Below are 57,671 nucleotides of genomic sequence, written 5' to 3' on the forward strand. Positions count from 1 at the left end.
GGACGACGACGAGCACCTCGACAAGCTGCGCGGCTTCGCGGAGGACTCCGGCGAGGGCCGCTGGACCGTCGAGGCCGCCATCGACAACGCCGTGCCGCTGCCCGCGATCACGGCCTCCCTGTTCGCGCGGTTCGCGTCCCGCCAGGACGACTCGCCGCAGATGAAGATGATCGCGGCGCTGCGCAACCAGTTCGGCGGCCACGCGGTCGAGTCGAAGTAGGCACACCATGGGCGATCTCCTGCTGGTCCGCCACGGGGAGACGGAGTGGAGCGTGTCGGGACAGCACACCAGCTGGACCGACCTGCCCCTCACCACACACGGTGAGGAACAGGCCAAGGCGCTCGCCCCGCTCCTGTCCGGACGGCCCTTCTCGCTCGCGCTGACCAGCCCGCTGGACCGCGCGATACGCACCGCAGAACTCGCGGGCATCGCCGGGGCATCGCCCTACGACGACCTGCACGAATGGGACTACGGCGGCTACGAGGGCGTCACCACCGTCGACATCCGCCGCACCCGCCCCGACTGGTACCTGTGGACGGACGGCGTGCCGCCCGGCCCCGAGGGCCATCCGGGCGAGTCGCCGGCCGAGGTCGGCGCCCGCGCCGACCGGGTACTGGCCCGCGTCGACACGGCCCTTCCGCAGGGGGACGTGATCCTCGTGGCGCACGCCCACTTCCTGCGGGTCCTCACGGCCCGCAGGCTCGGGCTCGCACCGGCGGACGGGCGGCTGTTCCAGCTCGCGACCGGCACCGTGAGCCGGCTGTCCACGGAGCACGGCCGTCCCGTGATCTCCGAGTGGAACAGCAGACCCTGAGCACGCATCCGGCCCGGGCTACAACACGTCGCCGAACTCGCTCAACACCCCTGGTGGGGCGAGGGAGTTGACGTAGTGGCCCGGGCCGTGGTCGTCGAAGGAGTACTTGAACGGGATGGTCCGGGTCAGCGCCAGCCGGGTGGCGAAGAAGGCGAGCGGCGCGACGACCGCGAGACCGGCGAGGCTGTCCATCTGGGGGTAGTGCAGGCCCGGTTCCGTGACCTCCGTCCAGCCCGGCGTGCGGGGCCGCAGCAGGGGACGTACCGCCCGGCGCACCCCGTCCGTGCAGCGCACCGCCAGCCCTTCCCAGTCGCGGCCCGCGGCCGTCCGCGCGACGTCCCCCGGCAGGGTGAGCGCCTCGATCGCCGAGTCGGCGGCGAAGGTGAGCGCCGCGTCCGTCAGGCCGCGGGGCCTGCGGTAGTGGAACTCCCGGCCGAAGGGCGCGTACGGGCCGACCGGGCGGGGCGGCAGGGCCGGGACGACGTCCCGGTCGAAGATGTAGCGGATCAGCCGGTCGCGCAGCACATGCGTGTCGTGCGGCCCCGGCGCCTCCTCGCAGGCGCGGGCGAGGTCGGGGCCGCCGACCATCGGCTGGCCGAAGGTGTAGACGCCCTTGAGCCGCTCGGCGATGTGCCGGTAGCGGGGCTCGTGCACCAGCGTGATCGCCATGATCGCGGCCATGGCGGCGCCGAGACTGTGCCCGGTGAGGTACAGGGCCTCCAGGCCGTCGCCCTTGGTGCCGTGTTCCTCGGCGTTGACGGACTCGCCGCGCAGGGCGCGTTCCAGGGCCTCGATGACGAGGTGGCGGGTGGCGCGGACGTTGCGGTAGAAGCCGGCGTGCACCTCGTGGCGGCGGCCCTCCAGCTCCACGGCGAGCATCTCGGGGCGTACGTCGGCGTCGGTGAGGATGCTGATGATGTCCTCGGGCTGGGTGCCCCGGTAGCAGAGGATCGCGACGCGCCGGTCCTTGTCCTGGATCAGATAGGCGGCGGAGGCGATGTAGAGGGCGTCCACGCGCTGTTCGAAGACCCGGGTGTCGTTCTCGTCGAGGCCCAGCCGGGTCATGATCATGGCCAGGGTCTCCGGGTCGCCGCGCTGCTGGAAGCCGGCGTAGGCGTAGGCCGAGCAGGTCGCCATGACGTGCGGCAGGACACCGTCGGGGTCGGGCTGGTGCTTGGCGTCGGCGAGCCGTTCCACCAGGTCGGGGTAGACCGGGAAGCCGCTCGGATCGGTCTCGGGTTTGCAGGGGCGCAGTGCCGCGAACGTGGGCCCCTTGACGTGGTCGTCCCGCATGTACGGACCTCCCCCGGACGTCTGCGGGTCAGGGACGTGGAGCACACCACCGCGCCCCTCCGGCGTCAACCGAAGGGGCGTCACTGACCGGCCAACGCGGGTGCGGCCGGGTGGGGTTGCTGGGATTCGGGGGCGGCGCGGGGCGGGCCGCGGAGGCGGGCGGGGCGTCACGGGCGCCCCGCTGACGTGCCCGATCACCGCCGATCGTGCAATTGTTCGCATGCGGCGCAAGGGGGCGCACATCGGCGCGAACCTTCGCTGCGGGCGCCTTCCGGCCGTCGATAGCGTGCTTGCCCCTGTCCGGTGCGCACCCCGCGAAGGGTGCGGGCCGGGCCCTGTCCCGTACGCGTCCGTGTGAAGGAAGCGACCGATGACCGAGACCGGGCAGCACGAGCAGCAACGTTACGAACGGTACGAGGGCGGCAGTCCGGAGGCGGAACGGCTGGTCTTCGAGCAGTTGGCCCGCGAACTGATGGAGGTGCAGGTCAGGAACCGGCGGGCCGGGGGCGGCGGGATCTCTCGCGCGTTCCATGCCAAGGCGCCGGTGGCCGTGGAGAACGCCCGGCTGCGTTTCCACGACGACCTTCCTGCGGCGCTGCGCGTCGGGTTCGCCCAGCCGGGCGCCGAGTATCCGGCGGTGGTACGGCTGTCCAACGCGAGCGGCATCCGGCAGGGCGACGGCTCGCCCGATCTGCGGGGCGCGGCGGTGCGGGTGCAGGTGTCGGACGAGGAGAGCCATGACCTGCTGGCGACCAGCTATCCGGTCTCGCACGCCCGCAACGCACGGGAGTTCGTGGCGTTCGCCAAGGCGATGGCCGGTGCGCGCAACCCGTTGCAGAAGGCGTTCGGGCTGTTCGTGAAGCTGCCGCTGGCCGTGGGGCTGGGGACGGCCAACCGGATGCGGCGCAATGTGCGGGCCGCGACCCGGCACACCGTGGACTCCCTCGCCGGGGAGACGTTCTGGAGCCGCGGCGCCATCCTGTGGGGCGAGGCGGGACCCGTGCGCTATCTGCTGCGTCCCGCCCCGGGCAGCCCGCCCGCGCCCACCCCGGACCGCCGTGACCCGGACCTGCTGCACCGGGAGTTCGCGCGCCGGCTCGCGCAGACGGACGTGAGCTACGACCTGTGCGTGCAGCGGTTCGTGGACGAGCGGCGCACTCCGGTCGAGGACGCCTCGGTGGAGTGGAAGGACGCCGTCGCGCCCGCGCTGCCGGTCGCCCGGCTCACCATCCCGAGCCAGGACCTCACCTCGGCCGAGGCCCGCGCCGCAGCCCGCCGCATCGAGGACCTGGCCTTCAACCCCTGGTACACCACCGACGAGTTCCGTCCGCTCGGCAACATCAACCGGTCCCGCAAGGCGGCGTACCAGGCGGGCAGCGCACACCGGCTGGGCCTGCGGTTCGTCACCGAGGAACCGATACGCAACCGGATACTCGGCCGCCCCATGGAGGCCGCGTTCGCGCTGCTGAACCGGTATGTCCCCTGGCACCGGCTGCCGTTGCAACTGAGCCTGCTGAACCTGGTGTTCCTGCGCAAGGTGCTGCGGCGCCGCAACCTGATCGACACCGAGCCGCGCGAGGCGCCCCCGGCCGCCCAGCGGGTGCCGGCGCCGATCCCGGAGCGGCTGCGCGGCGAGCGGTCGTACGACGGGACGTACAACGACCTGTCGGCCCCGGCGATGGGCGCGGTCGGCTCCGCCTTCGGCCGCAACCTGAGGCCCGTGTACCGCCCGGACCTCTTCGACACCCCGAACCCGGTCACGGTGAGCCGCCAGCTGCTGTACCGCGAGAGCTTCGTGCCCGCGACCTCGCTCAATGTGCTGGCCGCGGCCTGGATCCAGTTCCAGGTGCACGACTGGGTCAACCACCGGCGGTACAAGACCGGTGAGCGCAGTGTCGAGGTGCCGCTGCCGCCCGGGAGCGGACCGTGGCACAACACGCCGGGCGGGCCCGCCGAGTCGGTGATGCGGTTCGCCGAGAACGAGGGCCTCGAACAGCCGGGCGGCCGGCCGCCGGTCCTGTTCGGCAACGTCGCCTCGCACTGGTGGGACGGCTCCGAGGTGTACGGCGCCGACGAGCAGACCGCGCGCTTCCTGCGCGAGGCCGACGGGCGTGCCGAACTCCGCCTGGAGGACGGCCACCTGCCGACGGGGACGAACGGCTCGATCCCGTTGACCGGCTTCAACGAGAGCTGGTGGATGGGCCTGAGCGTCATGCACACGTTGTTCGCCCGGGAGCACAACGCGGTGTGCGCGGCGCTGCGCGCGGAGTACCCGGGGATGGGCGAGGAGCGGATCCACCACACGGCACGTCTGGTGGTGTCGGCGCTCATCGCGAAGATCCACACGGTGGAGTGGACCCCGGCGATCCTGGCCACCGAGGCGATCGACATCGCGCTGAAGACCAACTGGCAGGGCCCGCCCAGGAAGTGGCTCAACCAGCTGGGCCTGTGGCTGTTCGAGGCGCACTCGCTGACCGGCATCCCGAAGACCCTCCCCGACCACCACACGGCGCCGTACTCGCTGACCGAGGACTTCGTCACCGTCTACCGCATGCACCCGCTGGTCCCGGACGACTTCGAGCTGCGCGAGCACCACTTCGGGCAGCGTCTGGAGACGGTCGGCTTCCTGGACATCCAGGGGACCGCGGCGGAGTCGCAGATCCGCAAGACGGGCCTGGCGAACTCGCTGTACTCCTTCGGCATCGCCCACCCGGGCGCGATCACGCTGCACAACTTCCCGCGGGCGCTCCAGCAGTTCGAGCGGGACGGCTAGATCATCGACCTGTCGGTGGTGGACCTGGTCCGCACGCGGCGGCGCGGCGTCCCGCGGTACAACGACTTCCGCGAGGGGCTGCACAAGAAGCGCATCCGCTCCTTCGAGGAACTCACCGAGAACGCCGAGACGCTGGCGCGGCTGAAGGAGGTGTACCGCTCGGTCGACGAGATCGACACGGTGGTGGGCCTGTTCGGGGAGAACCCGCCGACCGGCTTCGGCTTCAGCGACACCGCCTTCCGCATCTTCATCCTGATGGCGAGCAGGCGGCTGCAGTCCGACCGCTTCCTCAACGTCGACTACCGGCCCGAGGTGTACACCCCGCTCGGCATCGACTGGGTGGAGAGCAGCGGCATGAACTCCGTGATCCTGCGGCACTGCCCGGAGCTGGCGGCGCTGCTGCCGCGGGACGCCAGCGCGTTCGCGCCGTGGCGGACCGTACGGCCCACGAGCGACGGAGGCCATGAGTGAACCCGGCCGACGAACCGCACGCCGGTCCGGGCGATGCCCATCCGGGGCTGGGCGACCTGCTCGCCCGGCCCCTGCTGGAGACGCTCTGGCACCGCCGTACGCACCGGGTCAGCCGGGGCGCGTCGGTGCCGGCCGGCTCGATGAGCTACCGCTCACCGCACTCCCCCGAGCCGCTGTCCGAGCTGGAGGAGGCCCTGCTGATCGCGGTGACCGGCTGCACCGGACTGACCATGCCGGACCGCCCCTTCGAGGACCCGCGCGACGGCACGCCGATCATGGCCAAGCCCAATCTGACCATGGCCGGACGGACCGCGGGCAGCCCCGACAACGCGCAGGGCACGCACTTCTTCCTGATCAACGACACGGGCACGTACTACCTGCGGAAGCTGCCACCGGCGCCACAGGAACCCTTCACGGAGGGAGCTCTGCTGGCCCGGGCCCGGGAAGCGAAGGTACGCGTCCTCGACCACCGGCTGGACGTCACCCAGCGGGACTTCCCGGCGTACCTGGACTCCAACCGCTTCCTGTCCAACCTGCCGGGCACCACGGTGCTGTTCCCGGTGGTGGACCTGTCCCACCAGTACATCAACGCGTTGATGTACCTGCTGACCCAACCGGATGGCGCCCGGCCGACGTTGGTCGACGACCGCAACTTCTACCGTCCGGCGGGCGTGAAGAAGTGGGTGCGCAACGGCTTCCTCAACGAGAACCTCAAGCTCCCGCTGGGCGCGCTGGGCCCCATGCGCACACAGATCGAGGCCGACCTCCTCCTGCAGAACCTCATGCTGACGGCGGAGGCGATGGGCCTGGGCGCCTGGATCCACGCCTCGATCAACCCTCAGATAGCGCTGGGCGACCCGAAGTTCTCCCGGGCCTACGGCAGGATGCTCGGCTTCACCTTCGTCACCCCGCGCTGGCGGCTGCCGGACATCTGGCGCTGGCACGTCCCGCTGCCCAAGTACGCGTCCCTGCGCGCCCACCCCGTCGGGCTGAAGTCACCGGAGGGCGAGCCCCTGATCGCGGCGGCCTGTCCCCCCGTGCACAAGTCCATGGCGGACGCGGTGGATGCGGTCATCGCCTCGAAGTTCGGCACCGGCGGGGTCTACACCGACAAGGACGTCTTCACCCGCATCTACAAGGAGGACTACGGGCAGCGCTACCTGGCCGAGGCGAGCGAGTACGAGGAGCGGGTGATCGACTGCGCCCGCGACATCTGCGCGTACGTCCTGCGCACCCACCGCCGCTTCCCGGCCCACACCGACGCCATCCATGTGCCGGGGGTCTGGCTCCAGGCACATCACGTGGAGCGGGAGTACTACGAGCGGTTCTTCGTGCACGGGCTCACCGGAACGCACCGCCGCCATGGGGAGTTGTGGCACTAGAGTCCCCGGTTTGGGAGATCAACGACATGACGCCGGCCGAGGAACGAGGGTGGCGGGCGTTCGCGACGGGGCCGGCGGTCGACTTCCGCGTCGGGGGCGACGGCGTCGGAGGCTCCGCACTTCGAGCCGGTCTTCTACACCCTCGACCTGCTGTGGCATCACCCGCACCGTCAGCCGCCAGTGGCCGTGTGCTGCGCGGCCAGCCGGACCGGCGCGTTCTGAGCGCCGTATCCGCGGTAGCCGCCGTCGCGCTGGACGAGTTCGAAGAAGACCCGCCCCACCGTGCGGGTGTAGCAGTGCCGGAACTCGCCGTGCGCGTCCCGGTCGTAGAGGATGCCGAGCTCGCGGTACGTCGCCAACTCGCCCTCGGCGAACTCGAAGCGGGCCGCGAGGTCGTCGTAGTAGTTGGCGGGGATGGGCAGCGGGCGCCCGCCCGCCGCGACGAAGCGGCGGGCGGCCGCCACCACGTCGTCCGTCGCGAGGGCGATGTGCTGCGCGTGGACCGTGTCGTCGGCCGGTGCCGCCCCCACCGACAGCGCGATCCGCACGCTGCCGTCCGCGTTCGTCACCGCGCGGCTGCGCATCAGCCCGTACGGGTCGGCGACGTCCACGCTCTCCTGCGCGTGCAGCCCGAGCACGCTGCGGTGGAAGAGCGCCGCCTCGTCGAACTGGTGCCAGGGCTGGACGAGCCCGAGATGGTCGATGCGCCGTACGCCACCCGGACCGCTCTCGTGCGGCACGTCCTCGAAGTCGGCCCGCCAGTCGGGCAGTTCGGCACGGTCCGTCGCGCAGAAGAACAGCTCCGTGCCGTCCGGCGCCGCCACCGCGTCCAGCGGAGCGTCCGCGACGGCGCGCCGCCGCGGCAGCACCGGCGCCAGCAGCGCCTCCGCCCGCAGGGCGGCCCCCACCGGGTCCGGTGACTCCAGGCCGATCGCGGCGAGGCCCGTACCGTCCCGGCGTCCGGCCGGCCCCGTGTTCACGAGCACTCGCGCCGCGCCCTGCTGCCACAGGTCGACCGGCTTGCTGCGGTGCCGTGCCGTCCGGGCGAAGCCGCGGGCGCCCAGCAGCGTCGCGACCGGTGCGGCGTCCGGCGTGACCAGTTCGGCGAAGGCCACGCCCGTGGGGACGACGGGCGCCGGCGGGGTCGTGACGCCGACCGTCTCCTGAAGGAGCAGCAGGGAGCGGTGCGCGTCGACCGCCGTCGGGCCGGCCTCGGCCTGGCGGTAGACGTCGTTGAAGACCTCCAGGGAGAGCGGGCCCGCGTAGCCCGTGCGCAGGACCCGGCGGACCAGGTCCGGCACGTCGAAGCCGCCCTGGCCGGGGAAGCAGCGGTAGTGGCGGCTCCACTGGAGGACGTCCATGGCCGGCAGCGGGGCGTCGGCCAGTTGGAGGAAGAAGATCTTCTCGCCGGGGATGTCCTCGATGCCCTTGGGATCGCTGCCGCGGGACAGGATGTGGAAGCTGTCCAGGCAGGTGCCGAGGGCCGGGTGGTCGGCGGACGCGACGATGCTCCAGGCGTGGTCGTAGGTGCTCACGTGCCGCCCCCAGGCCAGCGCCTCGTACGCCACCCGGATGCCGAACTCCTGGGCGAGCGAGGCGAGTTCGCTCAGTTGCCCGGCGGCCAGCGCGTCGTCGTCCACCGCCAGCGGGTGCACGCTGGAGCAGACCAGGACGGTGTCGGCGCCGAGCCGTCCCATCAGCTCGAACTTGTGCCGGGCCCGGCGCAGGTTCGCCGCGAACACCTCGGCCGGTACCGCCTCCATGTCCCGCATCGGCTGGTAGAGGTCGACGGTCAGCCCGAGGTCCGCGCAGCGCGCCCGGATCTCCTCCGGGGTGAGGGGGCTGGCGAGCAGGTCGTTCTCGAAGATCTCCACGCCGTCGAAGCCGGCCCGGGAGGCGGCCGTGAGCTTCTCGGTGAGGGAACCGCTGAGGGAGACGGTGGCGATGGACGTACGCACTGCGGTACCTCTCTCTACTTTCCGGCGCCGACGGCGCCCGCCAGTTCCCCGATGTCCGCGAGCATGCGTGCCGCGTCGGGTTCCCGGCCGGTGAAGAGACGGAACGCGTCCGCGGCCTGGAAGACGGCCATTCCGCCGCCGTCCAGGGTGGCGCAGCCGATCGCCCGGGCGGCGCGCAGCAGCTCCGTCTCCAGCGGGCGGTAGACCACCTCGGCGACCCAGAGCCCGGGGTGGAGGAGCTCGGCCGGGAAGGGCAGGCCGGGGTGGGCGGCCATGCCGGTGGGGGTGGCGTGGACGATGCCGTCGGCTTCCGCGAGGAGGCCCGGCAGGCGGTCCGGGGTCGCGTGGGCCGCCCGGCCCGCGCCGAAGTGGTGGTTGAGCGCGCCGGCCAGGCCCGCCGCCCGGTCGGCCAGCGCGTCGACGACGGTGACCCGCCCGGCGCCGAGGGTGAGCGTGGCGTGGGCGACGGCCGCGCCGGCCCCGCCCGCACCGAGTTGCACGACCCGCTCCAGCGGGACGTCGGGCAGGCCGCGGGCGAAAGAGGCGGCGAAGCCGGTGACGTCGGTGTTGTGGCCGACGGCCCGGCCGTCCTCGAAGACGACGGTGTTGACCGCGCCGAGCGCCTCGGCCTGCGCCGACAGCCCGTCCAGGTGCTCGATCACGAGCTGCTTGCACGGATGCGTGATGTTGAGCCCGTCGAAGCCGAGGGTGCGGGCGGAGCACACCAGATCGCCGACCGCCTCGGGCCGGACGCCGAGGACGTCGATGTCGAGCAGCCGGTACAGGTAGCGCAGCCCCTGCCGGTCCGCCTCCCGCTCGTGCAGGGCGGGGCTGAGGGACGGGCCGATGCCCGCGCCGATCAGACCGACGAGATACGAGTCCTTGGCCACGCGGACCTCCTGTGCGGCTCACAATGTACGAACTAGTGAGTTAGTCATAACACCGGTCGCCTCCGCTTGGGAAGCCCTCGAAGCCCGCACCGGCACGCTCCCGGCCGGGCTTCTAGAATCTGCGGCACGCGGCCGGACGGTCGCGCCCTACGCCCGAAGGAAGCCGATGACCAGCGTCGAAGAACCGGCACGACCGAACGGGCGCATCCGTGACGCCGCCCGCACCAAGGCCGAGATCCTCGACGTGGCCACGCACGAGTTCGCCCGGGTCGGCTTCGCCGGGGCCCGCGTGGACGACATCGCCGCCCGCACCCGCACCACGAAGCGGATGATCTACTACTACTTCGGTGGCAAGGAGCAGCTCTTCACGGCCGTCCTGGAGCGGGCGTACGGCGTGATCCGGGACGCCGAGCAGGAGCTCGACGTCGAGCACCTCGACCCGGTGGCGGCCATCCGGCGGCTGGCGGAGCTGACCTTCGACCACCATGAGGCGCACCCCGACTTCATCCGGCTGGTCAGCATCGAGAACATCCACGAGGCCGAGCACATCGCCGCCTCCGAGAAGCTCGGCAGGATCGGCTCGCCCGCCCTGGACGTCATCCGCCGCATCCTGGCGTCGGGACAGGAGTCCGGGCTGTTCACGGCCGACGTGGACGCCGTCGACCTGCACGCGATGATCAGCTCCTTCTGCTTCTTCCGGGTCGCCAACCGGCACACCTTCGGCGCCCTGTTCGGCCGCGACCTGGTCGACCCGGCGCAGCGGGAGCACTACCGGAACATGCTGGGCGACATGGTGATCGCGTACCTGACGGCGGACCGCACCGCCGGCTGAGTCCGGCGGACCGCCGCCGACCGACTTCCGGGGACCCGACCTCTTGACAGCGGGGAAACGCGCGCGCAACATCCCTACCCACCGGGACTAACTATCCAGTGGGTTAATTAGCCGGAGTTCACGAGACCCGGCCCCTCTCCCTCCCCACCGCTCTCTCCGCTTACGTTGGAGTTCCGCAAAGGAGCCGCCGTGTCCGTCCCCTCCCCCGCCACCGCGCCGCCCGGCCAGCCGAAGAAGGCGGCGACGGCCGCCTGGATCGGCAGCGCGCTGGAGTACTACGACTTCTTCATCTACGGCAGCGCGGCCGCGCTGATCTTCCCGGAGGTCTTCTTCGACGAGTCCGACCCGGCCACCGCGACCCTGCTGTCCCTGGCCACGTTCGGTGTCGCCTACGCCGCCCGCCCGGTCGGCGCCCTGTTCCTGGGGCACTTCGGCGACAAGCTCGGCCGCAAGAAGATCATGGTCTTCACGCTGATCCTGATGGGCCTGTCGACGTTCCTCATCGGCTGTCTCCCCACCCGCGCCCAGGTCGGCACGCTCGCCCCCGTCCTGCTGGTCCTGTGCCGCGTCCTCCAGGGCATCTCCGCCGCCGGTGAGCAGGCCAGCGCCAACTCCATGACGCTGGAGCACGCGCCGCCGCACCGGCGCGGCTTCTTCACCAGCTTCACCCTCAGCGGCACCCAGGGCGGTCAGCTGCTCGCCACGCTCGCCTTCATCCCGATCGCCGCGCTGCCCGACGAGCAGCTGCTGTCCTGGGGCTGGCGGGTGCCGTTCTGGCTGAGCATCGCGGTCGCCGTGGTCGGCTACGTCATCCGCCGCAAGCTGGAGGAGACCCCGGCCTTCGAGCAGCAGACGGCCACCGAGGGTGTCGTGAAGATGCCGCTGGCGATCCTGCTGCGCCACCACTGGGCGGACGTCCTGCGGGTGATCGCGGGCGCGCTCATCGCCTCGGTGTCGACGATCTTCACCGTGTGGGCGCTGGCCTACGCGACGAGCGACTCGGTCGGCATGAGCCGCTCCTCGATGCTGTGGGTGGGCGCGCTGGCCAACGTGGCCGCGCTGGCCGCGATCCCGCTGTGGGCGACCCTGTCGGACCGCGTCGGCCGCCGACCGGTCTACCTGATCGGCGCGGTGGGCAGCGCGATCACGATGTTCCTCTACCTCTGGGCGATCTCCACGGGCAACTACCCGCTCACGATGCTGCTCGGCATCCTCGCCTTCGGCGTGGTCTACAGCGCCGCGAACGGCGTGTGGCCGTCCTTCTACGGCGAGATGTTCTCGACCCGGGTCCGGCTGTCCGGCATGGCCATCGGCACCCAGATCGGCTTCGCCGTGGCCGGTTTCGCGGTCACCTTCGCCGCGCAGATCGCCGGCCCGGACGGCGACGACTGGTCCGCCGTGGCCCTGTTCACCGCGGCGCTCTGCGTCCCGCCGATCATCGCGGCGCTCTCGGCCCGCGAGACCCACAAGGTCCCGACGGAACTGCTCGGCGAGCGCGCACGGGAGACGACGGCCGAGCGGGCGACCGTGACGGTCTGATTTGCTCCCTCCGCTTGATCCGCCAGAGGGTCCCCGGGCGCCGCCACGGCTCCGGGGACCCGGCGTTCCCGCCCTGCGTCAGGCGTTGGACCACGCCCGCTCGCACAGCACCAGCCGGTATCCGTCCGGGTCCTCGATCGTGACGCCCCACTGGTTCCAGTACGGGTTCGGCGAGGAGACCCGCTTGCCGCCGTGCTGTTCGAGGCGGGTGACCAGGTCGACGGGGACGGGGCCGTCTACGTAGATCACCAGGAGGTCCTCCTCCGTGGGGCGGGGCTCCACCGGGTGTGCGGCCTCGTGGACCAGTTCCAGGTGCCAGCCGGCGTCCGGCCAGCCGAGCATCAGGAGGTCGTGCTCGCCGGGCTCGGTGCCGCCCTCGGCCCGCCAGACGACGGCGAGTCCGAGCCCGCCCGCCCAGAAGCGCTCGGCCGCCGCGAGGTCACGGGACGGGCGGGCGACGCGGATGTGGCTACGGCCGTTGACGGGCATCGTGACCTCTTTCTCAGCTGCGGGGCGTGTTCGGCAGCCTAGGCACACGCGGCACACGGGACCATCGGTCGTCCGTCCTGCACCCGCGGTCGTAGGACCGCCGGGCACCGCACCGTTGACAGGCGTCGTCCGCGGCAAGACCATCGGCCCCACGAGCAGTGAAGAGCGGCGCCGACCCAGCCCTCCGCGCGTCCCACCAGCCGGAGTGGGTGGCCCCCGTGCGTCCCGGCCGATTTCAGGGGCGGCCGGTGCGCGCGGTGCGGCCGGTGTTCGCCGGCGCCGCGGGGACTCCCCAGCCCTGATTCTCCCCCCGGGTGGAAATCCCGTACGCCCGCTCGGCCTTCAACCGCAGGTCGCGGCGGGGCGTGGCCCTGGTGGATCCCCGACGCAAGCCGGATAGACAGTGTCTACGCGCTGCTGGTAGACACTGTCCATGCATGAATCCGAGACCGGGCTGCGGGCCCGGCTGGTCGAGGCGGGCGTGGAGTTGGTGGCCCGGGAGGGCGCCCAGGCGCTGACCCTGCGGGAGATCGCACGCCGGGCGGGTGTCTCGCACGGTGCCCCGCGCCGCTACTTCCCGACCCACCTGGAGCTGCTGTCGGCCATCGCGCGCCGCGGATTCGGCGAACTGGCGGAGCGGGTCACGGCGGTGGCCGGGGACGGGACGGCCAGTCCGCGCGCCCAGCTCACCGGGCTCACCCACGCCTACCTGGCGTTCGCCCGGGAGAACCCCGGCATGTACGAGCTGATGTTCCGTCACGATCTGCTGGAGAGCGGGCATCTGGGCCTGCGGGACACCAGCCTGCCGCTCTTCGGACGTCTGGTGGAGCTGGTCGGCCGGGTCCGCCCCGACCTGGAGGCCCGGCTGGTCGCGGGCGCGTTGTGGGCGAACCTGCACGGCATCGCCCAGCTGTGGAACTGGGGCAGTCTCCAACTGGCCACCGGAGCCGACGACTTCGTACCCCTGCTGCGGTCGGCCCTCGACGCGCACCTCGGGCGGGAGGACGGGTGAACCCGCGTCTGGCGCTCGCGAGCAGTGTCGTCGGAGCCGTGATCGTCGCCCTGGACGGCACCGTCCTCACCATCGCCCAGCCCACCCTGCAAAGGGACTTGAAGGCGTCGTTCGCGCAGGTCCAGTGGACCAGCACCGGCTATCTCATCGCCGTGGCCGGGCTGCTGGTGTTCGCCGGGCGCCTCGGGGACCGGTACGGACATCGGCGGCTGTACGCGGTCGGCATGCTCGGCTTCGGGGCGGCGTCGGCCGGTATCGGGGCGGCGCCGGGGATCGGCTGGGTGATCGGACTGCGGGTCGTGCAGGGGGTGTTCGGGGCGCTGCTGCAACCCGCCACGCTCGGCATGCTGCGGGCCGCGTACCCGCCGGACGGGCTGCGCACGCCGATCGCGGTCCGGACGGCGGCCATCGGGGTGTCGGCCGCGGTGGGGCCGCTGGTGGGCGGGGTACTGGTGGCCGGGCCCGGCTGGCGGGCGGTGTTCTTCCTCAACGTCGCTCCGGCGCTGGTGTTCGGGCTGCTCGCGCTGACGGGCCGGGACACGGCGCCCACGACGCGGGTGCGGCTGGACGTGCCCGGCGCCGTGCTCCTCGCGGTGACCCTGGGATGCCTCGTCCATGCGCTGGTGTCCTTGCGGTGGCCCGGTCTCGTCGCCGCCGTGGTCGCCGGTGCCGCCTTCCTGCGCCACGAGCGCCGCACCACGAGCCCGCTGCTGCCGCGGGCCGTCGCCGGTCCGGCGCTCGGTGTCCTGGTCGCCGCGTCGGCGGCACTGTCGGGCACGTTGTTCGTGAGCACGTACACCCTCCAGTACACGCTCGGTCTCGACCCGCTCCAAAGCGCCCTACGCTGCCTGCCGTTGGCCGTGCTGATGGTGGGCGCCGCTCCGCTGTGCGCGATCCTGCTGCGCCGGGTGGGAGCCCGGCGCACCGCGGTGACCGCGATGGCCGTGCTCGCGGCGGGGGTGCTGCTCCTGGACCGGGCCTCGGGCACGTTCGCGCTCTGCACCGGATTCGCCCTGCTGGGCGCCGGGTTCGGCACCGTGATGGTGGCGGCCACCCATGTCGTCGTCCGGCACAGTCCCGTCGAGTCGGCCGGGGTGGCGGGCGGGCTCCAGCAGACGGCGATGAACGTCGGGCCCACGCTGGGCGTGGCCGTCGCGACCACCCTGCTGGGGCACGGGCCGCTGGTGGTGCTCGCCGGGGTGGCGGTGATCGGGGCCGTGGCGAGCGGGGTGCTGCCGGGGCGCCCGTGGCCCGCCGCACCCACCGATCACGGCCGCGCGCAGGGCGGTTCACGGCTTGCTGAGCGACGATGAGGTCTGAGGTCGGCGCGGCTGGGTATGCCGGATCGCACCTCGACGAACGTATGCGGAGGAGAGCGATGGCACAGCTGCGGCAAGAGGTGGACCCGAGTGAGGTCGGGCTGGACGCGAAGGCGCTGGACCGACTCGACCAGCACGTCGCCCACTACGTGGACGAAGGGCGGCTGCCGGGCTTCCTGGTGGCCGTCGCACGCGGCGGCCGGGTCGCGCACCTCACCACGCACGGCCACCGCGACCTGGCGGCCGGGCTGCCCGTCACCTCCGACACCCTGTGGCGGATCTACTCCATGACCAAACCGGTCGCCTCGGTCGCCGCGCTACTCCTGGTCGAGGAGGGGAAGCTGTCGCTGGACGATCCGGTGGCCCGGCACGTGCCCGCCTTCGCCGACGTCCAGGTCTACGAGAGCGGCTCCGGCGCGGACACCAGGACCCGCCCCCCGGCACGGCCCGTGCTCGTCCGGCACCTGATGACCCACACCGCGGGCCTGACCTTCGCCTCGTACCGCGCCCACCCGGTCGACGCCCTGTACCGCGAGGCCCACCTGGACTCCTCGGTGGTGCCCGGTTCGACGCTGGCCGAGACGGTCGACGTGTACGCGAGCCTGCCGCTCCAGTTCGAACCCGGCACCCAGTGGAACTACTCGGTCGCCACGAATGTTCTGGGCCGCGTCATCGAGGTGGTGTCCGGGCAGCCGCTCGACGCGTTCTTCGCCGAACGGATCTTCGGGCCGCTGGGCATGCCCGACGCCGGGTTCTGGGTGCGGGACGAACAGGCGGGCAGGCTGGCCGAGTTGTACGGGGAGAGCGAGGGCGGCGGCATCGAGCCGATCGCCGGTCTGCCGCTGCGCGGGCGCCCCCGTTTCCTGTCCGGCAGCGGCGGCATGGTGGCCTCGGCGTACGACGTCCACCGGTTCATGGAACTGCTGCGGCGCCGCGGCGAACTGGACGGCGTACGGCTGCTGTCCGCGGCGACGGTGGACCTGATGACCTCGAACCACCTTCCCGGCGGCGCCGACCTGCGTGCCTTCGGCAGCCGGCCCGCGCACGACGAACCCGGCAACGACGGTGTCGGTTTCGGCCTCGGTGTCTCCGTGGTGATCGACCCCGAGCGCACCAAGGCCCCCACGAGCCTCGGCATGTACGGCTGGAGCGGGGTCGCCACGACGACGTTCTGGGTCGACCCGCGCCGTGATCTCACGGTGCAGTTCATGACGCAGGTCCGCCCCAAGGGCTCGCACACGCTCTACCCCGAGTTGAAGCGGCTGGTGCACGAGGCCGTCACCGGTTGATCAGGCGTCCACCCGCAGGGTGAAGTCCACACCGTCCAGGGCGAGTTCGCGCAGCCATTCCTCCGACCGTGCGGCCGTCTCCGCGGCCCGGTTCAGGCCGGGCGGCAGCGAGCCGTCCAGGACGTGGCGGACGCCGAGGGCGAGGGTGCGCGAGACGCAGCGGGCCATCGCGCTCTCCTCCTCGTCGCCGGTCAGGTCCAGCAGGTAGTCGCCGGCCCACGCCTGCCCCGCCGGACCGGTCACGTCCAGCGACACGGCGAGGACGACGCGGTCCCGGTCGGCGTCGGTCGTCGGGTGGGCGGCCGCCAGCTCCCGGGCCAGGGCGGCGATCCGGGCCTCGTCCCCCGCCGCGAGCTCCTCGAAGACGGCGCTCCAGGCTTCGAGCCAGCCCTCCAGGCGCAGGGTGCCCCGGACGAAGGTCTGCGGCTTCCAGGCGGGCGGCATGCCGTACTGCTCGACGAACGGCACGCTGTCGCGGTTCGGGTAGACCTCGAAGGCCTCCCCGTCGACGACGTGCCGCCGGGTCGCCTCCCAGGGGCGCCCGACGGTGGTCTCGGCGCCGTCCGCGAGGTAACGGGCGGGCGAGCGCAGGGCGTTGAGGACACCGAGGGGCGCCCAGCTGAAGCGGTACCTGAAGTCGTTCGGCACCGCGGGGATGCCGCCGCAGTAGGAGGTGAGGCGGTACGAGGCCGCCGTGCCGTCGCCGATCGCGGCCCGGGCGCGGGCCACGAGGCTGTGCGCGAAGAGGTGGTCGATGCCCGGGTCGAGCCCCGCCTCGGTGAGGACGACGATCCCGGCCGCGGCGGCGGCGGGGACCTGGGCGAGCACCGCGTCCGACACATAGCTGGAGCAGGCGAAGTGCGCGCGCCCGGCGACACAGGCCGCCAGGATCGCGGTGTGCTCGGGCGCGGGCAGCATCGACACGACGACGTCCCCGGGGTGCAGGGCCGCCGTCAGCTTGTCCGGCGTGTAGGCACCGGGTGCGGCGCGGCCGGTGAGGCCCAGCCGGTCCAGGGCCTGCGCCGCGCGTTCCTCGGTGCGGTGCCACACCCGCACCCGTGCCGCCGTCCCGCACAGCTTCGCCAGCCCGCTGCCGGTGGACAGCCGGTGCCGATCCAGTGGACGGTGCCGCTCGCGGGAACGAGGTCAGACATGCGGCAACTCCCCTTCCGCGATGCCGTGTTCACGGCAGGCCTGGTGGAACCGGTCCAGAGCGCGCCCCCACGGGCCGTCGGTCCCGAAGTCGAGCAGCAGGGGCAGCAGCGAGCCGGAGAAGTCCTCGCTGGACTCCCTCGGCAGCAGCGAGGGCAGGTTGTCGATGGCGATCAGGTCGAGCGGGGGCTCCTTGCGCAGCCGGCGTACCGGCTCGGTCCACTCGGTGGTGCGGTCGTAGACCGGCAGGACGTTGAGCGGCGAGCCGACGTCGCAGGTGACGTCGGAGAGGGTGCGCAGGCGCCGGGCGGGGTCGTCGAGGTCGGTTCCGCGGACGAAGGGCGGCACGGGGGTGGTGGCCAGGACGCAGTTGACCAGGACGTCGTGGGCGAGGAGGGCCGGGCGGTCCAGGTCCCGGGTCTCGGCGAGGTCCCAGCAGGTGGGCGCGACACCGGCCGCCTCCAGGGCCCCGCGCGCGCCGCGTCCGCTGCGGCCCAGGGCGCCGATCACCAGCGCGGTGAAGTCCGCGTCCCCGGCCACGGGCCGGAGCGACGCGTCGAGCTCCTCCTTCGAGGTGGGCGTCAGCGGCGCGGCGAGCCGGCCCCGGTGCTGGAGCACCGCCAGGGCGGCGCCCAGGTATCCGGCCCAGTACCCGAAGGCGGCGAGCCGGCGCCCGGTGTCGTCCACCAGGTACTCCAGGTCGAGCAGGGCCCCGCCCCCGGCGGCGAACCGGCGCAGCAGGCCGGCGGCGCCCGGCTGCCCCTTGTAGGCGTGCCCGAAGAAGATGTGCCGGTGCGCCAACCGGTCGGGCCCGTCCGGGAGTTCCTTCAGGCCGAGGACGACGGCCTCCGGCGGCGCCGACACCCACGTCCCCGCGGGCGCGACCCGGGCGCCGGCCGCCTCGTACTCCTCGATCGGGAAGATCCGCTGCGGGGACTCCTCGACGGTCAGCCGCACCCCGCTCCCGGCCAGCCGGCGGGCGTCGGACGGCACGATCGGGGTGCGTCGCTCGGTGGGACGGACCTCGTGGCGCAGCCACAGGTGGAGCTCGGTCATACGCAGTTGGCCTCCGGGCGCGGGGCGTCGGCCGCGAACCGGCCGGCGTGCAACGGGCTGACGTCCACGAAGGGTACGCGGCCCAGGTACAGGTCATGGATCACCTCGCCGACGGCGGGGCCCTGGAGGAATCCGTGGCCGGAGAAGCCGGTCGCGTACAGGAAACGGGAGACCGAAGTGGCCTCGCCGATCAGCGCGTTGTGGTCGGGGGTGACCTCGTACAGGCCCGCCCAGCCGCCGGTGCGGCGCAGGTCGAGGAGGGCGGGGGCGCGGTGCTCCATGGCGGCGGCCAGCCGGGGGATCCAGCGGTCGTGGGGGTCGGTGGCGAAGCCGGGGCGTTCGTCGGGGTCGGACATGCCGAGGAGCAGGCCGGGGCCCTCGCGGTGGAAGTAGAGGGTGGAGCTGAAGTCTATGGTCATGGGCAGGCCGGGCGGCAGGCCCGGGACCGCCTCGGTGACGGCGATCTGGCGGCGCAGCGGCTCCACCGGCAGGTCCACGCCCGCCATCCGGCCGACCGCGCGTGACCAGGGGCCGGCCGCACAGATCACCGTGTCGGTGGCGATCCGGCCGAGGGCCGTGGACACGGCCGTGATCCGGTCGCCGTGCAGTTCGATGCCGGTGACCTCGGTGTGCCGCAGGACGCGGGCGCCGAGCGCGCGGGCGGCGGAGGCGTAGCCGTGCACGACGGCCTCCGGGGTGCAGTGGCCGTCGTCGGGCGAGTAGGCGGCGGCGAGGAGGCCCTCGGTGCGGATCAGCGGGGAGAGCCTGCGGGCCTCCTGCGGGGTGAGCATGCGGCTGGGCACGCCGAGCGCGTTCTGCAGCCGTACGCCCGCCTCGAAGGAGGCGACGTCCTCGGGCGTCGACAGCAGGAAGAGGTAGCCCACGCGGTGCAGTCCGATGTCGTACCCGATCTCCTCCCGGAACCGGCCGAACGCGGCCAGGCTGCGCGCCCCGAGCAGCACGTTGAGCTCGTCGGAGAACTGGGCCCGCACCCCGCCCGCCGCCTTCGAGGTGGAACCTGAGGCGAGTTCGTCGCGTTCGACGAGGACGACGTCGCGGACACCGGCGGCGGCGAGGTGGTAGGCGATGCTCGCGCCCATCACTCCGCCGCCGATCACAACGGCTTGTGCCTGCATGGCTGGTGCCTGCGTCCTCACGGGCGAGCCTCCCAGGGGGTCGGGGCCGGCGTCGGGGCCCGCGTCGAGATCGACGGCGGGGCCGGTCCCCTCTTCCTGTCCGGACCGCGGTCCCCGTAATCAGGAGAGGTGCGCCACCGCGTCCAGGTGCGGCAGGTGGTGGTCGAGGCGCTCCCGCTTGGTGCGCAGGTAGGTGATGTTGCTCTCGCACGGCTGGATCAGCAGCGGCACGGTCTCGGTGACCTTGATGCCGTGGCGTATCAACGCCTCCCGCTTGTCAGGGTTGTTGGACATCAGGCGGACGCTGTGCACCCCCAGGTCCTGAAGCATCCCGGCCGCCACGCCGTAGTCCCGGGCGTCCACCGGCAGGCCGAGGGCGAGGTTCGCCTCGACGGTGTCCAGACCCTCCGCCTGGAGGGCCATCGCGCGCAGCTTGGCGAGCAGGCCGATGCCGCGGCCCTCGTGGCCCCGCAAGTAGACGACGATGCCGCTGCCTTCGGCGACGACGGCCCGCAGCGCCGAGTCGAGCTGCTCGCCGCACTCGCAGTGCCGGGAGCCGAAGGCGTCACCGGTGAGGCACTCGGAGTGCAGCCGGACCAGGACGTCGTCCGTGCCGATCTCGCCGTGCACGAGGGCCACTTGCTCGTCACCGCGGTCGTGGTCGAGGTAGCCGACCGCCCGGAATTGCCCGTACACGGTGGGCAGCGGAGCATTCACGACGCGTTCGACGCCGGTGCGCTGCGGGGACTTCTTGCCGAGGACGCCAATTTTGTCTGTCATGATTCTCGAGTTCCTAAGCAGAGACGAAAGGCCGTGAAAGAATGAGTGATTCGCAAGCGCGGTCGGCGGCAAACCGGTCGGCGGCATACGGTCCGTTGCCGACGGACACCACGGAGGACGTACGGACGCGGGGCGCGAATGTCTCACGACCGGTCGCGGTTCTTCCGGTCGGGAGCTTCGAACAGCACGGTCCGTACCTGCCGTTGGCGACCGACACCCTGGTCGCCTGTGCCATCGCACGGGAGCTCGCCGCGGCGTACCCGGTGCACCTCCTTCCGCCGGTGACGATCTCCTGCTCGCACGAGCACGCGGCCTGGGCGGGGACCGTCAGCATCTCCTCGGTGACCCTTCACGCGGTGATACGGGACATAGCGGCTTCGCTCCGCCGTTCGGGGGTGGAGGCCCTCGTCGTGGTCAATGGGCACGGCGGAAACTACGTACTGGGCAACGTCGTTCAGGAATCCTCCTCCCGCGGCGAGAAAATGGCACTGTTCCCGGCGGCGGAGGACTGGGAGTCGGCGCGCGAGCGGGCGGGGGTGGTCACGTCACTGCTCACCGACATGCACGCGGGGGAAATCGAGACCTCCATCCTTCTGCACGCTCATCCCGAATTCGTCCGACCCGGTTACGAGACCTCCGATTTCGTCGCCGACGACCGTCGCCATCTGCTCACCCTCGGAATGTCCGCCTATACCGATTCGGGCGTCATCGGCCGTCCTTCGCTGGGTTCGGCGGAAAAGGGCAAGGCGCTGCTGGAGAGCCTGGCGGATTCGTTCGGGCCGTATTTGTCGCTGCTCACCTCCGAGACCTCCGAGACGTCCGACGCCGGACCCGCCCGCTCGGGCGATTCCGGTGATTCCAGTGATTCCGGTGCGTCAGGTGATCCAGGCGCTTCCGTGCGCGGGTGAGGGGCGAGCAGGACGAGCACGCCGGGCAGGCTGGCCGCGAGACTGAGCACCCCGTACACGACCGCGACCGCCAGCCCGCTGCTCGCGCCCAGGCCGGCCGCGCCGAACGCCCAGGCGGTGACGCCCTCGCGGGGGCCCCAGCCGCCGACGTTCAGCGGCAGCCCCATGGCGAGCAGTGCCAGCACGGCGATCGGCATCAGCACGGCGACGGAGGCGGCGGCCCCGGCGACGCGCGCGGCGAGCACGAACATCGCGATGTGCCCGGCGAGGACGACGAGGGACGACAGGGCGACACCGGGTCCGTTCCGCCGGGACAGCAGCCCGTCGCGCATCTCCCGCAGCACCCGGCCGCACCGCGCGGGCACGCCGTTCATCCGCAGGGCGAGCAGAACGGCCAGCGCCCCCAGCACGGCGATCACCAGCAGCGGCGCGAAGTGCCGGCTCTGGGCCAGCACCGGCGACGGCATGGTCAGCAGGACGACGGCGCCGACCGCCGCCAACGCCAGTTGCCCGGCGACCCGTTCGAGGACGACGGCCCGCACACAGCGCCCGAGGTCCCGGGTGCTCTGACCGTGCCGCACCGCCCGGTGGACGTCGCCCAGGACGCCGCCGGGGAGCGCCGCGTTCAGGAAGAGGGCACGGTAGTAGGCAGCGACGGCGGGCCCGAGCGGCAGCCGGATGCCGAGGCCCTGGGCCACCAACTGCCAGCGCCAGGCGCTGAACACGGTGGTGACGACCCCGATCCCGACGGCGGCGATCAGCGTCCCGGCGTCGATCCGCCGCAGGCCGTCCAGGAAGACACCGGTGCCGAGCCGCCACAGCAGCACGGCGAGGATCAGCACACCGACGGCACTGCCGAGCTGGGTGCGCACGGCCGGTGACGCGAGACGGGCCACGGCCGTGCGCCACCAGGGGGTGTGGGGGGTGGCCGTGTCCGGTGACAGGGTGGCGGCGTCGGCAGGAACGTCCCTGCCCGGTGGTTCGGTTGGCCCGGCCGACATCCGTGTCCCGGCCTCGGTCCCGGACCCGGTTCCGGCCGACCGGTTCTTGCGCTCACCCGACGGCCCGTGCAGCACGTGGGCCCGTACCGTCTCCACGCTCATGCCGCCCCGCCCGTCGGCCGGGACAGCGCCAGCAGGTCGGTGTGGTGCACCAGGACGGTCAGCTCCCCCGCCTCGCAGGCCGCGAGCCGGTCACGGAGGTAGCGTCCGGCGCGTTCCGCGAGCTCCGGACGCTGCTCCACGGCCGCACCGACCCAGCCACGCAGCCACTGCGCGGTGAGCGCGGCCTCGGCGGGGCCGAGACGCCAGGGGCTGGGGTCCAGTCGTACCGTCGCCCCGCGCTCGGAGAAGGCCTCGCAGGCGGCGGTGACCGAGTCCGGGCCGAGGAGGCCGGAGCGGCGCTGGTGGGCGTTGAACGCCTCCGTGATCTCCGCGTCCATCGGGTCGGCCGGGGTGAGTTCGACGCGGCCGGCCACCGACAGGGTGAGCAGTGCCGGGCAGCCCGCCCCGGTGCAGGCCTCGGCGAGGGTGTCGATCTCCTCGCGGGTCAGGACGTCGAGGAGCGCGGAGGCGGTCACCAGGGAGGCACCGGCGAGGGCGTCCGGGGTGAGCCGGGCGACGTCGCCGCGCCGGGTCTCGACGGTGACACGGCTGCCGTCTGCGGCGGAGCGCGGGGAGGCGACGGCGGCGAAGTGCAGGAGGTACGGGTCGCGGTCGTGCAGGACCCAGTGCTGGGCGCCGTCGAGGCGGGGGGCGAGCCAGCGGCCCATGGAGCCGGTGCCGCAGCCCAGGTCGTGGATGACCAGGCCGGACTTGCCGGGCAGGTTCGCCAGCCGGATGCGCAGCGGGTCCAGCAGGTCCAGCGCTCGCGCGGCGGCGTCGGCCCCTTCGCGCAGCTCCAGCCACTCGGGGGCGTAGCGCGGCTGCTCCTCGGAGCCTTCCTCGCGCAGCCGCACGGTGGGGCGCTCGCCGGGGCGGGCGGCGACTCCGGCCGCGGGCCCGGCACCGGGGATCACGGACTCGGCGGACAGGCCCGGCACAGACGAAGCCACGGAGTCCGCGGACGGGTCCGGCACCGAAGAAGCCACCGAACCCACCGACGAATCCGACACGACAGTCACCTCCGAACCACCGTGGCCCGTCGCATCCCGAGGTCCCGGCTGTGCCGGAATCCTGCCGCTGCGCTCCGTGGTCGCCGTCTTCCTCATGCCGCCCTCCTGGGTTCGTTCGGCAGTCGGCCCAGTACTCCGGCCAGGCTGCGGGCCGTGGTCGCCCAGCCGTCCAGCGCGGCCCGTCGGCCCCGGGCCGCCGCCTTGAGCCGGCGTCGTACGTCCGCCTCGTTGAACCAGCCACGCAGCTCCGCGGCGAGGGCGGCGGGGTCCTCCGGCGGGACGAGGATGCCGGGCACTCCCCCGTCGGGGGCGCGTCCGACCGCCTCGGGCAGCCCGCCCACGTCGGTCGCGAGGACGGGGATGCCGCGGGCGAGGGCCTCGGTGACCGCCATGCCGTAGGTCTCGGCGTAGGAGGTGAGGACCATCAGGTCGGCGGCGGCGTAGCTGGCGTCGAGCTGGGCGCCGGCCTGCGGTCCGGCCAGCTCCAGCCGGTGCTCCAGGCCGTACTTACGGATCAGGGACCGCAGTTGACCGACGTACTCGGGGTCCTGGCCGAGCCCGCCGACGCACACGCAGCTCCACGGCAGGTCCCGGACCGTGGCGAGCGCCTCGACCAGGCGGTGCTGTCCCTTGCGGGGCGTGACCGCGGCCACGCACAACAGCCGTGAGACGCCGTCGGTTCCGGAGGCGAGCGGGGCGATGTCGGCACCGGGGGCGGCGACATGGACGCGGTCGGGGGCGAGGCCGTGGTGGGAGACGAGGCGGCGGACCGCCCAGTCACTGGTGGCGACGACCGCCGGGACCGCCCGCAGCACGGCGCGCTCCTTGGCGTCCAACTCGGCGGCCGACAGGGGGTCCAGGCCGGTCTCGTCGCCGAGCGGAAGGTGCACGAGGACGGCGAGCCGCAGGCGTTCCGCCTCGGGGACGACGATCTCGGGGACCCCGCAGGCGACCAGCCCGTCCAGCAGGACCACCGTGCCGTCCGTGAACTCCCGCAATGTACGGGCGAGTTCGTCTCGGCCCTCAGCACCCGGGCGGGGCCACTCGCCGGCCACGGCGTGCTTGTGGACCTGCCAGCCGAAGCCGGGCAGGTCCAGACTCACCCGCCGGTCATAGGCGTTGCCGCCGCTGGGGGCCGCCGGGTCGTCGACACCACCCGGCATGACGAAGTGCACGGAGCGCAGGGACATGGGGATGATGTCGGCATTCTTCAGGGTGGAGTGCTGCACGGGCACATAGCCGAGCGAGGTCTGCCGCGACGGCTTCTGCGGGGGCTGCTGCGAGGCCTTCTGCACATGCTGCTGCGCGGGCGCCGCGGGCGCCTTCTCCAAGGTCACGTCGGTCACAGCGCACGCTCGTAACTCGCCCACGCGACATGCGACTCGTGGAGCGTGACCCCGATGGCGGCGATTCCGCGGGCCCCTTCGCCGAGCGCGCCCTTCTCGATGCGCTCGGCGAGCCGGTCGGCGATGACCTTGGCGAGGAACTCCGTCGAGGTGTTGATGCCGGCGAAGTCGGGCTCGTTGTCGAGGTTCCGGTAGTTCAGTTCGGCGACGACGGCGCCGAGTTCCTGGGTGGCCAGTCCGATGTCGACGACGATGTTGTCGTCGTCCAGCTGTTCCCGGCGGAAGGTGGCGTCGACGAGGAACGTCGCTCCGTGCAGGCGCTGCGCGGGTCCGAAGACCTCGCCGCGGAAGCTGTGGGCGATCATGATGTGATCGCGGACGGTGACACTGAACAACGGACGACCCTCCAGGTGCGGCGCGTCTGATCCCCTCGGCCTGATCGCCGCCGGGATGCCGTGTAGTACGGCTCGTCGCTTCCCCGTGTTCAGCCGTCTCTCACTCTTTTCTCAGGTCAGGCGCTCTTGTCGTACCTGATGCGGTGACAAAGGGCCGGAATATCCCCCGCCGCGAGCCTGGGCATCACGTCCGGCAACTCCTCGAACACGCTTTCCCCCGTGATGAGCGCGTCGAGTGACGGGTCGGCGAGCAGTTCGAGGGCGAGGGCGAGCCGGTCGGCGTACGTGCGGCTGGAGCGGCGGGCCGGGGAGACGGTGCCGACCTGGCTGGAGCGGATGACGAGGCGACGGGAGTGGAAGGCCTCGCCGAGCGGGAGGCTGACCTGCCGGTCGCCGTACCAGCTCAGTTCGAGGACGGTGCCCTCGGCGGTGAGGAGTTCCAGCGCGCGGGCGAGCCCCTGTTCGGTGGCGCTGGCGTGCACGACGAGATCGCACTCCCCCAGCGCGTCCCGCGGCAGGGCGAAGTCGACGCCGAGCGCCCCGGCGGTCTTCGCGCGGGCCGGATCGGCGTCGACGAGCTGCACCCGTACGCCGGGGAAGCGGGCGAGGAGCGCGGCCACCGAGCAGCCCACCATCCCGCCGCCCACCACCGCGATCCGGTCCCCGATCAGCGGCGCGGCGTCCCAGAGGGCGTTGACGGCCGTCTCCACGGTACCGGCCAGGATCGCCCGCCCGGCGGGCACGGAGTCCGGTACGACGGTGACGGCGGCGGCCGGGACGACGTACCGCGTCTGATGCGGATAGAGGCAGAAGACCGTGCGCCCCACCAGTTCCGCCGGGCCCTCCTCCACCTCTCCGACGTTGAGGTAGCCGTACTTCACGGGGGCGGGGAACTCGCCCTCCTGGAAGGGTGCCCGCATGGCCGCGTGCTGGCTCGCCGGCACACCGCCCCGGAAGACGAGGGTCTCGGTGCCGCGGCTGACGCCTGACCACAGGGTGCGGACCAGTACCTCGTCCGGCGCCGGGACCGGAAGGGTGACCTCCCGTATCTCGCCGTCACCCGGGCTGCTGAGCCAGAACGCCCTCGCGGTGCGGTTCATCGGCATCCTCCTGAACGATCGGGAAGTGGTTCACGTACCGAGGTGTGCACAGGTCGCGCACAGTACGCGGCGTTGATCGACTCTGTCACACGGCCGGAGGATGTTCGGTGGCCCTGAACAACACTTACGACGCAAGGCTGGTACAGCAGGAGACCGCTGTCGGAGCGGGCGTACAGATCCTGTTGCTGGCTCTGCTCGGCACCGCGATCGGCATGGGGCCGGCGGGCTGGCTGACCGGCCTGGCCTTCGCCGTCGGCACCTGGGCGGTGCTCTCCCGGGCCCTGCACCGAACCCGTCCCCGCTCCTTCGGCCCCGCCAACCGGGTGACGCTCGGCCGCTCCATCCTGGTCGGCGGGGTGACCGCCCTGGTGGCCGACTCCTTCGAGAGCTCTCCGCCGGTGACGCTGTTCGTCGGCCTGACCGCGGTGGCGCTGATCCTCGACGGCGTGGACGGCAAGGTGGCCCGCCGCACCGGAACCTCCACCCCCCTGGGCGCGCGCTTCGACATGGAGGTCGACGCGTTCCTGATCCTGGTGCTCAGCGTGTACGTGTCGATGTCCCTGGGCCCGTGGGTGCTCCTCATCGGCGCCATGCGCTACGCCTTCGTCGCCGCGGCCCGCGTCTGGCCGTGGCTGAACGCCCCGCTGCCCCCGAGCACGGCCCGCAAGACGGTCGCCGCACTCCAGGGCGTGTTCCTGCTGCTCGCCGCTTCGGGTCTGCTGCCCCACGCCATGGAGTTCATGGTCGTCGCGACGGCGCTGGGGGCGCTGGTGTGGTCGTTCGGACGGGACGTGGTGTGGCTGTTCCGGACGTCCCGGGTCGAGGACGCGATCCCGACCGCCACGGAGCTGCCGGAGCTGGTCGCGTCCTGAACGGTGGCGGTTCATGTGCTGTTGGCGAACCGGTGGACGGTCGACGCGCGCGGCTTGGACCTCAGCCGTTGAGCCGTTGAGCCGTTGCATTGCGGCTCGGTCGGGCCGGGAGGGCGGATCGACGGGGTGCCGGCAACCACGGCCTCCGCCCTGACGTCCATACGGTGGACCTACCGGCGCGGCAGCAACCCGATCGCCGCCACCGGTACGGCCGCCAGCACCAGCCACGGAACGGCCGCCGGCAGCCCGGTGTCGAGCAGCGTGCCGGTCGCCGAGGTGCCGAGCAGGACGATGAGGCCGGACACCGAGGACAGCGCGCCGGTGTAGAGGCCGAGGCGGCCTGGCTCGACGAGGTCGGGGACCCAGGCGCGGGCGACGGGGGCGACGAGCATCTGGCCGAAGGTGAGCAGGACGACGAAGGCGGCCGCGGGCAACAGGCCCGCCGGTCCCGTCCGGTCGGCGGGGCGGGCCAGGGCCACGACGGCGAATCCGGCGGAGATCAGGCACAGTCCGGCGACCATCGAGCGGCGCAGCTCCAGCCGGTCGCCCACCCAGCGGGTGACCGGCAGTTGGGCGGTCACCACCAGCAGCGACGACAGGGCGAACAGCCAGGCCAGCGGCGCCTGGGAGCCGGTGACCCGCGCCACCTCCGCCGGGAGGGCGAGGTAGAGCTGGTTGTAGGCGAGCAGATAGGCGCCGTACGCGCAGCACAGCGCGAGAAAGCGCCGGTTGCGGAGCAACAGCCGCACACCGCCCTTGAGTCGGACGCGGTCCCGGCCGGGGATGTGCTGGGGCAGCAGCCACGCGTGCCCGGCCAGGACGAGGACGAAGACGGCGGCGCCCGCCATGCACACGGTCCGGAAGTCCACCGACAGCAGCAGCGCGCCGAGCAGCGGCCCGACGAACGCGCCCGCCTGCCCGGCCACCGTGAACAGCGCGAGAACCCGGGTGCGCGAACCACCGCCGCACTGCTCGTGGACGACGGCCTGCCGGGCGACCTCCGACTCGACCGCGGGCGAGAACAGCGCCGCGGCGAACCCGATCAGCAGCACGGCCCCGATGACCGACCAGGTCGCCTCCGCGTACCCGAGCCAGGCGAACCCGGCGATCCGCAGCGCGCAGCCCGTGAGGACGACGGGCCGGATGCCGTGGCGGTCGGCCAGCGCCCCACCGACCACGAACAGGCCCTGTTGGCTGAAGGTACGGAGCCCCAGCACGAATCCGACGAGCCAGCCCGCCATGCCCACCGCCTGCCCGAGGTGCTCGGAGAGAAAGGGCAGCACGGCGAAGAAGCCGACGTTGAAGGCGAGTTGGGTGAGGATCAGCAGCCGGAGGAGCGGAGTGAGGCGGGCCCGCCCAGGCGCCTTCCGCAGGCCGGTCGACAGCGCGCTCATCCGGCTCCCACCCATTCCTGTGGACGAGGCTGCTGTTGGGGCACCGCCACCGGCACCCGCCGTTTCCGCCGCGGCACCCGCACACCGCCCGCCGCGGTCACCGCGAGCGCGCCGAGCAGGGCGAGGGCCGCGGCCGGGGCGAGGACGGCCCAGGGGGCGCGCTCGGCGTAGGGCTGGTTCTCGGCGAGGAGCAAGCCCCATTCCGGGGCGGGAGGTTGGGCGCCCAGACCGAGGAAGGCGAGCGAGGCGAGAGCGAGGGCGACGCCCGGCAGCCGCAGCAGGGCGTGCCGGACGACGGGCGGCAGTACGGCGGGCAGGAGTTCGTGCCGGAGCAGATACCGGCGGCCCGCGCCCAGGCCGCGGGTGGCGGTGATGTGCAGGGCCGCCCGCTCCTGACGCAGCAGCGCGGAGGTGTGGGCCGCCAGGGGCGCCCAGGCGACGGCGCCGACGGCGAGGGCGGGGGTGGCCGGTCCGCCGCCGGCCACCGCGGTCACGAGGAGCGCGACCAGGACCGGCGGCAGGGCGACGATCGTGTCCACGAGGGCGCCCGACACGCGGGGCAGCAGCCCCAGCAGCACGCCGGTCAGCAGGGCGGCGACGCTGATCACGAGGGCGAGCAGCAGCGTGTCGAGGGCGCCGTGGCCGACGCGGGCGAGGACGTCCCGGCCGAGCGCATCGGTGCCGAACGGGTGCTGGAGGGAGGGTGCTTGGAGGCGCTCGCCGGTGTCGAGGGCGAGCGGGTCGCGGAGCAGCCCGAGGGCGATGACGAGCGCGAGGAGTCCGCCGTACGCGAGGGGCTGAAGGGTGGGTGCCGGTGGTTTCGGGCCATGCAGGGACGGCAGGGCGCCGTCGCGCAGGGCGGGGCCGATGAGGAGGCGGGTGGTGAGGGCGGCGAGTCCGGTGGCGGCGGCTGCGAGCAGGAGCAGGGCGAGGGTGCCGGCCTGGAGGACGGGGAGGTCCTGGGCGAGGGCGGCCTGGAGGGTGGTGCGGCCGAGGCCGGGGATGTCGAAGATCTGCTCCACCGCCACCGCGCCACCGGTCAGGCCGACCGCGAACAGGCCGGTGTTGGGGAGGAGTCCGGGCAGGCAGCGACGCACGGACTGGCGGGCGATGCCGCGGCCGGGCACTCCGCGGGCGGCGGCGGCCAGCGCCCAGGGTTCGGCGAAGGCGCCGGGCAGCAGGTCGTCGAGGAGCCGGCCGAGCACGGCTCCGGCGGGCAGACCGAGGGCGAGGGCGGGCAGGATCGTCCACCGCGGCCCGTACCAGCCGAGGGCGGGCAGCCAGCCGAGCTGGACGCCCACGACGGTGGCGAGGACGGAGGCGGTGAGGAACTCGGGGAGGGCCGCGAGGACGGCGGAACCGCCGCCGGCCCTGCGTCCGCCGAGTCGGCGGTGGGCGCCGAGCCACAGGGTGCGGGCGCAGATCAGCGCGGCGGTGACCGCGGCGACCGCGAGGGCCACCGCCATCAGCAGCAGGGACGCGCCGAGCGCCCGGAGCACGTCGGGCGTGACCGGGTCGCCGGAGATCCACGACCGCCCCGCGTCCCCACGCCACAGCCCGCCCAGCCACCCGCCGAGGAGGTGGAACGGGCCGTCCTCCAGGCCGAGTTGGGCCCGGATGTCGGCGAGCACCGCGGGGTCGGGGTCGCGTTCGGCGGACCGCGCCTTCAGCACGGTGAGCGCCGGGTCGGTGCGGGTCAGCCAGGGCAGCAGGCCGATCGCGCAGACGAGGGCGCCCGCGATCCCGGTCCGCCACAGCAGCGCGGCAGCTCGGTCGCGCATGCGTCAGCGCCGGGTGCCGATGCCGACGAGGGTGCGCTCGTACGGGTCGAGGAGCGCGCCGCGGACGGTGTCGCCGACGCCCGTGATGATCTGCTGGTGGACGAGGGGGACGACGGCGTCGGTGCCGAGTATCTCGGCCTCGGCGGCCATGGCCGCGTCCTGCCGTTCGTCGGTGTCGGTGACGGACTCGGCCCGCGCGACGGCCTTGTCGACGCCCCGGTCGCAGAGTTGGGCGATGTTGTAACCGCCGTCGCAGGTGTAGTCGGAGGCGAGGACCGAGACGGGGTCGCCGGTGTCGACGAGGGTGTTGCGGGCGAGGACGAAGGCGTCGAACTTCCCGTCCAGAGCGTCGGTTTCGAGCCGCGAGTACTCCCGCACCTCCAGGTCGACCGTGAACCCCGCCTTCTCCAACTGCTGCTTCAACACCTGCGCGACTTCGGGGAGTTCGGGCCGGTTGTCGTAGGTGGCGAGGGTGAGGGCGGTCCCGTCGGGATCGGCGGCCCGGGCCCGGCCGGTGGGTGCGGTGCGCTTGCCCTCGGCCCAGGTGACGGCGGGCCCGTAGATGCCGGTGCCGGCGTCCGCGTACCCCTCGTAGACGTCCTGGGCGAACACGGAGGTGTCCACGGCGGCGCGGGCGGCGGCCCTGAGTCCGGCGTTCTTGAACGCCCCCGACCCGGTGTTGAGCAGCAGGCTGGTGGTACGGGTCGTGGCGGTCGCCCTGCGCAGGCCCTTGTCGAGGGTGGCGGCCTGGGCGACGGGTATCGCCTCGGCGAGGTCGACCTGGCCGGTGCGCAGGGCGTTGGCGCGGGCGGCGCCGTCGGCGACGAACTTGACGTCGATCCCGGCGGCCTGGGCCCGGCCGCCCCAGTAGTCGGCGAAGCGGTCGAGGGTGGCGGCGGTGGCGCCCATGACCTTGGTCAGCTCGAAGGGGCCGGTGGCGTGGCCGGCCGGGTCGACGCCGTCGTCGCCGGTGTAGGCCTTGGCGGAGAGGACGGCGAGGCTCGGGCTGGACAGGCGCAGCGGCAGGACGGGGTCGGGGTCCTTGGTGGTGACGCGTACGCCCGTACCGCCGTCGGCCTGCGCGGTGAGGGTGACGCCGGCGAGGGCGGCCGGGGCGGGCCTGGCCTTGGTCGCGTGGGTGAGGGAGGCGGCAACCGCGGCCGGGGTGACCTCGGTGCCGTCCTGGAAGGTGGCCTCGCGCAGGGTGAACAGCCAGGTGCGGTCGTTCTCGCGGCGCCAGGACGAGGCGAGGGCGGGGGCGGCGGCGCCGTTGGCGTCGAGGGCGGTCAGTCCCTCGGTGACGCCGAGCCGGCTGAGGATGGTGGCGTCGGCTCCGTAGGGCGAGAGGTTCTCCGCGGGCGGGAAGGCGAGGGCGGCCCGCAGCCGGGAGCCGTCGCCCTCGTCGTCGGTCGAGCCGTCGCCGCCCTCGGAGGCGAAGCAGCCCGTCAGGACGGGGGCGAGCAGGAGCGCGGAGAGCAGTCGGAGGCGGCGCATCGGCCGGTCACCGTCCCATCGGGAGTTCGAAGTGCAGGACACCGTTGCCGCCGTCCGGGTCGTCGCGCTCGTCGTGCACGAGCTTGCCGAGCGACCGCCAGAAGGCCTCGGCGCCGGGGACGAACGGGTCGGTGTGCAGATATACGGCGCGGTAGGCGCCGTCGGCCGCGGCGAACGCCAGCAGTTCGGCTACCAGCCGCCGGGCGAGGCCGCGGCGCCGGTGCTCGGGGCGGACGTAGACCCGGCGCACCTGAGCGGTCTGCCCGGAGGGGTAGCGCTCGGCGACGTGGCGGGGGTTCGGCGGGTGGGCGGGGCCGCGCGCGTCGAGGGCGGCGGTGCCGACGATCTCGCCGCCGTCCGGGTCGATCGCGACGAGGAGGGTGTGGCGCGACGGGGCCAGGTAGGCGGCGGCCGGGTCGATGATGTCGCCGTGCCAGCGGGGCACGTACCCGGTGCCGAAGTCGCGGTAGACGGTGTCGAGCATGACGGCTCGCGCGCCGTCGAGGTCGTCCGGGCCCGCGGCCCTGATGCTGTAGTCACGCACTTGCACATCATATGCATTAAGCGAAGCCAGGTGATCACCACCCCGGTTCGGCCTTGATTGCCACCCTTCGCGGCCTCGGTCGTCGCCCGATTTGACAGTGATCGTCGGCACCCCTAAAACCTACCGACATGACATCCATTTTCAAAAACGCCTTAGGTGTCCGAGTGAGGTGCCGCTGATGCGCATCGCCTTCGTCGGCAAGGGCGGCAGCGGCAAGACGACCTTGTCGGCGCTCTTCTCCCGCCACCTCGCCCGGACCGGCGCACCGGTCCTGGCGGTGGACGGAGACATCAACCAGCACCTGGCCGAGGCGCTGGGCCACACCGGCCCGCCCCTGGACGCACCTCCCCTGGGCGCACATCTGGCCGCCCTCAAGAACTACCTGCGCGGCACCAACCCGCGCATCGCCTCCGCCGACGCGATGATCAAGACGACCCCGCCGGGCCGGGGCTCGCGCCTGCTGTCACTGCTCGGCGACGACGAGATCCACGCCCGGCACGTCCGGCACGTGGGCGGCGTACCGCTGATGGTGACCGGCGAGTTCGACGAGAGCGACCTCGGCGTGGCGTGCTACCACTCCAAGCTCGGCGCGGTGGAGCTCTATCTCAACCACCTGGTCGACGGCCCCGGCGAGTATGTCGTCGTCGACATGACGGCCGGCGCGGACGCGTTCGCGTCGGGCCTGTTCACCCGCTTCGACCTGACCTTCCTGGTGGCCGAACCCACCCGGAAGGGCGTCTCGGTCTACCGCCAGTACCGCGACCACGCCCGGGAGTTCGGCATCCGCGTCGCCGTCGTCGGCAACAAGGTGACCGGCGAGGACGACCTGCTCTTCCTCAAGGAGGAGGTGGGCGACGACCTCCTGACCCACCTCATCCAGTCCCCCTACGTCCGCGCCGCCGAACAGGGCCGCAGCCGGGGCGAGTTGGAACCCCACAACCACCACGCCCTGAACGTCCTGCGCGAGACGGTCGACGCCCGCCCACGCGACTGGCCGACCCTGCACCGCCACGCGGTCGAGTTCCACCTCCGCAACACCCGCGCCTGGGCCGGCGCGGACCTGGCGGCCCAGGTGGACCCGGAGTTCGTACCGGGCCGCATCACCCAGCCCTGACCACCGTCCCCTGCCTCCCCTCTCACCTCGCCTCACCTCATCGCACCTCGTCTCAAAGCACCTCATCTCATCGCACAGACAGGACCAGCACCCCCATGTCTCTCGACGTCTCCCCTCAGCTCCTCGCCGAAGCCGAACAGGGCGCCGTCCGCGAGGAGGACTTCGTGGCCACCGTCCGCACGTCCCTCCCCTACGCCTACGACCTCATCGCGTCCCTCGCCACCGAACTCAGGTCCGGCACGGCCGACTTCACCGACAACCAGACCCCTCCCCCGTCCGAGAAGGAGCGCGGCCAACTCCTCCGCGCCCTCGCCAGCGACGCCATCCGCGGCAGCCTGGAACGCCACTTCGACGTGACCCTGGCCTTCCAGAACTGCCACCGGGTGGCGGCGTTCCGCCCGGGCGCGGAGACCGGCGAGACGTACGCCCGCTTCACGTCCCTGCGGTCGCAGATCCTGAACCAGTCGCCGGAGTTCAGGGACTGCTGACACCGGCGCCCGCCCTCGGCCGCCTCAGGCGTGTCCGTCGATCTGCGCGCGGATGGCCGCGTCGGTCACCTCGCCGTCCGCCGCGAGCAGCACCGCCTTGCTCAGGATCACCGCAAGGCGGTCGTCCTCGAACGGCAGGAAGATCCTGCTGGTGATCCTGGTGCGGGACGGGACGATGCAGAGGTAGGCGTTGTCCGGCTCCATCAGGATGTTGGCCGAGCCGAGGTGGATGCGGTATGTGCGCAGGTCGCCGCGGACGATCAGGAAGCGGCCGTCCAGCGTGCAGCGGTCGGCGATCTTCAGGCGGGGCAGGATGCGGGCGAGGGCGTCCCGGCGGGCCTCGGCGGTCTCGGTGAGGTCGGCGAAACCGGCGCGCTCCCAGTAGGCGCGGGCCGGGCCCTGCTCGGTCCAGTCGGGGTCGGCGGCGATGGAGGTCACGCCGACGAAGAGGTCGACGTCGCGCATCGCCTCGCTGAAGACCAGCGGGGGCACCTCGGTCAGCGGGGCCTGACGCCATCGGCCGTCCACCCGGTGGTCGAAGCGGATCCAGTCCGTCGACGCCACCGGGTCGTCGTCGGCCCAGTCCACGAAGGAGTGGAAGAAGCGAACCCGCCAACGGCCCGAGACCAGCACACGCGTCGCCTCGTCGCCGTCTCCGCAGTCCCACGGCCCGAGCAGCCGACTGCTCCAGCCGCGGGCCCGGAACAGTCCGCGCATCCTGCGGTAGTGGACGAGGTGCGCGGCGAAGCGGTTGGAGTGCAGGCGGGCCTCCTCCTCGGCCGGGGTGAGCCGGTAGATCTCGCGGAAGGCCTGCTTGAACGGCTGCCGCAGCTCCGCGTCGACCAGGCGGTCCCGCCACGCCCGCACCGTGCCGGCGTCGGCGCGGATCGGGTGCCACAGGCGCACGGAGGCGTCGTCGGGGGCGTCGGGCAGGTCGTCCGTCGCCGGCAGGAACGGCCGCCACTCGCCCGGCGCCGTCTCGACCTCCCAGATCAGGCCGCTCACCACCGACCGGGCGAGGGGGTGCCCGGCCAGCTCCGTCCGCCACCACCGGTAGGGGTGCGCGGCACCGACCGGCAGACCGCCCTCCAAGGCGCGCGCCAGCGTGCTCAGTTGGATGTCGACGCGCTTGACCAGGTCCCGCACCTCCTTCACCAGCTCGCCGTGGTCGCGGCGGACCGGAGCGGGCACGCCGCGCAGCGGCCGGCCGTCCTTCTCCCACGTCAGCTCGGCCGTCTCCGTGACCGTGACGACGGCCGCGTAGCCGTCACCCGCCGGCCTGCGCAGCACCCCGGACTCGTCGAAGCCCAGCCTGGGCAGGCGCAGGGCCACCTCCGTCCGCTGTGCCAGGGCCGCCTCGACCTTCTTGAGCAGCTTGTCGAGTTGCTTGGGCACGCCCGCGTGCCGGGTGACCGAACGGGCGGTGCGGATCGCGGTGACCGCCTCCGGGGTCGGGAACTCCTTGGCGGCGCGCACCAGTTCGTACAGCAGTGCCTGTGACGGCACCGTCCGCGCCGCCGTCGGCGCGACCGCGATGCCGGGCAGCAACCGCTCGTACACCTCCGGCAGCCACTTCTCGTCCCGCAGCAGCGCCACCCGCGCGGCCTGTCCGAGCACGGCGACCTCCCGTGCCGTGAACGCCTTGTCGGAGCGGTAGGGGATCTCGCCGGACTGGATGCCGTCGGCGCGGTCGGCCGCTGCTTCCAGCGCGCGCTGGGCGAAGTCGGCGTAGGCCGGGAGGTCGGCCAGCTTCTGCCACACGGCAGGAGTCGACTCCGGCTCGATGTACGTGTTGACGAGGTCGAGCTCGGCCGCCACCGCCCGCTCGGCCGGGGTGAGGCCGGTCAGGACGTCGATCTCCGCCCTGGCGATGGGTCCTTCGCCGAGCCGCTCCGCGACCGCCCGCCGTGTCTCGTCGTCCGCGAGACCGGCGACCAGGAACAGCGAGTACGGGTGCGTGCCGCCCTGCCGTCCCAGCAGGCTCTCGGTCAGGGCGCGCGCGGGCCCGGACAGGTCGGGCCAGGGGCCGGTGCAGTGCGTCAGCGCGGTCACCCCCGGCACGATGTTCACCCCCGGCTCGCTGTGCCGGATCTGCTCGACGAGCGCCTCGAACAGCCGTCGGCAGGCGTCGGGTGTGAAACGCGGCTGCCGTGCCTCGGCCGCGTGCCGCACCGCCAGAGCCGTCCGCCAGGTCGCGGGCGCGGCATCGGTGTGGTGCACCCGGTGCGCGGCCGGGAGCAGGTCACCGAGCTGCTCGTCGGTGAGCGCCGCCAGGTCGGCGGACCGGGCGTCCAGTTCGAAGGCCGGATCGGTCAACGCCCGCGCCAAGTCGTCGTAGAGCATGTCCGGGATCATGACAGGCGGCACTGACAACGGGCCGGGCGGTCGGTCCGCCCGGCCCCGCTGCGGGGGTACGACACTCAGCTCGGCGACTCCGCGCCGTTCCGCGCGTAGTACCACCAGGTGACCGCGATGCAGGTGACGTAGAAGGCCACGAAGCCCCACATCGCGCTGGTCACCGCGAAGTTGGCGAACAGGGCCGGGATGAAGAAGAAGCCGTAGGCGGCGACGGCGGCGGTGAAGCCGGTGACCGCGCCCGCTTCCGTCTCGGTCCGGCGCAGGGCCCTGGTGTACTCCGGGGTGCCCTCGGTCAGGCCCTTGAGGTGCTTGTTGCGGAAGATCACGGGGATCTGGCGGAAGGTCGAGCCGTTGCCGATGCCGGAGAAGAGGAACGCGGCGAGGAAGCAGGCGAAGAAGCCCGCGAAGTTGCCGCCGTCGCCGCCGCTCGGCAGGAAGGTGATCACGCCGGCGATCGAGGCGGCCATGCCGGCGAAGGACAGGATCGTGACGCGGGCGCCGCCCACCCTGTCGGCGATCCAGCCGCCGGCCCAGCGGGCCAGGGCGCCGAGGGCCGGGCCCATCCAGGCGTAGGCGGCGACGGAGTAGGCGGGGAAGGTGGTCTTGATCAGCATCGGCAGGGCGGCTGCGAAGCCGATGAAGGAGCCGAAGGTGCCGACGTACAGCCAGGTCATCACCCAGGTGTGCTTGCGGCGGAAGATCGCCTTCTGCTGCGCGAAGGACGTCGACGCGGTCTTGAGGTTGTTCTGGCCGAACCAGGCGAGGGCGGCCAGGACGAGCAGCACGGGGACCCAGACGAAGGCCGCGTTCTGGAGGTACACCGTCTCGCCGGTCTGCGCGTTCGTCTGGCCGGACCCGATCGCGATGACCGAGCTGGTGATGACGATCGGGGTCAGCAGCTGGACCACCGACACGCCCAGGTTGCCGAGGCCGCCGTTGATGCCGGTCGCGTTGCCCTTCTCGCTCTTGGGGAAGAAGAAGCCGATGTTGGCGAGGGAGGAGGAGAAGTTGGCGCCGCCGATGCCGCACAGGGCGGCGATCGTGGCCATGGTGGCGAAGGACGTGGACGTGTCCTGGATCGCGTACCCCAGCCAGATCAGCGGGACGATCAGGACGACCGTGGACAGCGCGGTGAAGGTGCGCTGGCCGGTCCTCGGGCCCAGGAAGGTGTAGATCATCCGGGCCGTACCGCCGGTCAGGCCGGGGATCGCCGTCAGCCAGAACAGCTGCGAGGTGGAGAAGCCGAAGCCGACGTCCGCGAGGTTGGTGGCGGTGACGCTCCACACCTGCCACACCACGAAGGCCACGAGGAGGGCCGGGACCGCGATCCACAGGTTGCGCCGGGCGACCTTCCTGCCCACGGAGTTCCAGAAGAGCTCGTTCTCGGGCTCCCAGTCGGTGATGTCCCGGCCGGGCCGGTACTGGGCGAGGTCATAGGACCGCCCGGCGACCGTGGTCGTCGCTTCCTGTACGGCAGGCATGGCTGTTCCTGGTGGTGAGGAGGTTGTCCTTGCTTCTTCAGCCTCCTCCCGCGGCGGACGGGACGTCAGGGTCCTAGGGCGTGACCACGAACCGCCCTAGGACCCCGATGACCAGGGACTTTCGCCCCCCCATCCGGCGCTTACGCCGCGTGCCGCTCCCGCCCCCGGTGGGCGCGGATGATCTCCGCGTACCGGTGCCCGGAGCCCTTGATCGTGCGGGTCTGGGTCCGGTAGTCGACGTGGACGAGCCCGAAGCGCTTGTCGTAGCCGTAGGCCCACTCGAAGTTGTCGAGCAGCGACCAGGCGAAGTAGCCGGCCAGCGGGGCGCCCTTGCGGGCGGCGGAGGCGCAGGCGGCGAGGTGCCGGGTGAGGTAGTCCTGCCGCTCGGGGTCGTCGACGGTGCCGTCGGGGCGTACGACGTCCGGGAAGGCAGAGCCGTTCTCGGTGACGTACAGCCTTCGCGCCCCGTACTCGTCGGTGAGGCGCAGCAGCAGGGTCTCGATGCCGCTCGCGTCGATCTCCCAGTCCATGCCGGTGCGGGGAACGCCGTCGCGGCGGACGGAACGGACGTACGGGGCCGGGCCCTTGGGGTCGTCGGCGACGGTCTGCGGGAAGTAGTAGTTCAGGCCGAGCCAGTCCAGCGGGGCGGCGATGACCTCCGAGTCGCCCGCCTTCGACGGGAGTTCGACGCCGTAGACCTCCTGCATGTCCGCCGGGAAGCCCCGGCCGTGGACCGGGTCAAGCCACCAGCGGTTGGTGTGGCCGTCCATGCGGCGGGCGGCGCGCAGGTCCTCCGGGCGGTCGGTGGCGGGGTGGATGGTGGAGAGGTTGTTGACGATGCCGATCTGGGCGCCGGGGGCCACCGCGCGGATGGCCTGGACGGCGAGGCCGTGGCCGAGGAGCAGGTGGTAGGAGGCCCGGACCGCCGCCGTGAGGTCGGTCCAGCCGGGCGCCATCGTCCCTTCCAGGTGGCCGATCCAGGCCGAGCACAGGGGTTCGTTGAGGGTGGTCCAGTGGTGCACCCGGTCGCCCAGCCGCTCGGCGACGACCGAGGCGTACGCGGCGAAGTGCTCGGCGGTCTCGCGTGCGGGCCAGCCGCCGCGGTCCTGGAGGGCCTGGGGCAGGTCCCAGTGGTAGAGGGTGACGGACGGGGTGATGCCGGCCGCCAGCAGTGCGTCGGTCAACTCGTCGTAGAAGGCGAGGCCCTTGGCGTTGACCGGGCCGTCGCCGCCGGGCACGACGCGCGGCCAGGCGATGGACAACCGGTAGGCGTTGGCGCCCAGTTGCTCCATCAGGCCGATGTCCTCACGCCAGCGGTGGTAGTGGTCGCAGGCGATGTCGCCGGTGTCGCCGTTCGCCACCTTGCCCGGGGTGTGCGAGAAGGTGTCCCAGATCGACGGCGCCCGGCCGTCCTCCGCCGCGGCTCCCTCGATCTGGTAGGCGGCTGTGGCCGTGCCCCACAGGAAGTCGTGCGGGAGTGCTGCGAGATCGATGGTCACGTAGGTCCTTTCAGGAGTGGTCGCTTAACGTTCTCGGGGCTGGGGTCGGCTGACGGTCCCGGGAGTGGTCACTTGACGGCGCCCGCCGTCAGCCCGGCGACGAGGTAGCGCTGGAGGAGCAGGAAGCCCGCGACCACGGGCACGCTCACCACCAGCGAGGCCGCCATGATCTGGTTCCAGTACACGTCGTAGAGCGTGGAGTAGCCCTGGAGCCCGACGGCGAGGGTGCGGGTGGTGTCGTTGGTCATCACGGACGCGAACAGCACCTCGCCCCACGCCGTCATGAACGCGTAGACGGTGACGGCGACGATGCCGGGGATCGCCGCCGGCACGACCACCCGGAAAAGCGCGCCGAGCGGGCCGCAGCCGTCCACGAGCGCCGCCTCGTCCAGATCGCGCGGCACCGAGTCGAAGTACCCGATCAGCATCCAGATGGAGAACGGCAGGGAGAAGGTGAGATACGTCAGGATCAGCCCGCCGCGCGAGCCGAACAGGGCGATGCCGGTGGCGTTGCCGATGTTGACGTAGATCAGGAACAGCGGGAGCAGGAAGAGGATGCCGGGGAACATCTGCGTCGACAGGACGGTGACCGTGAAGACGCGCTTGCCGCGGAAGTCGTAGCGGCTCACGGCGTAGGCCGAGAAGACGGCGATCACGACCGAGCAGACGGCCGCCGCGCTCGCCACGATGAGGGAGTTCACGAAGTACCGGGCGAGCGGGACCGTCGACCAGATGTCGATGTACGGCTGGAACGTCACCTCGCTCGGTATCCAGCGGAACGTGCCGGTGACGTCCGCGAGCGGCTTCAGCGAGCTGGAGACCATCACGTACACCGGCAGCAGGACGAAGCCGGCCAGCAGGGTGAGGAACGCCCGCCGGGTCCACAGGAAGGACCGCGGTGGAGCCATGGGGGAACTAGGCATGCGAGGCCCTCCGTCCGCGTGAGGTGAGGGCGAGGTAGACGCCCGTCACGAGCAGCAGGAACAGCAGCAGAAGTACGGACATCGCGGAGCCGGTGCCGAAGTTCCAGGTGACGAAGGAGGCTTGGTAGATGTGGACCGAGATGAGGTCCGCGGCCTCCGGCGCCGACTTGCCGAACAGGACGTACGGCGTGTTGAAGTCGTTGAACGTCCACAGGAACAGCACCAGGATCAGCACCTGGTTGACGGCGCCCAGGGACGGCAAGGTGATGCGGCGGATCTGCTGCCACATTCCGGCACCGTCGAGGGCCGCCGCCTCGTACAGCTCCTTCGGGATGTTCTGGAGTCCGGCCATCACGATGAGGAAGGCGAACGGCCAGCCCTTCCACACGGACACGACGAGCAGGGCGATGAAGCTGTTGTCGCCGATGAGCCAGAAGGACGGCTTGTCGGTGAGGCCGAGCTGGTCGTGCAGGACGTGGTTCACCAGGCCGTTGTCGTGCTGGAACATGAACACCCAGGTGATGACGGCCGCGTAGACGGGCAGTGCGTACGGCACCAGGAACAGCGCGCGCAGCAGGCCCCGGCCGCGGAAGGCGTCCTGCATGCAGATCGCGGCGGTCGTGCCGATCAGCCAGCACAGGCCGACGGAGGCGAGTGTGAAGCCGACCGTGACGAAGAAGGAGTGCAGCAGGGCCTCGCCCACGGGGGCGTCGAAGTCCACCGACATGCGGAAGTTGTCGAGTCCGGCCCAGGGGGCGGCGCCCCAGTCGCGGATGTAGAACTGGGTGAGTTCCTTGAAGCTCATCACGATGCCGATGACCATCGGCACCAGGTGGACGAGCAGTTCGAGGATCAGGGCGGGCAGCAGGAGCAGATAGGGCAGTCCGATGCGGCGCATGCGGCCGGGGCCGCGGCGGCGCGGTCCACGCGCCGCCTGCTCGCCCGACTTCCCTTTGCGCACCGGGAGTTCGACGGTACTGGTCATCCGGGTCACGCCGCCGGCATCTGCGCCTGGGCCTTCTCCAGGGCCGCCTTCACCGACTCGGTGGTCACCGCGCGACCGGCGGCAGCGTCGGCGAACAGGCCCTTGATGGCCGTGCCGACCGCGGTCTCGAACTGCGACTCGTCGGCGACCTGCGGAGCCGCGACCGCGCTGGTGGCGAGGGTGTTCTTCAGGACGCCGTTGGCGGGGGTGTTGAAGGCCGCGTCCGCCTGGGCGCCCTTGACCGGCGGGATGGAGCTGTAGGCGGTGTTGAGGATCTTCTGTTCGGCGTCGCTCGTCATGAACTTCACGAACTTCTTCGCGCCGTCGACGTTGTCGGAGTTCTTGAAGACGGCCAGGTTGATGCCCATCACCATCGAGTTGACGCCGGTGCCGGTGCCGGGGGAGCCGGACTGCACGGGCACCGGGGCGATGCCGAAGGAGTCCTCGCTCATGCCCTGGGACTTGAGGTTCGCCGACGCCGACTGCCACAGCAGCATGGCGGTCTTGCCCTTGGCGAAGTCGCTCACCGACTGGTTCTGCGCGTACTCGGCGTTGCCCGGCGCGATGACCTTGTCCTTGGCCATCAGGTCGACGAACTCCTTGACGCCGGCCACCGCCCCGTCGTTGGTGAAGTCGGGCTTGCCGTCGGCGGTGAAGAAGTCGCCGCCGTGCTGCTTGGCGAAGACGACCGCGTGGTGGATGTTCTCCGACGGGTTCGCGCCCTCCACGCCGAGCGCCCACTTGCCGCCCTTGGACAGCTTCTTGCCGTCCTCGACGAACTCGGCCCAGGTGGTGGGCGGTTGGGCGATGCCCGCGTCGGCGAACATCTTCTTGTTGTAGTAGAGGGCGTATGCCATCGAGTACAGCGGCACCGCGGCCGGGTCCTTGCCCGTCGCGCCGGTGGAGCCGAGGGCGGAGTCGACGAACCGGTCCTTGCCGCCGATGGCCTGGAAGTTCTTCGCGTCCCACGGCAGCAGTGCGCCGGTCGCCTGGAGGGAGGCGCTCCAGGTGTTGCCGATGTTCAGGACGTCGGGGCCCTGGCCCGAGGTCGTCGCCGTGAGGATGCGGTTGAGCAGGTCCGACCAGGGCACGACCTCCAGCTTCACCTCGATGCCGGTCTGCTTCTTGAACTTGTCGAGTTCCGGCTGGAGGACCTTCTTGTCGACCTCGACGCTCGCCCCCTGGTTGGAGGCCCAGTAGGTGAGCGTCTTGGGCGAGTCGTTGGACCCGCCCTCGGTCGACGAACCGCCTCCGCAGGCCGATGCGGCCAGGGCGAGAGACAAGGTGACGGCGCCTACGGCCGCGGCTCGGATGCTGCGCATGGCTCCTGGTGTCCCTTCAGGGAATGCACTCACGGCTTAATTTAGGACGTGAGTTAAACGCCACGCGTTCGGCGCGTCAAGGGGTTGAACAGCACTTGTTGAACTCGGCGACACCCCTTGACGTCCGCGTTTGAACACTGAAGCATCCCTCGGCGAGAGAGCGCTCCCAACCCTTTGGCCGTTCACTTCCTGAACAAGGACTTCCTGCACAAGGAGCCGCCCAATGAGCCCGTCCCCGCTCAGCCGCAGAACCGTCCTCGGCGCCGCGGTCCCCACCGCCCTCGCCCTGTCCGCGACCCCGTCCTGGGGCCGCCCGAACGCCCTCCCCGGAGGCGGCGACCTCGGCCCGAACGTGCTGGTCCTCGACCCGAGCACCCCCGACATCCAGGCCAAGCTGGACGCGGTCTTCGCCCAGCAGGAGTCGGCCCAGTTCGGCACCGGCCGTTACGCCCTGCTGTTCAAGCCCGGCACCTATCACGGCCTCAACGCCCAACTCGGCTTCTACACCTCGATCGCGGGCCTCGGTCTCTCCCCCGACGACACCACCATCAACGGGGACGTGACGGTCGACGCGGGCTGGTTCGGCGGCAACGCCACGCAGAACTTCTGGCGTTCGGCGGAGAACCTGGCACTGGTCCCGGCGAACGGCACCAACCGCTGGGCGGTCGCCCAGGCCGCCCCGTTCCGCCGGATGCACGTCCGCGGCGGCCTCGACCTCGCTCCCTCCGGCTACGGCTGGGCCAGCGGCGGCTACATCGCCGACAGCCGCATCGACGGCCAGATCGGCCCCTACTCCCAGCAGCAGTGGTACACGAGGGACAGCGCCATCGGCAGCTGGCTCAACGGCGTCTGGAACATGGTGTTCTCGGGCGTCGAGGGCGCCCCGGCACAGAGCTTCCCGAACCCGCCGTACACCACCCTCGACACCACCCCCGTCTCCCGCGAGAAGCCCTTCCTGTTCGTCAGCGGCAGCGAGTACCGCGTCTTCCTGCCGTCCCTGCGCACCCACGCACGCGGAGTGACCTGGGGCAACGGCACTCCACGCGGGACCTCGCTCCCCCTGTCGCGGTTCTACGTCGCCAAGCCGGGCGTCACCGCGGCGACACTGAACCAGGCCCTCGCCCAGGGACTGCACCTGCTGCTGACGCCGGGCATCTACCACCTCGACCGGCCGGTCCAGGTGAACCGCGCCAACACCGTGGTGCTGGGCCTGGGTTACGCCACCCTCGTACCGGACAACGGCGTGACCGCCCTGAAGGTCGCCGACGTCGACGGGGTCCGGCTGGCCGGCTTCCTGATCGACGCCGGGCCGGTCAACTCGGCGACCCTGCTGGAGGTCGGCCCGCGCGGCGCGTGGCGGGACCACTCCGCCAACCCCACCACCGTGCAGGACGTGTTCGTCCGCATCGGCGGCGCGGGCGCGGGCAAGGCCACGACCTCCATGGTCGTCAACAACCGGCACACCATCGTCGACCACACCTGGGTCTGGCGCGCCGACCACGGCGAGGGCGTCGGCTGGGAGACCAACCGGGCGGACTACGGCGTGGTCGTCAACGGCTCCGACGTCCTCGCCACCGGCCTGTTCGTGGAGCACTTCAACAAGTACGACGTCCAGTGGTTCGGCGAGCGGGGCCGCACGATCTTCTTCCAGAACGAGAAGGCCTACGACGCCCCGAACCAGGCCGCGATCCAGAACGGCCCGGTCAAGGGGTACGCGGCCTACCGGGTCGGCGACGCGGTGACCGCGCACGAGGGCTGGGGTCTGGGCAGTTACTGCTACTACAACGTCGACCCCACGATCGTGCAGCACCACGGCTTCGCCGCCCCGGACCGGCCGGGGGTGCGCTTCCACGACCTGCTGGTGGTCTCACTCGGGGGCAACGGCCAGTACGAGCACGTCATCAACGAGACCGGGGCGCCCACGTCGGGGCCGTCGACGGTGCCGTCCACGGTGGTGTCGTACCCGTGAACCCGGGGGCGGCCCCGCCCGACCACGGGAGGGGCCGCCGTCCCGGTCACCGGACCGGTGTGACGGCCGGAGCCGGCGCATGGCCGGTGGGCCGGGCCGTGAACGTGCCGCGGCCCTGCGTCCGGCTGCGCAACCGGGTTGCGTAGCCGAAGAGTTCGGCGAGCGGCACGGTGGCCGTGACGACCGCCGAACCAGCACGCGCGGCCGAGCCGGTGACCCGGCCGCGCCGGGCCGCCAGGTCACCGAGCACGCCGCCGACGGCGGCGTCCGGCACGGTGACCGTGACCTCGGCGACCGGTTCCAGCAGCACCATGGCGCAGGCGCGCAGGGCGTCCCGGAGGCCGAGGCGGCCCGCCGTACGGAAGGCCGTGTCGGAGGAGTCCTTCACATGGGTCGAGCCGTCGGTGAGGGTGACGCGCAGCCCGGTGACGCGGTGACCGCCGAGCGGTCCCTCGGCCAGGGCGTCCCGGCAGCCGGCCTCGACCGCCCGGACGTACTCCTGCGGCACCCGTCCGCCGACGACGGTCGAGCGGAACACGAACCCGGCGTCGCCGTCCAGCGGCTCCACGTCGAGGACGACATGGGCGAACTGCCCCGCCCCGCCGTCCTGTTTGACGTGCCGGTACACGAACCCGGACACCCCGCGACCGACGGTCTCCCGGTGGGCCACCCGCGGCCGCCCGGCGTTGACGTCCAGCCCCTGATCGCGTCGCACCTTCTCCAGCGCGACCTCCAGGTGCAGCTCGCCCATGCCGGACAGCACCGTCTGGCCGGTCTCCGGGTCGGTGCGGACGACCAGCGAGGGGTCCTCCTCCGCGAGCCGGGCGAGGGCCTGGGCCAGCCGGTCGGTGTCGGTGGAGCGCACGGCCTCGACCGCCACGGTCACCACCGGTTCGGCGACGCTCGGCGGTTCGAGGACGAGCGGGGCGTCCGGCGCGCACAGGGTCGACCCGGCACGGGCCGCCTTCAGCCCGACGACCGCCACGATGTCCCCGGCGACCGCCCGCTCCAGCCGGTCGTGCCGGTCGGCCCGGACCCGCAGGATGCGTCCGATGCGCTCGGTGCGCCGTACGCCCGAGTCCCACACGGCGTCTCCCTTCTCGATCGTCCCGGAGTACACCCGGAGGTAGGTCAGCCGCCCTGTGGGGGTGGCGTTCACCTTGAACACCAGCCCCGCGAACGGTGCCGCCGGGTCGGCGGGCCGCTCCTGCCCCTCGCTCTCGCCGGTGCCGCGCACCGCGGGTACGTCGAGCGGGGACGGCAGATACGCCACGAGTGCGTCGAGCAGCGGTTCGACACCGCGGTTGCGGTAGGCGGAGCCGCACAGCACGACGACGCCCTCGCCGGAGTGCGTGAGGTCCCGCAGCGCCTCGCCGAGCGTGCCCGCGTCGAGTGCCGCGCGGGCGCAGAACTCCTCCAGCGCCCCCGGATGCAGTTCGGCCACCGCCTCCTCCAGCACCCGGCGCCGCCGCGCAGCCTCACCGGCCAGCTCCTCCGGGATCTCCCCTACGACCATGTCGCCGCCGTCGCCCCAGGTCAGAGCGCGCATCCGGACCAGGTCGACGACCCCGTGGAAGGCGTCCTCGGCCCCGATGGGCAGCTGCACGACCAGGGGTGCCGGGTGCAGTCGCTCCCGGATGGCGGCCACGGCGGCGTCGAGGTCGGCGCCCGCGCGGTCCATCTTGTTGACGAAGGCGATCCTCGGCACGCCGTACCGGTCGGCCTGCCGCCAGACGGACTCGCTCTGCGGCTCCACGCCCGCGACGGCGTCGAACACCGCGACCGCGCCGTCCAGGACGCGCAGCGAGCGCTCCACCTCGTCGGCGAAGTCGACGTGTCCCGGGGTGTCGATCAGGTTGATCCGATGGCCGTCCCAGGCGCAGCTGATCGCCGCCGCGAAGATGGTGATCCCGCGGTCGCGTTCCTGCGGGTCGAAGTCGGTGACGGTCGTACCGTCGTGGACCTCGCCGCGCCGGTGCGTGGTGCCGGTGGCGTACAGGATCCGCTCGGTGACGGTGGTCTTGCCGGCGTCGACGTGGGCGAGGATGCCCAGGTTGCGGACGGTGGTGAGGGGGTTGATGCGAGTGCGCACGGCCCAGGGCCTTTCGAGGTGTTCCGTGAAAAGGGCAGCGCGATTCCCGTACGGAATACGGCACTTGACGTTGCGTCAGGCGTCGATCGGCACGGGCATCCGGTACCGGCCGCGCAGCGGGCACCGGACGCCAGGGGACACGAGGATCACCTCGTAGCGCGCACGGGAAGCGACGGCGGCGGTACGGTCACACACGGCCGGGCTCCCCTCGTTCGTCACGGATCTCGTCGTACGGCACGCCGCTGTTTCCCGGCGGCGTGCGGTGCGTGGCGAGTGTAGGGAAGCGGCCGGCGGCGGGGCATGTGATTTTCCGTGACCGCGGTGGCACCGCGTGACGGACGACCGGCCCCCGGAAAAGCAGAAGACCCCTGAAGATCAGGGGTCTCAGCTGGTGTCCGAGGGGGGACTTGAACCCCCACGCCCGATAAAGGGCACTAGCACCTCAAGCTAGCGCGTCTGCCATTCCGCCACCCGGACCAGGTGTCTGCCGCCCGGCCGGGGCGTTCCCCGCGGCGACATGGACAACAATACCAAGCTTTCGGAGTGCCTTTCACCTGCATATCCGCAGGCCGGGCGGTCGCCCTGGCAGGGCGGCCCGAGGGGGCCGGAAGCGGGACCGTGCGTGAGCGGGGCGTCACTCCTCGCGCTGCCGCTCCCCTCGCTGGTGGTACATCTTCCGCGTGTGCTCGGTGTGCGCCCGCATCGCCTCGGTCGCGCGCCGTTCGTCACGGTCCGCGATCGCCGCGATCAGTTCGCGGTGCTCGATCCAGGACTGGCGGCCGCGCTGCCGCGCGACCGGCGTGTAGTACCAGCGGACCCGGCGGTCGACCTGGGCGGCCAGCTCCGCCAGGACCGCGTTGCCCGCGAGGTCCATGATCTTCGCGTGCAGCCGGGCGTTCGTCGCGACGGCGCCGTCCACGTCGTCGGCCGCGACGGCGCGCTCACCCTCCGCGCACAGCTCCTCCAGGGCCGCGATGGCCGCCGTACCGGCGTTGGCCGCGGCCAGCCGGGCGGCCTCGGCCTCCAGGAGGGTGCGGACGGTGAGGAGCTGGTCGGCCTCCTCGTCCGTCGGTTCGTGCACGAAGGCTCCCTGGGCGGGGCGCAGGTCGACCCACCCTTCCGTGCTGAGCCGCTGGAGCGCCTCGCGCACGGGCTGCCGTGAGACACCGAGATGCCCGGCGAGCTCGCTCTCGACCAGGTGCCGGCCGGGCTGGAGGGCGCGGGTGGTGATGAGTTCGAGGAGTGCCTCGTAGACACGGTCGCGCAGCGGTCCGGGGCGTTCGAGCTTGGGCACGGCTCCCTGCGGCAGGCCTGTCGTCGACAACATGTCGGCCCCTCCTCGTCAGCGTCGTCGCTGCGTGCAGGAGGCAATTATGAATTGGCTTTCGCCTACAGTCTACGGCGCACAAACGCGCGGGCGACCGGGAGTTGCGTGCGGCGGAGGCCAGTTGGGCACGTCGGACGGGCCACGGTGGCCGAAAGCCTTGCTGCCCCCCACTCCATCCTGTAGACAATATTTCGTCGACACTGGACGGCGGACGTCGAGGCGTCCCCATGAGCGTGTTCGCGGGAGCGGGCCGCATCGCCCTACGGGCCGCGGCCGCCCTGGGCTGACCGGCCCCCCGCGGCACGGCGGCGGGACCCTGAGCGGCGGGGAGCGCCCCCTGCGCCGCAGGGGTCCCGCCTCAGCCATGACCGCGGTTCACGCCGCGCGGGCATGGAATCCTGTATACGATCGGCCGTATACTTTCTGCACCAACTGCCCCTGCTCGGAGGCGACATGGAAGATCTGCATCCCGAGGTGGTCCTGGCAATGGCCGCCCAGGCGCCCGACGGCATCGTGATCATCGACGGCGAAGGACTGATCCGCTACTGGAACCAGGGCGCGGAGCGCATCTTCGGGTTCCCGGCGGCCGAGGTGGACGGCCGAAGTCTGGACGTCATCATCCCCGAGAAGCACCGCAAGCGGCACTGGGACGGCTTCCAGGCGGCCATGGCCCGCGGCACCAGCAGGTACGGGGACGCCGACCTGCTGAACGTTCCGGCGCTGACGGCGGACGGGCGCCGGATCTCCATCGAGTTCAGCGTGGTCATGCTGCCGGCCGCCGACGGCGGCATGTACTGCGGAGCGGTCATCCGGGACGTCACCGCGCGCCGCGAGCGCGAGCGGGAGCTGATGCGGCGGCGCGCCGAGGCAGCCGTCTGAACCGGTCGGCGCGCGACCGAGTGGGGCCGTTGCCTTCGCGGCAACGGCCCCGCTCGGTTCCGTGTGCTCACACGATGACGCCGTTCTCCTTCAGGCGGCCGATGGTCTCCTCGTCGTAGCCCAGCTCGACCAGGACCTCCGAGCTGTGCTCGCCCAGCAGCGGGGCGCCGGTGATGTCGGGCTTGAAGGAGGAGAACTTCACCGGGCTGCCGACGGTGAGGTACGTGCCGCGTTCCTTCTGCTCGACCTCGACGATCGTGCCGCTGCGGCGCAGGTCCTCGTCGTAGGCGATCTCCTTCATGCTCATCACGGGGGCGCAGGGCACCTCCCACTCGCGCAGGATGTTCACCGCCTCGTACTTGGTCTTGTCGGCCAGCCACTTCTCGATCTCCGCGAAGATCTCGAAGATGTGCGACTGGCGGGCGCGCGCGGTGGCGTACTCGGGGTGCTCGGCCCATTCGGGGTGGCCGATCACCTCGGCCGTCCGCTTCCAGTTCTGCTCCTGGACGGTGAAGTAGATGTACGCGTTCGGGTCGGTCTCCCAGCCCTTGCACTTGAGCACCCAGCCGGGCTGGCCGCCGCCACCCGCGTTGCCGCCGCGCGGGACGACGTCGGTGAACTCGCCGTTGGGGTACTGCGGGTACTCCTCCAGGTGCCCGACCCGCTCCAGGCGCTGCTGGTCGCGCAGCTTGACGCGGCAGAGGTTGAGGACCGCGTCCTGCATGGAGACGGAGACCTTCTGGCCCTTGCCGGTCCTGCCGCGGTCGATGATCGCGGTGAGGATGCCGATCGCCAGGTGCATCCCGGTGTTGGTGTCGCCGAGGGCGGCGCCGGAGATGGTCGGCGGGCCGTCCCAGAAGCCGGTGGTGGAGGCGGCGCCGCCCGCGCACTGGGCGACGTTCTCGTACACCTTGAGGTCGTTCCAGGAGGACTGGTCGTTGAAGCCCTTCACGGACCCGAAGATCAGGCGCGGGTTGAGCTCCTGGATGCGCTCCCAGGTGAAGCCCATGCGGTCCAGGGCGCCCGGCGCGAAGTTCTCCACCAGGACGTCGGCGTCCCTGATGAGCTTCTCCAGCACCTCCTTGCCCTCGGCGGTCTTGGTGTTGATGGCGAGGGAGCGCTTGTTGCTGTTGAGCATCGTGAAGTAGAGCGCGTCGAGGTCCTCGATGTCCCTGAGCTGACGGCGTGTCACATCGCCGCCGTTGGGGCGCTCCACCTTCAGGACGTCGGCGCCGAACCAGGCGAGCATCTGCGTGCAGGCGGGACCGGCCTGGACCCCGGTGAAGTCGATCACCTTGATTCCGGCGAGCGGCTTTTCACTCATGTCTGCTTCCTTTTCGTGAAGTTGCGTGGTCGAGGTGGCCTGGGAGGTCCAGGCGGTCACTTCTTGGCCGGCGTGATGTTGCCGACGGTGATGCCCTTGGGGTTGAGGTGCGAGATGTGGCCGCTCTCGGTGCCGGCCGAGGGGTCGATCACGCAGTCGATGAGCGCCGGACCGCCGGAGGCGAGGGCCTCGGTGAGGGCGGCGGTGACCTCGGCGGGGGTGGTGGCGCGATAGCCCTTGCCGCCGAACGCCTCGATGAGGAGGTCGTGGCGGGCGGCCGACATGAGGGTCGTCGGTGAGGGGGCGTCGTCGTACGGGTTGGTGTCGTCGCCGCGGTAGACACCGCCGTTGTTCATGATCACGGTCACGACCGGGAGCCGGTAGCGGCAGATGGTCTCGATCTCGATGCCGCTGAACCCGAAGGCGCTGTCGCCCTCGACGGCCACGACCGGCTGTCCGCTCTCGACGGCGGCGGCGATGGCGTACCCCATGCCGATGCCCATGACGCCCCAGGTGCCGCTGTCGAGGCGGTGGCGGGGTACGTGCATGTCGATGACGTTGCGCGCGATGTCCAGGGCGTTGGCGCCCTCGTTGACGAGGTACGTCTCCGGACGCGTGCGGATGACGTCGCGTACGGCTTTCAGGGCGCCCATGAACTGCATGGGGTGCGGGTCGGCCGCCAGGCGCTGGGCCATCTTCGCCACGTTCTGCGCGGAGCGCTCGCCCAGTTCGTCCCGCCAGGCCGAAGGGGCCTGGATCTGGCCCAGCTTGGTGCGTTCGGCAAGGGCGTCGAGCACCGACTCGATGTCGCCGACGAGCGGCGCGGAGATGGGCTGGTTGCTGTCCATCTCCTTGGGGTCGATGTCGATCTGGATGAACTTCGCGTCCGGGTTCCAGCCCGCCTGGCCATGTCCCAGCAGCCAGTTGAGGCGGGCGCCGATCAGCATGACGACGTCGGCCTTCTTCAGGGCCAGGGAGCGGGCGGTGGCCGCGGACTGCGGGTGGTTGTCGGGGAGCAGGCCCTTGGCCATCGACATCGGTACGTACGGGATGCCCGTCGACTCGATGAACTCCCGTACCTTGTCGTCCGCCTGGGCGTACGCGGCGCCCTTGCCCAGCACCACCAGCGGGCGTTCGGCGGAGGCCAGCAGTTCGATCGCGCGGTCCACCGCGTCGGGGGCCGGGAGTTGGCGCGGGGCGGGGTCGACGAGACGGCTCAGCGTCCGCGCGCCCTCCGCCCTGGGCATGATGGCGCCGAGCACCGCGGCGGGGATGTCGAGATAGACACCGCCGGGGCGCCCGGAGATCGCGGTGCGCAGGGCGCGGGCGATGCCGCGGCCGATGTCCTCGACGCGGCTGACGCGGTAGGCGGCCTTGACGAACGGCTGCGCGACGGCCAGCTGGTCCATCTCCTCGTAGTCGCCCTGCTTGAGGTCGACGAGGTGGCGTTCGCTGGAGCCGGAGATCTGCACCATGGGGAAGCAGTTGGTGGTCGCGTTCGCCAGCGCGACGAGGCCGTTGAGGAAGCCCGGTGCCGACACCGTCAGGGCCACGCCCGGCTTCTTGGTGAGGTAGCCGGCGGCGGCCGCCGCGTGTCCGGCGTTGCTCTCGTGCCGGAAGCCGATGTAGCGGATGCCCTGGGCCTGGGCCAGGCGGGCGAGGTCGGTGATCGGGATGCCGACGACCCCGTAGATGGTGTCGACGTCGTTCATCTTGAGCGCGTCGACGACCAGGTGGTACCCGTCGGTGAGCTCGGTCGGCACGTCGGCTGCTGCCGCGGTCTCCTGTGTCGAGGGGGCGGTCATGGTCCGGGGTCCTCCTTGGGCAGGTCCTGCCGGTGCGGCTACTCCTCTCACCATCCGCAGCAGGTCAGCCCGCGTCCAAGACCCATCGGCGACCAGCCGATAAGCAACATCTATCGAGGGCCGGCGAACGGCGTCGCACCTGCCTCGATAGACGGCCGCTATCGGCCGTTCGGCAGTGCGTATTGGACGCCTCACGCGGGTCGCCGCAGGCTCGCAGAGGACTGTTCTCATCGGAACCGCGGCTAGGGGGTGGGGTCATGGCCGCTGTGGTCGCGGCGTCCGAGCGCGAAGCGCACCGGTACCGGCCTCCGACGCCGACGGGTCTTGCCGATCTCCTCGACCGGCAGGTGCGGGAACGCCCCTACGCCCGTGCTCTCGTCGTCGGCGGTGAGCGGGTGCAGCTGTCCTACCGCGCGCTGGCCGGCCTGGCCGGCGACGTGGCCGCCCGGCTCGACGCCGCCGGGCTGCGCAGCGGTGACGCGGTCGGGGTGCTCTCCGCCAACACGGCCGAGTTCGTTGTGGCGTTGCTCGGCGCGGCGCGGGCCGGGCTGGTGGTCGCGCCGCTGGACCCGGCGCTCCCCCGAGCGCAACTCGACGCGCGCGTGAGCGCGTTGGGCGCGCGGGGCGTGCTGGCGGGGCCGCCCGTCGTCGGTGTCCGGCTGTCGAGCCCCGAGTGGCCCCTGCGCGTCGACGTCTCCCGTGCGGGCACGACCGCGGTCACGCTCGATGTCGGCGGCACGGCCCACGTGCGGGGTGCGGCAGCGGAGTTGTCGCGTGACGACGCCCTCGTCCTGTTCACGGCCGGGACCACCGCGCGGGCGAAGATGGTCCCGCTGACCGGTGCCAACATCGCCGCGTCCGTCCGGAACATCTGCGCCACCTACGAGTTGGGGCCGGGTGACGCCACGGTCGCGGTGATGCCGTTCTTCCACGGGCACGGGCTGTTCGCGGCGCTGCTGGCCTCGCTGGCGAGCGGTGGCTGTGTCCTGCTGCCCGAGCGGGGGCGGTTCTCCGCGACGACGTTCTGGGACGACATGCGGGCGGTGGGCGCCACGTGGTTCACCGCGGTCCCGGCCATTCACGAGATCCTGCTGGACCGGTCGGAGCAGGAGTGCCCGGGCCCGCAGACGCCGCCGCTGAAGTTCGTCCGCAGTTGCAGCGCGCCGCTCAACACCGCCACGCAGCGGGCGTTGGAGCGCACGTTCGGCGCGCCCCTGCTGTCCGCGTACGGGATGACGGAGTCCTCGCACCAGGCGGCCAGTGAACCCCTGCCGGGCAGGGGGGCGTTGAAGCAGGGGTCGGTCGGCCGGCCGACCGGTGTCGAGGTGCGGGTCGTCGGGCCAGGCGGACGGCCCTGCCCCGTGGGGGTCGAGGGCGAGGTCTGGGTGCACGGCCCCACCGTCGCCCGCGGCTATCTCGCCGACCCCGACGAGACGTCGTGCACCTTCGTCGACGGGTGGCTGCGCACCGGTGATCTGGGCACGCTGGACGGTGACGGATATCTGTCGCTGACCGGGCGGATCAAGAACCTCATCAACCGCGGCGGGGAGAAGATCGCGCCCGAGCATGTGGAGGACATCCTCGCCGGGTGCCCAGGGGTGGCTGCGGCGGCCGTGTTCGCCGTACCGGACGGGACGTACGGGCAGCGGGTGGGGGCTGCCGTGGTGGTGCGGGACGGCGAGAGCGTGGACGCGGCGGAGGTCCTGCGGTACTGCCGTGACCGGCTCGCGCCGTTCGAGGTGCCCGACCGGCTCGAAGTGGTCGACGCGCTGCCGTACACCGCCAAGGGAGGGCTCGACCGGAAGGCCGTCCAGGCGCGGTACGCGCCGTGAGCGCTAGGGCCTGTCGTCAAATTCCCGTCGTCCGCCCGGAGGGCGGGCCCGGCGGCGTCTGGTGCGTGCGATCGCAAGGCGCCGGAGCGCCCGCGTGGCGGAGTCACGTGGGCGCTCCGGCAACGCGGCGAGCGCGCGTGCCAGGCGTCGCCGGGCAGGCGGGAATTTGACGACAGGCCCTAGGGGACGGCGCGCACGAGGTGTTCGGTGGGCGGCAGCGGACGGGCGAAGACGTCGTCCAGGGCGAGGCCCGTGGCCGCGTTGACGAACGCGCGGGCGGCGAGCGAGCCGGGGGTTCCGGCGTGGATCGCGACCGAGACCTGGGCCCCGGCCGCCGGGTCGACCAGGGGCAGTGCCCGGGTCCGGCCGGCGACCGGCATCGCCCGCAGCCAGGTGTGCGGCACGATGCTCGCCCAACCGCCGCCGCCCACGTGGGCGTAGAGGGAGGCGATCGAGTCGGTCTCGATCTGCGGGGTCACCCCGAAGCCCTTCTCGGCGAAGACCGTGTCGACGATCTGCCGGATGCGCATGTCGGGCGTCAGCAGGGCGAGCGGCAGTTGGGCGGCGTCCGCCCAGGTGACGGTGGCGGACTGGGCGACCGGCTGGTCGTCCGACACCAGCAGCATGTAGCGCTCCTGGTACAGCGGGACGACCTGGAGGCCCTCCTGGTCGCCGGGGTCGAAGTGGGCGATCGCCACGTCGAGTTCGAAGTCGCGCAACTGACGGTGGAGTTCCTTCGTCGACAGCCGGGAGCGGACCTGCACCTTGGCCAGCGGGTGCGCCGCGCAGAACGCGGCGACGGGCAGCGCCAGGGTCGTCGACGCGGTGGGGTCGGTGCCGAGCCGCAGGGTGCCCGTGATGCCCGACTGGACCGCGGCCACCTCGGCCTTGAAGGCGTCCTGCTCCGCGAGGATGCGCTTGGCCCAGACGACGAGCCGCTCGCCCTCCGGGGTGAGTCCTTGGTAGGTGTGGCCGCGGTTGATGAGCGTGACGTTCAACTCCCGCTCCAGCTTGGCGATCGCCGCCGAGAGCGCCGGCTGCGACACGTAGCAGGACTCGGCCGCCCGGGCGAAGTGCCGCTCCCTGGCCACCGCCACGAAGTACTCAAGCTGCCGGAACAGCATGAACGACTCCTCTCTCGCCGGGCGGGCCCGGGGGCTGTAGACGGCCGACGAAGATACTGTATGCAGTATCCGTTCGACGTGTACAGTCCCGGGCGGCCGGAGACGCGACCGCGGGCCCCGCCTCAGCGCAGGAGCCGCACCGCGGCCACGACCTGGGGGTGCAGCCCCTCCGCCCCGGCGTCCACGTGCTCGTAGAGCCTGGCGCGCATGCGGGGGTCCCAGAAGCGGCCGATGTGACCCGCCACCGCCTCGGCGGCCTCCTCCTCCGGCAGGTGTGCCAGGTTCCTGGCGATGTCGTTCGCCATCCTGTGCTCGGCCGGCCCGGTCGACGTCATCTCAGTCCACCGCCGTCACGAGGCCCACCTGCACCGCGGTCACCTTGTACTCCGGGCAGTTGGTGGCCCAGTCGGAGTTCTCGGTGGTCACGACGTTCGCACCGGTCACCGGGTGGTGGAAGGTGGTGTACACGACCCCGGTCGGCATCCGGTCGGAGATCTCCGCGCGCAGCGTGGTCTGTCCCACCCGGCTGGCCAGCGTGACCATGTCGCCGTTCCTGATGCCTCGGTCCTCCGCGTCATGCGGATGCAGTTCCAGGATGTCCTCGGGGTGCCAGGCGACATTGCCGGTACGGCGGGTCTGCGCGCCGACGTTGTACTGGCTCAGGATGCGGCCGGTCGTCAGCACCAGCGGGAAGCGGCGGGTGCTGCGTTCGTTGGTCGGCACGTACGACGTGACCACGAACCTGCCCTTGCCGCGCACGAACTCGTCCACGTGCATGACGGGCGTGCCCTCCGGGGCCTCCTCGTTGCACGGCCACTGCACGCTGCCGAGCTTGTCGAGCAGTTCGAAGGAGACGCCGGTGAAGGTGGGGGTGACGGCGGCGATCTCGTCCATGATCCGGCCCGGGTGGTCGTACGCCATCGGGTAGCCCATGGCGGTGGCGATCTCGCTGACGATCTGCCACTCGTGCTTGCCGGTCCTGGGCTTCATCACCGCGCGGACCCGGTTGATGCGGCGCTCGGCGTTGGTGAAGGTGCCGTCCTTCTCCAGGAAGGAGGCGCCCGGCAGGAAGACGTGCGCGAACTTGGCGGTCTCGTTGAGGAACAGGTCCTGGACGACGACCAGTTCCATGGCCTCGAGGGCGGCGGTGACGTGCTTCAGGTTGGGGTCGGACTGGGCGATGTCCTCACCGTGCACGAACAGGCCGCGGAAGCTGCCGTCGATGGCAGCGTCGAACATGTTGGGGATGCGAAGTCCCGGCTCGGCGAGGAGGGTTCCGCCCCAGAGGTTCTCGAAGACGGTACGGACCGCGTCGTCCGAGACGTGCCGGTAGCCGGGGAGTTCGTGCGGGAAGGAGCCCATGTCGCAGGAGCCCTGGACGTTGTTCTGGCCGCGCAGCGGGTTCACGCCGACGCCGTCGCGACCGATGTTGCCGCATGCCATCGCGAGGTTGGCCATCCCCATGACCATGGTCGAGCCCTGGCTGTGCTCGGTGACGCCGAGGCCGTAGTAGATGGCGCCGTTGGGCGCGGTCGCGTACAGGCGTGCCGCGGCGCGGAGTTCGGCGGCCGGTACGCCGGTGATGTCCTCGACCGCCTCCGGGCTGTTCTCGGGGCGGGCGACGAACTCGGCCCAGTCGTCGAAGCCTTCGCAGCGCGCGGCCACGAAATCCCGGTCGACCAGGCCCTCGGTGACGACCACGTGCGCCATGGCGTTGACCACGGCCACGTTGGTGCTGGGCCGCAGCTGGAGGTGGTGCGCGGCCTCGATGTGCGGCGAGCGGACCAGGTCGATGCGGCGCGGGTCGACCACGATCAGCTCGGCGCCCTCGCGCAGCCGGCGCTTCATCCGGGAGGCGAAGACCGGGTGGCCGTCGGTGGGGTTGGCGCCGATGACCATGATGACGTCGGCCTGCGCCACGGAACGGAAGTCCTGGGTGCCGGCCGATTCACCGAAGGTCTGCTTCAGGCCGTAGCCCGTCGGGGAGTGGCAGACGCGGGCGCAGGTGTCGACGTTGTTGTTGCCGAAGGCCGCGCGGACCATCTTCTGGACGACGTAGACCTCTTCGTTGGTGCAGCGCGAGGAGGTGATGGCGCCGATCGCGCCCGCGCCGTGGCGGTCCTGGATCTCGCGCATGCGGCGGGCGACCGTGCCGATGGCCTCGTCCCACTCGACCTCGCGCCAGGGGTCGGTGATCCGGTCGCGGACCATGGGCTTGAGGACCCGGTCGGGGTGGGTGGCGTAGCCGAAGGCGAAGCGGCCCTTCACACAGGAGTGGCCCTCGTTGGCGCCACCGTCCTTGTACGGCACCATGCGCACGAGTTCGTCGCCGCGCAGCTCGGCCTTGAAGGAGCAGCCGACCCCGCAGTACGCGCACGTGGTCACCACCGACCTGGTGGGCATGCCGAGTTCGACGACCGAGCGCTCCTGGAGCGTGGAGGTCGGGCAGGCCTGGACGCAGGCCCCGCAGGAGACGCACTCGGAGTCCATGAAGGACTCCCCCGCCCCCGGCGAGACCTTGCTGTCGAAGCCGCGGCCCTCGATGGTCAGCGCGAACGTGCCCTGGACCTCGCCGCAGGCGCGGACGCAACGGGAGCAGGCGATGCACTTGGCCGGGTCGAAGTCGAAGTAGGGGTTGGAGGTGTCCTTCTCGGCGTCGAGGTGGTTGGCGCCCTCGTAGCCGTACCGGACCTGCCTGAGGCCCACCACGCCCGCCATGTCCTGGAGTTCGCAGTCGCCGTTGGCGGGGCAGGTCAGGCAGTCCAGCGGGTGGTCGGAGATGTAGAGCTCCATGACGCCCTGGCGGAGCTTCTCCACCTTCGGCGTCTGGGTGCTCACCTTCATGCCCTCGGCGCAGGGGGTGGTGCAGGAGGCCGGGGTGCCGCGGCGGCCGTCGATCTCGACCACGCACAACCGGCAGGAACCGAAGGCGTCCAGACTGTCGGTGGCACACAACTTGGGTATGTCGACGCCCGCTTCGGCCGCCGCGCGCATCACCGAGGTGCCCTCGGGGACG

The 57,671-nt window shown here is 71.9% G+C and carries 42 protein-coding genes, 1 tRNA gene and 4 pseudogenes (1 of these 47 running past the window's edge); 16 read left to right on the forward strand and 31 right to left on the reverse strand.

Annotation, left to right across the window (positions count from 1 at the left end):
- Positions 1 to 220 (forward strand): annotated as a pseudogene (locus DI272_RS45155) (6-phosphogluconate dehydrogenase); the annotation flags it as partial.
- A gap of 7 nt (positions 221 to 227) precedes the next feature.
- Positions 228 to 815: a histidine phosphatase family protein gene (locus DI272_RS08510; protein ID WP_109494755.1), complete on the forward strand. Its 588-nt coding sequence runs from the start codon at positions 228 to 230 to the stop codon at positions 813 to 815.
- A gap of 18 nt (positions 816 to 833) precedes the next feature.
- On the opposite strand, the gene DI272_RS08515 is transcribed toward DI272_RS08510, so the two are convergent.
- The gene (locus DI272_RS08515) at positions 834 to 2,108 is read right to left on the reverse strand and encodes a lipase family protein (RefSeq protein ID WP_181387125.1); all 1,275 of its coding nucleotides are present in this window, start codon (positions 2,106 to 2,108) and stop codon (positions 834 to 836) included.
- A 370-nt stretch (positions 2,109 to 2,478) separates the two neighbouring features.
- On the opposite strand from DI272_RS08515, the pseudogene DI272_RS08520 reads away from it, so the two are divergent.
- A pseudogene (locus DI272_RS08520) lies at positions 2,479 to 5,352 on the forward strand (peroxidase family protein).
- Positions 5,349 to 6,734: a hypothetical protein gene (locus DI272_RS08525; protein ID WP_109494757.1), complete on the forward strand. Its 1,386-nt coding sequence runs from the start codon at positions 5,349 to 5,351 to the stop codon at positions 6,732 to 6,734. Before DI272_RS08520 ends, DI272_RS08525 begins: the two are co-directional and overlap by 4 nt.
- 170 nt (positions 6,735 to 6,904) lie before the next feature.
- On the opposite strand, the gene DI272_RS08530 is transcribed toward DI272_RS08525, so the two are convergent.
- Both DI272_RS08530 and DI272_RS08535 read right to left on the reverse strand, forming a co-directional pair.
- On the reverse strand, positions 6,905 to 8,692 hold the full coding sequence (locus tag DI272_RS08530) for a bifunctional sugar phosphate isomerase/epimerase/4-hydroxyphenylpyruvate dioxygenase family protein (protein ID WP_109494758.1): 1,788 nt from the start codon (positions 8,690 to 8,692) through the stop codon (positions 6,905 to 6,907).
- A 14-nt stretch (positions 8,693 to 8,706) separates the two neighbouring features.
- The gene (locus DI272_RS08535; protein WP_109494759.1) at positions 8,707 to 9,582 is read right to left on the reverse strand and encodes a shikimate dehydrogenase; all 876 of its coding nucleotides are present in this window, start codon (positions 9,580 to 9,582) and stop codon (positions 8,707 to 8,709) included.
- Between the two features lie 166 nt (positions 9,583 to 9,748).
- Here DI272_RS08535 and DI272_RS08540 point away from each other — a divergent pair, with 166 nt between their 5' ends.
- Positions 9,749 to 10,414: a TetR/AcrR family transcriptional regulator gene (locus tag DI272_RS08540; protein WP_109494760.1), complete on the forward strand. Its 666-nt coding sequence runs from the start codon at positions 9,749 to 9,751 to the stop codon at positions 10,412 to 10,414.
- Between the two features lie 189 nt (positions 10,415 to 10,603).
- A complete protein-coding gene (locus DI272_RS08545; protein WP_109494761.1) occupies positions 10,604 to 11,953 on the forward strand; it encodes an MFS transporter in 1,350 nt (449 codons plus the stop codon).
- Positions 11,954 to 12,031: 78 nt separating this feature from the next.
- Here DI272_RS08545 and DI272_RS08550 read toward each other — a convergent pair whose 3' ends face one another.
- On the reverse strand, positions 12,032 to 12,442 hold the full coding sequence (locus DI272_RS08550; RefSeq protein WP_109494762.1) for a VOC family protein: 411 nt from the start codon (positions 12,440 to 12,442) through the stop codon (positions 12,032 to 12,034).
- A 433-nt stretch (positions 12,443 to 12,875) separates the two neighbouring features.
- Here DI272_RS08550 and DI272_RS08555 point away from each other — a divergent pair, with 433 nt between their 5' ends.
- The 3 genes from DI272_RS08555 to DI272_RS08565 all read left to right on the forward strand — a co-directional run bounded on the left by DI272_RS08555 (position 12,876) and on the right by DI272_RS08565 (position 16,062).
- Positions 12,876 to 13,454 (forward strand): TetR/AcrR family transcriptional regulator, encoded by a 579-nt coding sequence (locus DI272_RS08555; RefSeq protein WP_109494763.1) that lies wholly within the window; start codon positions 12,876 to 12,878, stop codon positions 13,452 to 13,454.
- Entirely contained in the window at positions 13,451 to 14,767 is a 1,317-nt protein-coding gene (locus tag DI272_RS08560) for an MFS transporter (protein ID WP_109494764.1), read from the forward strand. Before DI272_RS08555 ends, DI272_RS08560 begins: the two co-directional genes overlap by 4 nt.
- Before the next feature lie 65 nt (positions 14,768 to 14,832).
- Positions 14,833 to 16,062 (forward strand): serine hydrolase, encoded by a 1,230-nt coding sequence (locus DI272_RS08565; protein ID WP_109494765.1) that lies wholly within the window; start codon positions 14,833 to 14,835, stop codon positions 16,060 to 16,062.
- On the opposite strand, the pseudogene DI272_RS08570 reads toward DI272_RS08565, so the two are convergent.
- From DI272_RS08570 to ribA, 4 genes and pseudogenes are all read right to left on the reverse strand, one after another.
- A pseudogene (locus tag DI272_RS08570) lies at positions 16,063 to 17,216 on the reverse strand (saccharopine dehydrogenase family protein).
- Positions 17,209 to 18,270 (reverse strand): saccharopine dehydrogenase, encoded by a 1,062-nt coding sequence (locus DI272_RS08575; RefSeq protein ID WP_109494766.1) that lies wholly within the window; start codon positions 18,268 to 18,270, stop codon positions 17,209 to 17,211. Before DI272_RS08575 ends, DI272_RS08570 begins: the two are co-directional and overlap by 8 nt.
- Positions 18,267 to 19,406, reverse strand: coding sequence for an FAD-binding oxidoreductase (locus tag DI272_RS08580; RefSeq protein ID WP_109494767.1), 1,140 nt, complete (start codon positions 19,404 to 19,406; stop codon positions 18,267 to 18,269). Before DI272_RS08580 ends, DI272_RS08575 begins: the two co-directional genes overlap by 4 nt.
- A gap of 120 nt (positions 19,407 to 19,526) precedes the next feature.
- Positions 19,527 to 20,186, reverse strand: a complete 660-nt coding sequence (gene ribA / locus DI272_RS08585; RefSeq protein WP_109494768.1) for a GTP cyclohydrolase II — start codon at positions 20,184 to 20,186, stop codon at positions 19,527 to 19,529.
- A 41-nt stretch (positions 20,187 to 20,227) separates the two neighbouring features.
- Here ribA and DI272_RS08590 point away from each other — a divergent pair, with 41 nt between their 5' ends.
- Complete coding sequence (locus tag DI272_RS08590) at positions 20,228 to 21,094, forward strand: creatininase family protein (RefSeq protein ID WP_109494769.1); 867 nt, start codon at positions 20,228 to 20,230, stop codon at positions 21,092 to 21,094.
- Positions 21,095 to 21,180: 86 nt separating this feature from the next.
- On the opposite strand, the pseudogene DI272_RS45160 reads toward DI272_RS08590, so the two are convergent.
- The 5 genes and pseudogenes from DI272_RS45160 to DI272_RS08615 form a co-directional block, all read right to left on the reverse strand.
- Positions 21,181 to 22,197: pseudogene (locus tag DI272_RS45160) on the reverse strand (YbhN family protein); the annotation flags it as partial.
- A complete protein-coding gene (locus tag DI272_RS08600) occupies positions 22,194 to 23,303 on the reverse strand; it encodes a class I SAM-dependent methyltransferase (protein ID WP_109494771.1) in 1,110 nt (369 codons plus the stop codon). The gene DI272_RS08600 and the pseudogene DI272_RS45160, both read right to left, overlap by 4 nt.
- Entirely contained in the window at positions 23,300 to 24,502 is a 1,203-nt protein-coding gene (locus DI272_RS08605) for a glycosyltransferase family 4 protein (RefSeq protein ID WP_258314870.1), read from the reverse strand. The genes DI272_RS08600 and DI272_RS08605 overlap by 4 nt, the downstream gene beginning before the upstream one ends.
- Before the next feature lie 47 nt (positions 24,503 to 24,549).
- Positions 24,550 to 24,948: a 6-carboxytetrahydropterin synthase gene (locus DI272_RS08610; protein WP_079309409.1), complete on the reverse strand. Its 399-nt coding sequence runs from the start codon at positions 24,946 to 24,948 to the stop codon at positions 24,550 to 24,552.
- 116 nt (positions 24,949 to 25,064) lie between these two features.
- Positions 25,065 to 26,048, reverse strand: coding sequence for a zinc-binding alcohol dehydrogenase (locus DI272_RS08615; protein ID WP_109494772.1), 984 nt, complete (start codon positions 26,046 to 26,048; stop codon positions 25,065 to 25,067).
- A gap of 107 nt (positions 26,049 to 26,155) precedes the next feature.
- Here DI272_RS08615 and DI272_RS08620 point away from each other — a divergent pair, with 107 nt between their 5' ends.
- Positions 26,156 to 26,920: a CDP-alcohol phosphatidyltransferase family protein gene (locus DI272_RS08620; RefSeq protein WP_109494773.1), complete on the forward strand. Its 765-nt coding sequence runs from the start codon at positions 26,156 to 26,158 to the stop codon at positions 26,918 to 26,920.
- Positions 26,921 to 27,090: 170 nt separating this feature from the next.
- Here the strand turns inward: DI272_RS08620 and DI272_RS08625 are convergent, their stop codons facing one another.
- From DI272_RS08625 to DI272_RS45965, 4 genes are read right to left on the reverse strand one after another with little or no spacing between them, the layout of a single operon-like run.
- Complete coding sequence (locus DI272_RS08625; RefSeq protein WP_181387126.1) at positions 27,091 to 28,314, reverse strand: MFS transporter; 1,224 nt, start codon at positions 28,312 to 28,314, stop codon at positions 27,091 to 27,093.
- Entirely contained in the window at positions 28,311 to 30,095 is a 1,785-nt protein-coding gene (locus tag DI272_RS08630) for an ABC transporter permease subunit (protein WP_109494775.1), read from the reverse strand. Before DI272_RS08630 ends, DI272_RS08625 begins: the two co-directional genes overlap by 4 nt.
- Positions 30,096 to 30,098: 3 nt before the next feature.
- Positions 30,099 to 31,589, reverse strand: a complete 1,491-nt coding sequence (locus DI272_RS08635) for an ABC transporter substrate-binding protein (protein WP_109494776.1) — start codon at positions 31,587 to 31,589, stop codon at positions 30,099 to 30,101.
- A gap of 7 nt (positions 31,590 to 31,596) precedes the next feature.
- Entirely contained in the window at positions 31,597 to 32,133 is a 537-nt protein-coding gene (locus DI272_RS45965; protein ID WP_109494777.1) for a GNAT family N-acetyltransferase, read from the reverse strand.
- A gap of 178 nt (positions 32,134 to 32,311) precedes the next feature.
- Between DI272_RS45965 and DI272_RS08645 the strand changes: the two genes are divergently transcribed.
- Entirely contained in the window at positions 32,312 to 33,247 is a 936-nt protein-coding gene (locus DI272_RS08645; RefSeq protein ID WP_109494778.1) for an ATP-binding protein, read from the forward strand.
- A gap of 95 nt (positions 33,248 to 33,342) precedes the next feature.
- Positions 33,343 to 33,735 carry an SCO5389 family protein gene (locus DI272_RS08650; RefSeq protein ID WP_109494779.1) on the forward strand — a complete coding sequence of 131 codons (393 nt, stop codon included), beginning with the start codon at positions 33,343 to 33,345 and terminating at the stop codon, positions 33,733 to 33,735.
- A 24-nt stretch (positions 33,736 to 33,759) separates the two neighbouring features.
- Here the strand turns inward: DI272_RS08650 and DI272_RS08655 are convergent, their stop codons facing one another.
- From DI272_RS08655 to DI272_RS08680, 6 genes are all read right to left on the reverse strand, one after another.
- On the reverse strand, positions 33,760 to 36,078 hold the full coding sequence (locus DI272_RS08655; RefSeq protein WP_146238314.1) for a DUF4132 domain-containing protein: 2,319 nt from the start codon (positions 36,076 to 36,078) through the stop codon (positions 33,760 to 33,762).
- A gap of 77 nt (positions 36,079 to 36,155) precedes the next feature.
- Complete coding sequence (locus tag DI272_RS08660; protein ID WP_109494781.1) at positions 36,156 to 37,574, reverse strand: NarK family nitrate/nitrite MFS transporter; 1,419 nt, start codon at positions 37,572 to 37,574, stop codon at positions 36,156 to 36,158.
- A 140-nt stretch (positions 37,575 to 37,714) separates the two neighbouring features.
- On the reverse strand, positions 37,715 to 39,073 hold the full coding sequence (locus DI272_RS08665; protein ID WP_109494782.1) for a GH1 family beta-glucosidase: 1,359 nt from the start codon (positions 39,071 to 39,073) through the stop codon (positions 37,715 to 37,717).
- 68 nt (positions 39,074 to 39,141) lie between these two features.
- On the reverse strand, positions 39,142 to 39,981 hold the full coding sequence (locus DI272_RS08670; protein WP_109494783.1) for a carbohydrate ABC transporter permease: 840 nt from the start codon (positions 39,979 to 39,981) through the stop codon (positions 39,142 to 39,144).
- A 7-nt stretch (positions 39,982 to 39,988) separates the two neighbouring features.
- Positions 39,989 to 40,981 (reverse strand): carbohydrate ABC transporter permease, encoded by a 993-nt coding sequence (locus DI272_RS08675; RefSeq protein ID WP_109500744.1) that lies wholly within the window; start codon positions 40,979 to 40,981, stop codon positions 39,989 to 39,991.
- A gap of 5 nt (positions 40,982 to 40,986) precedes the next feature.
- The gene (locus DI272_RS08680) at positions 40,987 to 42,303 is read right to left on the reverse strand and encodes an ABC transporter substrate-binding protein (RefSeq protein ID WP_109494784.1); all 1,317 of its coding nucleotides are present in this window, start codon (positions 42,301 to 42,303) and stop codon (positions 40,987 to 40,989) included.
- Positions 42,304 to 42,526: 223 nt separating this feature from the next.
- Here DI272_RS08680 and DI272_RS08685 point away from each other — a divergent pair, with 223 nt between their 5' ends.
- The gene (locus DI272_RS08685; RefSeq protein WP_109494785.1) at positions 42,527 to 44,272 is read left to right on the forward strand and encodes a coagulation factor 5/8 type domain-containing protein; all 1,746 of its coding nucleotides are present in this window, start codon (positions 42,527 to 42,529) and stop codon (positions 44,270 to 44,272) included.
- A 46-nt stretch (positions 44,273 to 44,318) separates the two neighbouring features.
- Here DI272_RS08685 and fusA read toward each other — a convergent pair whose 3' ends face one another.
- The 3 genes from fusA to DI272_RS08700 all read right to left on the reverse strand — a co-directional run bounded on the left by fusA (position 44,319) and on the right by DI272_RS08700 (position 47,691).
- Positions 44,319 to 46,364 (reverse strand): elongation factor G, encoded by a 2,046-nt coding sequence (fusA, locus tag DI272_RS08690; protein ID WP_109494786.1) that lies wholly within the window; start codon positions 46,362 to 46,364, stop codon positions 44,319 to 44,321.
- Positions 46,365 to 46,753: 389 nt separating this feature from the next.
- Positions 46,754 to 46,841 (reverse strand) — tRNA-Leu (locus tag DI272_RS08695).
- Between the two features lie 157 nt (positions 46,842 to 46,998).
- On the reverse strand, positions 46,999 to 47,691 hold the full coding sequence (locus DI272_RS08700; protein ID WP_109494787.1) for a GntR family transcriptional regulator: 693 nt from the start codon (positions 47,689 to 47,691) through the stop codon (positions 46,999 to 47,001).
- 453 nt (positions 47,692 to 48,144) lie between these two features.
- Here DI272_RS08700 and DI272_RS08705 point away from each other — a divergent pair, with 453 nt between their 5' ends.
- Positions 48,145 to 48,570 carry a PAS domain S-box protein gene (locus DI272_RS08705; RefSeq protein WP_109494788.1) on the forward strand — a complete coding sequence of 142 codons (426 nt, stop codon included), beginning with the start codon at positions 48,145 to 48,147 and terminating at the stop codon, positions 48,568 to 48,570.
- A 67-nt stretch (positions 48,571 to 48,637) separates the two neighbouring features.
- Here DI272_RS08705 and frc read toward each other — a convergent pair whose 3' ends face one another.
- The gene (gene frc, locus DI272_RS08710) at positions 48,638 to 49,894 is read right to left on the reverse strand and encodes a formyl-CoA transferase (RefSeq protein WP_109494789.1); all 1,257 of its coding nucleotides are present in this window, start codon (positions 49,892 to 49,894) and stop codon (positions 48,638 to 48,640) included.
- Between the two features lie 56 nt (positions 49,895 to 49,950).
- A complete protein-coding gene (gene oxc / locus DI272_RS08715; protein WP_109494790.1) occupies positions 49,951 to 51,699 on the reverse strand; it encodes an oxalyl-CoA decarboxylase in 1,749 nt (582 codons plus the stop codon).
- Between the two features lie 257 nt (positions 51,700 to 51,956).
- Between oxc and DI272_RS08720 the strand changes: the two genes are divergently transcribed.
- Positions 51,957 to 53,531, forward strand: coding sequence for a FadD7 family fatty acid--CoA ligase (locus DI272_RS08720; RefSeq protein ID WP_109494791.1), 1,575 nt, complete (start codon positions 51,957 to 51,959; stop codon positions 53,529 to 53,531).
- Positions 53,532 to 53,710: 179 nt separating this feature from the next.
- Here the strand turns inward: DI272_RS08720 and DI272_RS08725 are convergent, their stop codons facing one another.
- The 3 genes from DI272_RS08725 to fdhF form a co-directional block, all read right to left on the reverse strand.
- The gene (locus tag DI272_RS08725; RefSeq protein ID WP_109494792.1) at positions 53,711 to 54,655 is read right to left on the reverse strand and encodes a LysR family transcriptional regulator; all 945 of its coding nucleotides are present in this window, start codon (positions 54,653 to 54,655) and stop codon (positions 53,711 to 53,713) included.
- Between the two features lie 122 nt (positions 54,656 to 54,777).
- The gene (locus DI272_RS08730) at positions 54,778 to 54,990 is read right to left on the reverse strand and encodes a formate dehydrogenase subunit delta (protein WP_258314493.1); all 213 of its coding nucleotides are present in this window, start codon (positions 54,988 to 54,990) and stop codon (positions 54,778 to 54,780) included.
- Between the two features lies 1 nt (position 54,991).
- Positions 54,992 to 57,671, reverse strand: partial view of a formate dehydrogenase subunit alpha gene (gene fdhF, locus DI272_RS08735; RefSeq protein WP_109494793.1) — the 3' portion only. Its footprint extends 89 nt past the window's final position; only the last 2,680 of its 2,769 coding nucleotides appear in the window; its start codon lies off the right edge, out of view; its stop codon occupies positions 54,992 to 54,994.

The sequence above is a fragment of the Streptomyces sp. Act143 genome, from assembly GCF_003143935.1.
In the GTDB taxonomy this organism is placed as follows: Bacteria; Actinomycetota; Actinomycetes; order Streptomycetales; family Streptomycetaceae; genus Streptomyces.

Bases quoted from the DNA above. Each gene is read 5' to 3' on its own strand.
- DI272_RS08510 (WP_109494755.1), top strand. From the start codon at position 228: ATGGGCGATCTCCTGCTGGTCCGCCACGGGGAGACGGAGTGGAGCGTG.
- DI272_RS08515 (WP_181387125.1), bottom strand. From the start codon at position 2,108: ATGCGGGACGACCACGTCAAGGGGCCCACGTTCGCGGCACTGCGCCCC.
- DI272_RS08540 (WP_109494760.1), top strand. From the start codon at position 9,749: ATGACCAGCGTCGAAGAACCGGCACGACCGAACGGGCGCATCCGTGAC.
- DI272_RS08550 (WP_109494762.1), bottom strand. From the start codon at position 12,442: ATGCCCGTCAACGGCCGTAGCCACATCCGCGTCGCCCGCCCGTCCCGT.
- DI272_RS08555 (WP_109494763.1), top strand. From the start codon at position 12,876: ATGCATGAATCCGAGACCGGGCTGCGGGCCCGGCTGGTCGAGGCGGGC.
- DI272_RS08565 (WP_109494765.1), top strand. From the start codon at position 14,833: ATGGCACAGCTGCGGCAAGAGGTGGACCCGAGTGAGGTCGGGCTGGAC.
- DI272_RS08575 (WP_109494766.1), bottom strand. From the start codon at position 18,270: ATGACCGAGCTCCACCTGTGGCTGCGCCACGAGGTCCGTCCCACCGAG.
- DI272_RS08580 (WP_109494767.1), bottom strand. From the start codon at position 19,406: ATGCAGGCACAAGCCGTTGTGATCGGCGGCGGAGTGATGGGCGCGAGC.
- ribA (WP_109494768.1), bottom strand. From the start codon at position 20,186: ATGACAGACAAAATTGGCGTCCTCGGCAAGAAGTCCCCGCAGCGCACC.
- DI272_RS08590 (WP_109494769.1), top strand. From the start codon at position 20,228: ATGAGTGATTCGCAAGCGCGGTCGGCGGCAAACCGGTCGGCGGCATAC.
- DI272_RS08600 (WP_109494771.1), bottom strand. From the start codon at position 23,303: ATGAGGAAGACGGCGACCACGGAGCGCAGCGGCAGGATTCCGGCACAG.
- DI272_RS08615 (WP_109494772.1), bottom strand. From the start codon at position 26,048: ATGAACCGCACCGCGAGGGCGTTCTGGCTCAGCAGCCCGGGTGACGGC.
- DI272_RS08625 (WP_181387126.1), bottom strand. From the start codon at position 28,314: ATGAGCGCGCTGTCGACCGGCCTGCGGAAGGCGCCTGGGCGGGCCCGC.
- DI272_RS08630 (WP_109494775.1), bottom strand. From the start codon at position 30,095: ATGCGCGACCGAGCTGCCGCGCTGCTGTGGCGGACCGGGATCGCGGGC.
- DI272_RS08635 (WP_109494776.1), bottom strand. From the start codon at position 31,589: ATGCGCCGCCTCCGACTGCTCTCCGCGCTCCTGCTCGCCCCCGTCCTG.
- DI272_RS08645 (WP_109494778.1), top strand. From the start codon at position 32,312: ATGCGCATCGCCTTCGTCGGCAAGGGCGGCAGCGGCAAGACGACCTTG.
- DI272_RS08650 (WP_109494779.1), top strand. From the start codon at position 33,343: ATGTCTCTCGACGTCTCCCCTCAGCTCCTCGCCGAAGCCGAACAGGGC.
- DI272_RS08655 (WP_146238314.1), bottom strand. From the start codon at position 36,078: ATGCTCTACGACGACTTGGCGCGGGCGTTGACCGATCCGGCCTTCGAA.
- DI272_RS08660 (WP_109494781.1), bottom strand. From the start codon at position 37,574: ATGCCTGCCGTACAGGAAGCGACGACCACGGTCGCCGGGCGGTCCTAT.
- DI272_RS08670 (WP_109494783.1), bottom strand. From the start codon at position 39,981: ATGGCTCCACCGCGGTCCTTCCTGTGGACCCGGCGGGCGTTCCTCACC.
- DI272_RS08675 (WP_109500744.1), bottom strand. From the start codon at position 40,981: ATGACCAGTACCGTCGAACTCCCGGTGCGCAAAGGGAAGTCGGGCGAG.
- DI272_RS08680 (WP_109494784.1), bottom strand. From the start codon at position 42,303: ATGCGCAGCATCCGAGCCGCGGCCGTAGGCGCCGTCACCTTGTCTCTC.
- DI272_RS08685 (WP_109494785.1), top strand. From the start codon at position 42,527: ATGAGCCCGTCCCCGCTCAGCCGCAGAACCGTCCTCGGCGCCGCGGTC.
- DI272_RS08700 (WP_109494787.1), bottom strand. From the start codon at position 47,691: ATGTTGTCGACGACAGGCCTGCCGCAGGGAGCCGTGCCCAAGCTCGAA.
- DI272_RS08705 (WP_109494788.1), top strand. From the start codon at position 48,145: ATGGAAGATCTGCATCCCGAGGTGGTCCTGGCAATGGCCGCCCAGGCG.
- frc (WP_109494789.1), bottom strand. From the start codon at position 49,894: ATGAGTGAAAAGCCGCTCGCCGGAATCAAGGTGATCGACTTCACCGGG.
- oxc (WP_109494790.1), bottom strand. From the start codon at position 51,699: ATGACCGCCCCCTCGACACAGGAGACCGCGGCAGCAGCCGACGTGCCG.
- DI272_RS08720 (WP_109494791.1), top strand. From the start codon at position 51,957: ATGGCCGCTGTGGTCGCGGCGTCCGAGCGCGAAGCGCACCGGTACCGG.
- DI272_RS08725 (WP_109494792.1), bottom strand. From the start codon at position 54,655: ATGCTGTTCCGGCAGCTTGAGTACTTCGTGGCGGTGGCCAGGGAGCGG.
- DI272_RS08730 (WP_258314493.1), bottom strand. From the start codon at position 54,990: ATGACGTCGACCGGGCCGGCCGAGCACAGGATGGCGAACGACATCGCC.